Annotated in this window: 45 protein-coding genes, 4 pseudogenes and 2 riboswitches (1 of these 51 cut by a window edge); of the genes and pseudogenes, 9 read left to right on the top strand and 40 right to left on the bottom strand. The window is 67.1% G+C overall.

The window, feature by feature from the left end; translation table 11 throughout:
* The 16 genes from V8Z74_RS05770 to V8Z74_RS05695 form a co-directional block, all read right to left on the bottom strand.
* Positions 1-1,047, bottom strand: a 1,047-nt coding sequence (locus V8Z74_RS05770; RefSeq protein ID WP_349708432.1) for a magnesium chelatase ATPase subunit I, incomplete at its 3' end; no start/stop codon positions are given.
* Positions 1,044-4,853 (bottom strand): cobaltochelatase subunit CobN, encoded by a 3,810-nt coding sequence (cobN, locus tag V8Z74_RS05765; protein ID WP_349708431.1) that lies wholly within the window; start codon positions 4,851-4,853, stop codon positions 1,044-1,046. The genes V8Z74_RS05770 and cobN, both read right to left, overlap by 4 nt.
* A 58-nt stretch (positions 4,854-4,911) precedes the next feature.
* Positions 4,912-5,967, bottom strand: a complete 1,056-nt coding sequence (cobW, locus tag V8Z74_RS05760; protein WP_349708429.1) for a cobalamin biosynthesis protein CobW — start codon at positions 5,965-5,967, stop codon at positions 4,912-4,914.
* Positions 5,968-5,970: 3 nt separating this feature from the next.
* Positions 5,971-6,789: a (2Fe-2S) ferredoxin domain-containing protein gene (locus tag V8Z74_RS05755; RefSeq protein ID WP_349708428.1), complete on the bottom strand. Its 819-nt coding sequence runs from the start codon at positions 6,787-6,789 to the stop codon at positions 5,971-5,973.
* Entirely contained in the window at positions 6,786-7,838 is a 1,053-nt protein-coding gene (locus tag V8Z74_RS05750; protein ID WP_349708427.1) for an ABC transporter substrate-binding protein, read from the bottom strand. Before V8Z74_RS05750 ends, V8Z74_RS05755 begins: the two co-directional genes overlap by 4 nt.
* Positions 7,838-9,970, bottom strand: a complete 2,133-nt coding sequence (locus V8Z74_RS05745) for a TonB-dependent receptor (RefSeq protein ID WP_349708426.1) — start codon at positions 9,968-9,970, stop codon at positions 7,838-7,840. Before V8Z74_RS05745 ends, V8Z74_RS05750 begins: the two co-directional genes overlap by 1 nt.
* Positions 9,971-10,107: 137 nt before the next feature.
* Positions 10,108-10,362: riboswitch (cobalamin riboswitch) on the bottom strand.
* Between the two features lie 252 nt (positions 10,363-10,614).
* Positions 10,615-12,348, bottom strand: a complete 1,734-nt coding sequence (locus tag V8Z74_RS05740; RefSeq protein WP_349708425.1) for a methyl-accepting chemotaxis protein — start codon at positions 12,346-12,348, stop codon at positions 10,615-10,617.
* Between the two features lie 479 nt (positions 12,349-12,827).
* Positions 12,828-13,121: an H-NS histone family protein gene (locus V8Z74_RS05735; protein ID WP_349708423.1), complete on the bottom strand. Its 294-nt coding sequence runs from the start codon at positions 13,119-13,121 to the stop codon at positions 12,828-12,830.
* A 663-nt stretch (positions 13,122-13,784) separates the two neighbouring features.
* On the bottom strand, positions 13,785-15,413 hold the full coding sequence (locus V8Z74_RS05730; RefSeq protein WP_349708422.1) for a sulfatase-like hydrolase/transferase: 1,629 nt from the start codon (positions 15,411-15,413) through the stop codon (positions 13,785-13,787).
* A gap of 207 nt (positions 15,414-15,620) precedes the next feature.
* Positions 15,621-16,100 carry a VOC family protein gene (locus V8Z74_RS05725; protein WP_349708421.1) on the bottom strand — a complete coding sequence of 160 codons (480 nt, stop codon included), beginning with the start codon at positions 16,098-16,100 and terminating at the stop codon, positions 15,621-15,623.
* Positions 16,101-16,269: 169 nt separating this feature from the next.
* Positions 16,270-17,343 carry a transporter gene (locus V8Z74_RS05720; protein ID WP_349708420.1) on the bottom strand — a complete coding sequence of 358 codons (1,074 nt, stop codon included), beginning with the start codon at positions 17,341-17,343 and terminating at the stop codon, positions 16,270-16,272.
* A gap of 160 nt (positions 17,344-17,503) precedes the next feature.
* Complete coding sequence (ppk2, locus tag V8Z74_RS05715) at positions 17,504-18,424, bottom strand: polyphosphate kinase 2 (protein ID WP_349708418.1); 921 nt, start codon at positions 18,422-18,424, stop codon at positions 17,504-17,506.
* A 72-nt stretch (positions 18,425-18,496) separates the two neighbouring features.
* Positions 18,497-19,759 (bottom strand): putative Na+/H+ antiporter, encoded by a 1,263-nt coding sequence (locus V8Z74_RS05710; RefSeq protein ID WP_349708416.1) that lies wholly within the window; start codon positions 19,757-19,759, stop codon positions 18,497-18,499.
* A 260-nt stretch (positions 19,760-20,019) separates the two neighbouring features.
* Positions 20,020-21,453: an efflux transporter outer membrane subunit gene (locus V8Z74_RS05705; RefSeq protein ID WP_349708415.1), complete on the bottom strand. Its 1,434-nt coding sequence runs from the start codon at positions 21,451-21,453 to the stop codon at positions 20,020-20,022.
* Positions 21,450-24,596, bottom strand: coding sequence for a multidrug efflux RND transporter permease subunit (locus tag V8Z74_RS05700; protein ID WP_349708414.1), 3,147 nt, complete (start codon positions 24,594-24,596; stop codon positions 21,450-21,452). The genes V8Z74_RS05705 and V8Z74_RS05700 overlap by 4 nt, the downstream gene beginning before the upstream one ends.
* Before the next feature lie 23 nt (positions 24,597-24,619).
* Positions 24,620-25,846, bottom strand: coding sequence for an efflux RND transporter periplasmic adaptor subunit (locus V8Z74_RS05695; protein ID WP_349708412.1), 1,227 nt, complete (start codon positions 25,844-25,846; stop codon positions 24,620-24,622).
* Between the two features lie 203 nt (positions 25,847-26,049).
* On the opposite strand from V8Z74_RS05695, the gene V8Z74_RS05690 reads away from it, so the two are divergent.
* Positions 26,050-26,613 carry a TetR/AcrR family transcriptional regulator gene (locus V8Z74_RS05690; RefSeq protein ID WP_349708411.1) on the top strand — a complete coding sequence of 188 codons (564 nt, stop codon included), beginning with the start codon at positions 26,050-26,052 and terminating at the stop codon, positions 26,611-26,613.
* A gap of 40 nt (positions 26,614-26,653) precedes the next feature.
* Here the strand turns inward: V8Z74_RS05690 and V8Z74_RS05685 are convergent, their stop codons facing one another.
* A complete protein-coding gene (locus tag V8Z74_RS05685) occupies positions 26,654-27,559 on the bottom strand; it encodes a LysR family transcriptional regulator (protein ID WP_349708409.1) in 906 nt (301 codons plus the stop codon).
* Positions 27,560-27,702: 143 nt separating this feature from the next.
* Here V8Z74_RS05685 and V8Z74_RS05680 point away from each other — a divergent pair, with 143 nt between their 5' ends.
* Together V8Z74_RS05680 and V8Z74_RS05675 are read left to right on the top strand one after the other, a co-directional pair.
* The gene (locus V8Z74_RS05680) at positions 27,703-28,164 is read left to right on the top strand and encodes a (2Fe-2S)-binding protein (protein ID WP_349708407.1); all 462 of its coding nucleotides are present in this window, start codon (positions 27,703-27,705) and stop codon (positions 28,162-28,164) included.
* A 17-nt stretch (positions 28,165-28,181) separates the two neighbouring features.
* A complete protein-coding gene (locus V8Z74_RS05675) occupies positions 28,182-30,443 on the top strand; it encodes a xanthine dehydrogenase family protein molybdopterin-binding subunit (RefSeq protein WP_502879455.1) in 2,262 nt (753 codons plus the stop codon).
* 42 nt (positions 30,444-30,485) lie between these two features.
* On the opposite strand, the pseudogene V8Z74_RS05670 reads toward V8Z74_RS05675, so the two are convergent.
* The 3 genes and pseudogenes from V8Z74_RS05670 to V8Z74_RS05660 form a co-directional block, all read right to left on the bottom strand.
* Positions 30,486-31,266: pseudogene (locus V8Z74_RS05670) on the bottom strand (anti-sigma factor family protein).
* Between the two features lie 14 nt (positions 31,267-31,280).
* Entirely contained in the window at positions 31,281-31,808 is a 528-nt protein-coding gene (locus V8Z74_RS05665; protein ID WP_066470463.1) for an RNA polymerase sigma factor, read from the bottom strand.
* 6 nt (positions 31,809-31,814) lie between these two features.
* The gene (locus V8Z74_RS05660; protein ID WP_066470464.1) at positions 31,815-32,207 is read right to left on the bottom strand and encodes a COG4315 family predicted lipoprotein; all 393 of its coding nucleotides are present in this window, start codon (positions 32,205-32,207) and stop codon (positions 31,815-31,817) included.
* A gap of 165 nt (positions 32,208-32,372) precedes the next feature.
* Here V8Z74_RS05660 and V8Z74_RS05655 point away from each other — a divergent pair, with 165 nt between their 5' ends.
* The 3 genes from V8Z74_RS05655 to V8Z74_RS05645 are packed head-to-tail and all read left to right on the top strand — an operon-like array spanning position 32,373 to position 34,028.
* Positions 32,373-32,645 carry a metal/formaldehyde-sensitive transcriptional repressor gene (locus tag V8Z74_RS05655; RefSeq protein WP_066470466.1) on the top strand — a complete coding sequence of 91 codons (273 nt, stop codon included), beginning with the start codon at positions 32,373-32,375 and terminating at the stop codon, positions 32,643-32,645.
* Between the two features lie 25 nt (positions 32,646-32,670).
* Positions 32,671-33,642, top strand: coding sequence for a CDF family Co(II)/Ni(II) efflux transporter DmeF (gene dmeF / locus V8Z74_RS05650; protein WP_349708405.1), 972 nt, complete (start codon positions 32,671-32,673; stop codon positions 33,640-33,642).
* On the top strand, positions 33,639-34,028 hold the full coding sequence (locus V8Z74_RS05645) for a YkvA family protein (protein ID WP_349708403.1): 390 nt from the start codon (positions 33,639-33,641) through the stop codon (positions 34,026-34,028). The genes dmeF and V8Z74_RS05645 overlap by 4 nt, the downstream gene beginning before the upstream one ends.
* Positions 34,029-34,091: 63 nt before the next feature.
* On the opposite strand, the gene V8Z74_RS05640 is transcribed toward V8Z74_RS05645, so the two are convergent.
* From V8Z74_RS05640 to V8Z74_RS05580, 13 genes and pseudogenes are all read right to left on the bottom strand, one after another.
* The gene (locus V8Z74_RS05640) at positions 34,092-34,511 is read right to left on the bottom strand and encodes a hypothetical protein (RefSeq protein ID WP_083526434.1); all 420 of its coding nucleotides are present in this window, start codon (positions 34,509-34,511) and stop codon (positions 34,092-34,094) included.
* 158 nt (positions 34,512-34,669) lie between these two features.
* Complete coding sequence (locus tag V8Z74_RS05635; RefSeq protein WP_349708401.1) at positions 34,670-36,175, bottom strand: cobyric acid synthase; 1,506 nt, start codon at positions 36,173-36,175, stop codon at positions 34,670-34,672.
* Entirely contained in the window at positions 36,172-37,152 is a 981-nt protein-coding gene (locus V8Z74_RS05630) for an aminotransferase class I/II-fold pyridoxal phosphate-dependent enzyme (RefSeq protein WP_502879454.1), read from the bottom strand. Before V8Z74_RS05630 ends, V8Z74_RS05635 begins: the two co-directional genes overlap by 4 nt.
* Positions 37,145-38,220: pseudogene (gene cbiB, locus V8Z74_RS05625) on the bottom strand (adenosylcobinamide-phosphate synthase CbiB). Before cbiB ends, V8Z74_RS05630 begins: the two are co-directional and overlap by 8 nt.
* Positions 38,217-38,903: a 5,6-dimethylbenzimidazole synthase gene (gene bluB / locus V8Z74_RS05620; protein WP_349708399.1), complete on the bottom strand. Its 687-nt coding sequence runs from the start codon at positions 38,901-38,903 to the stop codon at positions 38,217-38,219. The pseudogene cbiB and the gene bluB overlap by 4 nt, the downstream one beginning before the upstream one ends.
* A gap of 18 nt (positions 38,904-38,921) precedes the next feature.
* Positions 38,922-39,470, bottom strand: coding sequence for a methylated-DNA--[protein]-cysteine S-methyltransferase (locus tag V8Z74_RS05615; protein ID WP_349708398.1), 549 nt, complete (start codon positions 39,468-39,470; stop codon positions 38,922-38,924).
* Between the two features lie 4 nt (positions 39,471-39,474).
* Positions 39,475-40,045, bottom strand: a pseudogene (cobO, locus tag V8Z74_RS05610) (cob(I)yrinic acid a,c-diamide adenosyltransferase).
* A gap of 14 nt (positions 40,046-40,059) precedes the next feature.
* Entirely contained in the window at positions 40,060-40,845 is a 786-nt protein-coding gene (locus V8Z74_RS05605) for an ABC transporter ATP-binding protein (protein ID WP_349708463.1), read from the bottom strand.
* Positions 40,846-40,850: 5 nt separating this feature from the next.
* Positions 40,851-41,828, bottom strand: coding sequence for a FecCD family ABC transporter permease (locus tag V8Z74_RS05600; RefSeq protein ID WP_502879463.1), 978 nt, complete (start codon positions 41,826-41,828; stop codon positions 40,851-40,853).
* A 44-nt stretch (positions 41,829-41,872) separates the two neighbouring features.
* Positions 41,873-42,757 (bottom strand): ABC transporter substrate-binding protein, encoded by an 885-nt coding sequence (locus V8Z74_RS05595; RefSeq protein WP_349708459.1) that lies wholly within the window; start codon positions 42,755-42,757, stop codon positions 41,873-41,875.
* Between the two features lie 26 nt (positions 42,758-42,783).
* Positions 42,784-43,351, bottom strand: a pseudogene (locus V8Z74_RS05590) (bifunctional adenosylcobinamide kinase/adenosylcobinamide-phosphate guanylyltransferase).
* Between the two features lie 45 nt (positions 43,352-43,396).
* On the bottom strand, positions 43,397-44,791 hold the full coding sequence (locus V8Z74_RS05585) for a cobyrinic acid a,c-diamide synthase CobB (protein ID WP_349708397.1): 1,395 nt from the start codon (positions 44,789-44,791) through the stop codon (positions 43,397-43,399).
* Between the two features lie 29 nt (positions 44,792-44,820).
* The gene (locus V8Z74_RS05580; RefSeq protein ID WP_349708395.1) at positions 44,821-46,737 is read right to left on the bottom strand and encodes a TonB-dependent receptor domain-containing protein; all 1,917 of its coding nucleotides are present in this window, start codon (positions 46,735-46,737) and stop codon (positions 44,821-44,823) included.
* A gap of 79 nt (positions 46,738-46,816) precedes the next feature.
* Positions 46,817-47,073, bottom strand: a riboswitch (cobalamin riboswitch).
* A gap of 211 nt (positions 47,074-47,284) precedes the next feature.
* Between V8Z74_RS05580 and V8Z74_RS05575 the strand changes: the two genes are divergently transcribed.
* Entirely contained in the window at positions 47,285-47,494 is a 210-nt protein-coding gene (locus V8Z74_RS05575) for a hypothetical protein (protein WP_066470501.1), read from the top strand.
* 51 nt (positions 47,495-47,545) lie between these two features.
* Positions 47,546-47,935, top strand: coding sequence for a cell division protein ZapA (locus V8Z74_RS05570; protein WP_066470504.1), 390 nt, complete (start codon positions 47,546-47,548; stop codon positions 47,933-47,935).
* A gap of 402 nt (positions 47,936-48,337) precedes the next feature.
* Here V8Z74_RS05570 and V8Z74_RS05565 read toward each other — a convergent pair whose 3' ends face one another.
* From V8Z74_RS05565 to hemN, 4 genes are all read right to left on the bottom strand, one after another.
* On the bottom strand, positions 48,338-50,851 hold the full coding sequence (locus tag V8Z74_RS05565) for a sensor domain-containing protein (RefSeq protein WP_349708393.1): 2,514 nt from the start codon (positions 50,849-50,851) through the stop codon (positions 48,338-48,340).
* The gene (locus V8Z74_RS05560) at positions 50,848-52,122 is read right to left on the bottom strand and encodes a cyclic di-GMP phosphodiesterase (protein ID WP_349708391.1); all 1,275 of its coding nucleotides are present in this window, start codon (positions 52,120-52,122) and stop codon (positions 50,848-50,850) included. Before V8Z74_RS05560 ends, V8Z74_RS05565 begins: the two co-directional genes overlap by 4 nt.
* A 125-nt stretch (positions 52,123-52,247) precedes the next feature.
* Entirely contained in the window at positions 52,248-52,958 is a 711-nt protein-coding gene (locus V8Z74_RS05555; RefSeq protein WP_066470514.1) for a sulfite exporter TauE/SafE family protein, read from the bottom strand.
* A gap of 3 nt (positions 52,959-52,961) precedes the next feature.
* Complete coding sequence (gene hemN / locus V8Z74_RS05550) at positions 52,962-54,353, bottom strand: oxygen-independent coproporphyrinogen III oxidase (protein ID WP_349708389.1); 1,392 nt, start codon at positions 54,351-54,353, stop codon at positions 52,962-52,964.
* A gap of 247 nt (positions 54,354-54,600) precedes the next feature.
* Here hemN and fnr point away from each other — a divergent pair, with 247 nt between their 5' ends.
* On the top strand, positions 54,601-55,323 hold the full coding sequence (gene fnr, locus V8Z74_RS05545) for a fumarate/nitrate reduction transcriptional regulator Fnr (RefSeq protein WP_066470522.1): 723 nt from the start codon (positions 54,601-54,603) through the stop codon (positions 55,321-55,323).
* A 72-nt stretch (positions 55,324-55,395) separates the two neighbouring features.
* On the opposite strand, the gene V8Z74_RS05540 is transcribed toward fnr, so the two are convergent.
* The 3 genes from V8Z74_RS05540 to ccoG form a co-directional block, all read right to left on the bottom strand.
* On the bottom strand, positions 55,396-55,689 hold the full coding sequence (locus V8Z74_RS05540; RefSeq protein WP_066470525.1) for a hypothetical protein: 294 nt from the start codon (positions 55,687-55,689) through the stop codon (positions 55,396-55,398).
* Positions 55,690-55,920: 231 nt separating this feature from the next.
* Positions 55,921-56,226: a FixH family protein gene (locus V8Z74_RS05535; protein ID WP_349708387.1), complete on the bottom strand. Its 306-nt coding sequence runs from the start codon at positions 56,224-56,226 to the stop codon at positions 55,921-55,923.
* A gap of 78 nt (positions 56,227-56,304) precedes the next feature.
* A protein-coding gene (gene ccoG / locus V8Z74_RS05530; protein WP_349708386.1) for a cytochrome c oxidase accessory protein CcoG crosses the window boundary here: on the bottom strand, positions 56,305-57,110 show its 3' portion. 637 nt of this gene lie beyond the right edge of the window; the window shows 806 of its 1,443 coding nt (coding positions 638-1,443); the start codon falls outside the window, past its right edge — the gene reads right to left on this strand; the stop codon is at positions 56,305-56,307.

Raw genomic sequence — 57,110 nt, 5'->3', positions numbered from 1 at the left:
CCCCAGTCGGCGGGCGGCTGCTGCAGGCCCTGCGCCGCGGCCCCGCCGGGCCGGGGCTGGGGCGTCGGGTTCGTCGGGCCCGCATTCCCCGCCGGGGTGGGCGATGGAGGCGGCACCGGTGTTGATGCCGGCGCGGGTGCCGGTGTTGGCGCCGCGCCGGCGACGGGGCCGGCGCTGCGCGGTGTCGGCGGGCGCCTGGCTGGCACGGTGCAGCAGCACCAGGGGCGCCACCGCGGCCACATGGCGCGCGCCGATGTCCTCACTGCCTTCCCAGGCGGCCAGGGCGCGCGCCGCGCGCAGCATCACGAGATCGGCGCGCAGGCCGTCCACCCGGGCGTCTATGCACTGCTGCGCGACCTCGCCGTGCACGGCATCGCTCCACGGCAGCTGGCCGGCATCGGCGCAGCGCAGCCGCGCCTGCCGCAGGCGCTCGGCCAAGCGCGCCTGCTCGGCCGCGTGGGCCTGCGCAAAGCCCGCGGGGTCGAGGTCGAAGCGCAGCCGCGCCTTGACGATGGCGCTGCGCAGCTGCGGGTCCTGCGCATTGGCCAGTTGCACGCACAGGCCCAGCCGGTCGAGCAGCTGCGGGCGCAGCATGCCCTCCTCGGGGTTCATGGTGCCGATCAGCACGAAGCGCGCCGCGTGGCTGTGCGAGATGCCGTCGCGCTCCACGCGGTTCACACCCGAGGCGGCCACGTCCAGCAGCACATCGACGATGGCGTCGGGCAGCAGGTTGATCTCGTCGACGTAGAGCACGCCACCGTGCGCCCGGGCCAGCAGGCCGGGCGCAAAGGCCACCTCGCTGCCGGCCAGGGCCTTGGCCAGGTCGAGGCTGCCCACCACATGCTCGATGGACGCGCCCAGCGGCAGCGTGACGAAGGGCGCGGGCGCCAGCACCTCGGCCAGCGCGCGCGCGGCCGTGGACTTGGCCGTGCCGCGCGGGCCCTGGACCAGCACGCCGCCCAGCGCCGGCTCGATGGCCGCCAGCAGCAGCGCCTGCACCAGCTGCGGCTGGCCCTGGATCGCCGATAAAGGGAATGTCGGTGTCATTGCTGCGCTCGTCCTTCCATGAATTCCTCCTGCTCCAGCATCTGCGCCAGCAGCGCCTCGTGCAGCGCGCCGGGCTGCTCCCACATGCCGCGGTCGATGGCCTCGAGCAGCCGGTGCACGATGTCGCCCAGGGCCTGGGGATTGTGCGCGCGCAGGAAGCGGCGCACGGCCTCGTCCTGCACATAGGCCTCGGCCACCAGCGCGTAGTGCGTGTCGGACACCAGCTGCGTGGTGGCGTCGAAGCCGAACAGGTAGTCCACCGTGGCCGCCATCTCGAACGCGCCTTTGTAGCCGTGGCGCATGGCGCCGGCGATCCACTTGGGGTTGGTGACGCGGGCGCGCACCACGCGGCCGATCTCCTCGGCCAGCGAACGGATCTTCGCCGACTGCGGGTTGCCATGGTCGCCATGGTAGACCGCGGGCTCGGCACCACCGAGGTGGCGCACGGCGGCCACCATGCCGCCCTGGTGCTGGTAGTACTCGCTGGAGTCGAGCAGGTCGTGCTCGCGGCTGTCCTGGTTCTGCAGCACCACGTCCAGCCCCTGCAGGCGCTGTTCGAGCGCCTGGCGCGCGGGCACGCCGTCGGCCTGCCGGCCGTAGGCGAACGCGCCCCAGTGCAGGTAGTGGCGCGCAAAGTCGCCGGCATCGCTCCACTGGCCCGAGCGCAGCAGCGTGTGCATGCTGGCGCCATAGCTGCCCGCGGGCGCGCCGAATACGCGCCACAGCGCCTGCTCGCGGGCCCGGGCCGGGTCCATGCCCTGCCCGGCCCACGCGGCGGCATCGCGCAGCACCCGGGCGCGGATGGGGTTGTCGTCGGCGTCCTCGTCCTGCTCGGCCACGGCGCGCACGGCGGCGTCGAACATCTGCACCACGCCCGGAAACGCATCGCGGAAGAAGCCGCTGATGCGCAGCGTCACGTCCACGCGCGGGCGGCGCAGGCCCACGGCGGGGATGACCTCGAAGTCCACCACGCGCTGGCTGCCCGGCGCCCACTGGGGGCGCACGCCGATCAGCGCAAAGGCCTGGGCGATGTCGTCGCCGCCGGTGCGCATGGTGGCCGTGCCCCAGACCGAGATGCCGATGGCCGCCGGGTACTCGCCATGCTCCTGCAGGTAGCGCGCCATCAGCCGGTCGCAGGACTGCTGGCCCAGCGCCCAGGCGGTCTGCGTGGGGATGGCGCGCGTGTCCACGGTGTAGAAGTTGCGCCCCGTGGGCAGGGTGTCGCAGCGCCCCCGCGAAGGCGAGCCGCTGGGCCCCGGCGGCACGAAGCGGCCCTGCAGCGCGCGCGAGAACTGGCGCAGCTCCTCGCCGCCGCAGGCATCAAGCGCGGGCGCGATCTGCGCATGGATGCGCGCCAGCGCCTGCCGGGTCTGCGGCCAGTCCTGGGCGGTTTCTGGCCGTCCCAGCACGCGCAGCGCGAGCAGCTCCAGCCGCTCGCGCGTGTCGCCGCCGTGGCGCCAGGTGCTGGCGTCGATCTGCGCCAGCACCGGCGGGCGCGGGCCCGTCCAGGGCGCGGCGGCATCCATGTCCAGCGGGTTCCAGTCGCAGTCCGGCAGCAGGTCGGCGGCCAGCGCGTTCAGCAGGCCCTGCTCGCCCGCCGCGGGGTAGCGCGCCAGCGCCAGCAGGGTGCTGTCGCGCAGCGCGCCCTCGGGCGAGCGGCCGAAGATGTGCAGGCCGTCGCGGATCTGGGTTTCCTTGAGCTCGCACAGGTAGGCGTCGATGCGCTCCAGGATCTGCTCGTCCGGCGCGCGCCCGGCATCCACGCCCAGCTCGCGCAGCAGGTCCTGGCCGCGGGCGGTGTCGATGATCTGGCGGCGCAGCATCGCGGCGCGGCGCTGGTCCACCAGCAGCGCGTCGTAGTACTCGTCCACCAGCCGCTCCAGCTCCTGCAGGGGGCCGTGGTTCTCGGCGCGCGTGAGCGGCGGCATCAGGTGGTCGATGATCACCGCCTGGCTGCGGCGCTTGGCCTGCGCGCCCTCGCCGGGGTCGTTGACGATGAAGGGGTAGACATGCGGCAGCGGCCCCAGGATGGCATCGGGCCAGCACTGCTGCGACAGCGCCAGGCTCTTGCCCGGCAGCCATTCGAGGTTGCCGTGCTTGCCCACGTGCACCACGGCGTCGACGGCGAAGGCGTCGCGCAGCCAGAAATAGAACGCCAGGTAGTGGTGCGGCGGCACCAGCTCGGCATCGTGGTATTGGGCATAGTCGTTACGGCCGTCGAGTGAGCGTGCCGGTTGGATGCCGACGAAGACGTTGCCCAGCTGCAGCCCGGCCACCATGAACCAGCCCTCGCGCAGCATGGGGTCCTGCTCGGGCGCGCCCCATCGGGCGGTGACCGCCTCGGCCATGCCCTCGGGCAGTTGCGCGAGGCGCTGGCGGTAGGCCTGCAGCGAATAGCCCTGGCGGGCAGCGCGCAGCGGCCATTGAGCGGGGTCGTTGGCAATGCCTTGCTGCAGCCGCTCCATCAGCGCCTGGCCATCGGCGGGGCGCTCGCCCGCATCGCCCAGATCCCAGCCGTCGCGCTCCAGTTGCGCCAGCAGTGCGATCACCGAGGCGGGCGTGTCCAGCCCCACGCCGCTGCCCAGGCGCGCCTCGCTGCCCGGGTAGTTGGCCAGCACCAGCGCGGCGCGCTTGACCGCCGCGGGCTTGCTGCGCAGCAGGCACCAGCGCCGGGCCAGCTCGGCAATCCATTGCACGCGGTCGGGCTCGGCCTGGTAGGCGACCACGTCGGTCTGCGTCAGCTCGCAGCGGTGGGCCAGGCCCTTGAAGCTCATGGCGCGCGTCATGATGCGGCCGTCCATCTCGGGCAGCACCACCTGCATGGCGATGTCGCGCGGGCGCAGGCCCTGGGTATCGGCCAGCCAGTCGTCGCGGTTGGCGCCGCTGGCGATCACCTGCAGCACCGGGATGTCGCCGGCCAGCGCATCGGCCTCCGCGCCGCCGCGCGCATGCTCGCCCAGCGCGGCAAAGGCCGTGGTGTTGAGGATGAGCTGCACGCCCTGCGCCGCGCACAGCGCGCGCAGCGTCTGCAGGCACAGCGCGTCCTTCAGCGACTCGAGCGCCAGCGGCAGCGGGTTCAGGCCCTCGGCCAGCAGCGCCTCGGCCAGGGCATCGAAGGCCTCGGTATTGGCCGCCAGCAGGTGCGAGCGGTAGAACACCAGCATGACCACCGGCGCGCCCGGCTGCCAGCGCGCCTGCAGGTCGTCCAGGCCCGGGATGCGGCCCGAGGCCGGATCCATCCAGGCCAGCGGCACATGCACGGCCACGGGCGGCAGCACGCGCACCGGCGCGCCTTCCACGCTGCGGCCCAACCCCCAGGCCGCGCCCATGCGCAGGAATTCGCGCGCATTGGCCAGGCCGCCGGCGCGCAGGTACTGCCACAGCGCGCGGCTGTGCTCGGGCGCCAGCGTGCCCTTGGCCAGCAGCTCGGCATCCTCCTGGCTGTCGCCCGAAAACATGGCCAGCTGCTGGCCGCGCCGCTGCGCGAGCTTGCGCAGCTGCTCGATGCCATAGGGCCAGGCCGATTCGGCGCCCAGGTGGTCGACGATGACCAGCCGGGCATGCTGCAGCACCTCGTCGATGTACAGGTCCAGCGATGCGCTCTGGCGCAGGTGCAGCAGGTTGGCCAGGCGCAGCGTGGGGGCGTCGGGCTCGGCCTGCTGCCAGAGCCGGTAGGCATCGGCCAGCAGCGACAGCGTGGTGTCGGCCGAGCTGAGCACCACCATCTCGGCGGGCGTCTGGTCGAGCCGGGTGATGATGCTGTCGTCTTCGACAAAGCCGCCAGGGCGGGTGCTGAGCAGGTGCATGATTCAGAAAATAGAGCAGCTTGCGCTTGGTGGATAAGGGCTGGAGGCTGATTTCATCTCAAGCCTCTGCCGCCGCCAGCGCCGTGCGCAGCCGCTCCGCATCCAGGCCCTGGCCGATGAACACCAGGCGCGTGGCCGGGGCTTCGCCGGCCGTCCAGGCGCGGTCGAAGTAGGCGTCGAAGCGCCGCCCCACGCCCTGCACCAGCAGCCGCATCTTCTTGCCCGGCAGCGCGGCGAAGCCCTTGACGCGCAGCACCGCGTGCTGCTGCACGATGGCCTGCAGCGCCTGCAGCAGGCGCTCGCGGTCCACCGCGCCCAGGTCGATGTGCAGCGCGTCGAAGGCGTCGTGGTCATGGTCCTCGTCGTGGTCGTGGTGGGAGTGCCGCTCGTCGATATGGGCCTCGGCCGCGCGCTGCTGGCCCAGCAGCACGGACAGCGGCACGCGGCCCTGCTCGGCCTCGACCATCTTGACCTCGGCCGGCACCTCGCCCGCGACCAGCGCGCGCACCCGGGCCAGTTCGGCGGGCGAAACCAGATCGACCTTGGACAGCACGACCAGGTCGGCGGCCGAGAGCTGGTCCTCGAACAGCTCGTGCAGGCTGGCCTCGTGGTCGAGGTTGGGATCGGCCTGGCGCTGCTCGTCGACGGCATGCGGATCGTGAGCGAACTGGCCAGCGGCGGTGGCCGGCGTATCGACCACGGTGACCACCGAGTCCACCGTGAAGGCACTGGCGATCTCGGGCCACTGGAAGGCCTGCACCAGCGGCTTGGGCAGGGCCAGGCCGCTGGTCTCGATCAGCAGCACGTCGATGTCGGCGCGGCGCTCGGCCAGCGCCTGCATCACCGGAAAGAACTCCTCCTGCACGGTGCAGCACATGCAGCCATTGGCCAGTTCGTAGATGCGGCCTTCGGGCGCGTCGGCGCCGCCCTCCTCCCGGCAGCCGATGGCGCAGGTCCGGAGGATCTCGCCGTCTATGCCCAGCTCGCCGAACTCGTTGACGATGACGGCCACGCGCAGCCCCTTGGCTTCTTGCAGGATGTGGCGCATCAGCGTGGTCTTGCCGCTGCCCAGAAAGCCGGTAACGATGGTGGCGGGGATCTTGGTGGTTTGCATGGATCAATCTCCGGAAGGGTAAGCAGGAATTCGAAAAGGGGCCAGGATTTGCGGCCCGTGGACGCGCAGCTGCGCGTCCACGCGGCCATGCAGCACATGCTCGGCGAGCACGCGCCCGATGTCGGCCTCGGCCAGCGGCCCGTACCAGACACCGTCGGGATAGACGATCATCAGCGGGCCATGGTTGCAAGGGTACTGGCACTGGGTCTGCAGCGGCATGACCTGCTTCTTGAGGCCAGGCGTGTCATGCACCGCCTGCGCCAGCCGCGGCCACAGTTGCACCGAGCCCCTGGCCGCGCAGCGCGGCCCCACGCACCACAGCACATGGTGCCGGTGCTCGGGCACGCCGGACCAGCCGGCGGGATCGCGCTCCCAGGCCTCTTCGCCCACCACGGCAGGCACGTCGGGCGCCTCAAGCGATTGCAGCACCGCATGGGCCAGCAGGTCGGCCAGCCGTGGCGCCTGCAGCAACGGTTCGGCAAAGACCAGGCGCGGACCGTGCATGTGCGCTGCGCGCCCGGCACGCCAGCGCATGACGAGCTTGTGCAGCCAGCGCCGCAGCGAAGGCTCGTCAGGCACCATCACGGGCACGATGACCACGGTCTGCGCGGTGGCACAGGCATCCAGCGCCTGGGGTAGCGCTGGCTCGCGGCGATCCACGAAAGCGGGTTGCACGCGCAGCGGCGCCATGCCCTGGTCGGCCATGGCGGCCTGCACGCGCGCGGCCAGTTGCGCCAGCTCGGCGCCCCCCGCGGCGCAGGCGGCGCCCCGGCTCAGCAAAATGACGGCCAGCGACATTTCCGGGGTCAGGGCGGCGGTCAATGCACCACCTCCTTGCTGAATTGCACCGGCGCGACCGTGATGTGCCGCTCGGGGTGCAGGGCCGCAGCCAGCCTCTGCGCGGTCTCCACATTGCGCGGGCCCGGCGTGGCCTCGGCATAGCTCATGACGAAAAACCGGCGCTGCCGGATGGCGCTCACCGCCTCGAGCTCCTTTTTCTGCAGCAGAAAGTCGATCTTGCCCCGGGCATTGGGCGTGCCGTAGTCCACGATGACGATCCACTCGGGATCGCGCTGCACCACATCCTCCCAGTTGCCCTGGGGCCAGTTGCTTGGCAGGTCGGCAAAGATGTTGACCGCCCCGGCCTCGTCCAGCATGGCCTGGGGCATGCCGAAGCGGCCTGCGGTCGTGGGGATTCTCTCGCCGCTGTCATACACGAATACCCGCGGGCGTTGCGCCACGCCGTGCATCTGCTGCCGCAGCTGCGCGATGGACGCGCGCAGTCCGTCGATGCGTGGACGGACCTGCCGCTCCACACCGAAGATGCCGGCGACGTTCTCCATGTCCTTCAACGCATCGTCCAGCGCCACGCGTTCGCGCTGCTGCACGCGGATGCAGGACTCGGACAGCACATAGGAGTCGATGCCATGGTCGGCCAGCCGCTGCGGGGTGACGCCGCCCGGGCGAAAGCCATAGCTCCAGCCCCCGAAGACAAAGTCCGCCTGCAGGCCGAGCAGCGCTTCCATCTCCAGGCCCTGGGCCGACAGATCGGGCACGCGCTCCAGCCAGGCAGCAAGCTGCGGGCTGGCGGCCTTTTGCGACGGAATGCCCGCGTAGCCGGCCAGCCGGTCGCCCAGGCCCAGGAACAGGAACATCTCGGCGATGTTCACGTCATAGGTCACGGCGCGCTGCGGCACGCGGTCATACCGGGTGGGCTGGCCGCAGACGTCGACGACCACGGCAGGTTCATGCCGCAGGACAGGCACTGCGGCAGATTGCGACGGTGCAGGCGCCTGCCGCTCGGAGCAGGCTACCGCCAGCAGGGCCAGCGGCACAATGCAGGCGGTGAGCAGGTTCGCGCGCATTGCCATCAGAAGTGCATCCGGGCCGTCAGTTCCACGCTGCGGCGCGCACCCAGAAACCACTGCGTGTTGTACGCGGAGGTGGCGTAGACACGCTGGGTCAGGTTGCGGCCGATCAGGCTCAGCGTGGTCCTGGGGTTCACGTTCCAGCTCAGCACCGCATCCACCACCGTGTAGCCGGGCATGCGCTCGGAATTGGCTTCATCGGCAAAGCGGCCGCCCACATGTCGCAGCCCCAGCGATCCGCGCCAGTCGTCGATGCGGTAGTGCCCCCACAGGTTGGCCGTCACACGCGGTACATTGGCCGGGCGGTTGCCCGCGCGGTTGACGGTGCCGCGCATCAGTTCGTCGTACCTGGCATGGGTATAGGCGGCATTGGCCTCCAGGCGGAAAGCCTTGTTCACGCTGAAGGCGCCTGCCAGCTCCAGGCCACGCGACGATTGCCTGCCGCCCTGGATGGACTGGGCCGGGTTGCCGGGGTCGCTGGTGACGATGTCGTTCTTGACGATGTGGAACAGCGCAGCCGTCCACTCGCCGCGCCCTTCGGGCAATTGCTGCTTGAAGCCGACCTCCTGCTGGCGCCCCTTGCTCAAGGTGTAGCCGGTGGACGACCTGGACAGGGACAGCAGGCTGGTGACCGGATCATGGCCGGTGCTGACCTGGGCATAGACGCTGGAGCGCTGCGTCAGTTGCCGCGTAAGGCCCAGGCGCCATGAGGTAGCGTTCAGCGCCTTGTCGAGCGCGGCGCCGCTGACCAGATCCAGCCGCGAGAATTCATACCAGTCGCGGCGGATGCCGCCCATCAGCAGCCACTGGTCGCCGATCTTCCACGCATCCTCGATGAACAGCGCGTTCTGCCTGAGCTGCGAGCTGGTGCGGGGCAGATAGGGATCGGTGCTGTCCCAGTAGCCATTGACCGGATTGAAGGCCGACACGGTGGAGCCGCCGGTATAGGGCGAATTGCTGTAGCTGCGGAAATTGGCCTGCGAGGCATCCCAACCCATGGCGATCTGGTGGTTGGCGGGCTTGAACTCCAGCGCCATGCGATTGCCGTTTTGCTGGACTGCGTGGCCGATCTCCAGATAGTCGTAGCGATCCACCGTGCCTGCGCCGGGGTTGTAGCCATAGCCCTCGATGTTCTTCCAGTGGCGATCGGCGCTGAAGTGGTAGAGCGCGTTGCGTACGGTGATCAGGTCGTTCACCCGCCACTCGGCCCCGGCCTTGAAGCGGCGATCCTGGAAGTGGAGGTCGCTGTCGCTCACGTTGTAGTTCATGTTGCGCAGTTCGCGCACCACGCGTCCATCCACCGTCGGCGTGCCGAAGTAGCGCGACGGAGCCTGGTTGCTGATGTCCGCCGTCAGATCGACGGTCACATCGCTGCGCGGTGTCCAGCGCAACGCACTCATCAGCTTGCCGCTTTGGGAGTTGTCGAGCGGGCGCTCGCCATCGGAGCGCTCGCCATAGGCGTCCAGGCGGTAGCTCAGCGTATCGCCGATGGCGCCGGTGCTGCCCAGGCCTGCACGTACCGTGCCACGGCTGCCGGCGCCCAGCAGCAGCTCGGCCGAGCGCTCGCGTTCGGGCTGCTTGCGCACGGCATTGACGGTGGCGCCCATGGTGCCGCTGCCATACATCAGCGATGCCGGGCCGCGCAGGACGTCAAGGCGTTCGTACCCCCAGCTGCTGTCGGGATAAGCGATGGTGCCGGCCGCCACGCCCAGCATGATGCCGTCCTCGGCCACGCCCACCGAATTCGGGCCCGCAAAACCGCGGCTGGAGAACGACAGGCCGCCATTGCCCGGCTCGCTGGATGCCGACAGGCCCACGGTACGCGTCGCGGCTTCCACCACGCCATGGTCCGCACGCTCGGCCATCTGCACGGCCGATACACCGCTGACGCTGGCGGGCAGTTCCAGGACCCGCACATCCACATGCGCTGCAGATAGGGCCCGGCGGTCCGTTTCCAGCGGGGCGTCGGCCTGCCGGGTTTCCTGCACCGTCACTTCGGGCAGGGTCTGTTGCGCCAGCGCGGCGGCCGGCCACAGCAGGGCCAGTTGCAGCGCAGTGCCGCGGGCACGCAGGACAGACGGAGGATGGAAAAGGGAAGAGGCAAACGCCGGAAAGCGTGTTGATGTGTTGCGCATTTCGACAAAAGGCTGAAACCGCCTGATGGGAAAGCTGCGCAGGCAACGGCCTTGCCGCGGGCGGCAAAGTCTGTTGCATTCCGGCTGCCATCCGCACCCCGCAGACAGTTGTAGCAAGCACCGACGCATGCGCCGGCACAGGAAGTCATCGGCGGGCCGGTCTCCGGGCTCGCAGGCGATCCATCGCTGAATCCACATCCCGCCTTCCCGGGGGCTCAGGCATTCGCGAAGCGAAAGAAGAGCCGGTCCAGTGGCTGCAAGCGCCTGCGGCGTCTTGCTGGGGGTGCTTTCCTGCATACCGTTGCGGGGGCAGCCAAGGCATGCGGTCATGGGCGACCGGACCTTGTTCCCGTTTCACTCGCTCCAAGAAGCGAGCACCTGCCGAAACGAAGCGCCCTTGCGGGCGCGGGCAGATTCTAGCAGCCGGCCGGACTGCAGCGATCCACACGCCAGCGGCAGCCAGGGCGTCCAGCGGCGGGCCGCCGTGGCAGTTGGCGCTCTTTCGCCTGCATATGAGAAAAGGGCTTGCATGATGGCTCCTGCAAGCCCTTTGTCCTGGTATTGACGGAGTGCTTTGCCCGGGCCGCAAAGCATGGTTGGGCAGAGCGCTTCTCAGCGCCCTTGGTCCCTCGCCCTGGAGCGCTTCAGAAAACTTCCCAGTTCTCCTCTTCCTTTCCGGCTGCCTGTGCAACGCTTCGCACGGGCTCGGAAACGCTGGCGGGGCGGCGCAGCACAGCCTGTGCTGCAGAGGCGGGGTTTGGCGGCGTGCGCATGGGCTTTGCAGGTACCTTCGCCCGGTCGCGAGAAGGCGCAATGGCTGCGGTTGGCGGTTGCTCGTCTGCAGACAGCTTGAATACCGCCACGGCCTGTACCAGCGATTGCGCCTGGCCATTGAGGCTGCTGGCAGCGGCAGCCATCTCCTCCACCAGCGCGGCGTTCTGCTGCGTGGTCTGGTCCATCTGGGTGACGGCCTCGCCGATCTGGGCCATGCCGGTGCTCTGCTCATGGCTGGCGGCACTGATTTCACCCATGATGTCGGTTACGCGGCGGATGGCCGTGACGACTTCCGCCATGGTATCCCCCGCCTTGCCGACCAGTTGCGAACCCCGCTCCACGCGTTCCACGCTGGTATTGATGAGCTGCTTGATTTCCTTGGCTGCCTCGGCGCTGCGCTGGGCGAGGGCGCGCACCTCGCCGGCCACCACGGCAAAGCCACGGCCCTGCTCGCCGGCACGGGCCGCTTCGACGGCGGCATTCAGGGCCAGGATATTCGTCTGGAAGGCAATGCCGTCGATCACACCGATGATGTCGGCAATCCGGTGGCTGCTGTCATCGATGCTCTTCATGGTCTCGACCACTTCAGCCACGACCTCGCCGCCTTGCGCCGCCACGGACGAGGCATTCACGGCCATCTGGTTGGCCTGGCGTGCATTGTCGGCGTTCTGCTTGACCGTGGAGCCCAGCTGCTCCATGGAGGCAGCAGTTTCCTCCAGCGCGCTGGCCTGCTCTTCGGTACGGCCGGACAGGTCGTTGTTGCCCTCGGCAATCTGGGTGCTGGCCGATGCCACGCCCTGGGCATTGCCGCGCACGGCGGTCACCGTCTTCACCAGGCTCTGCTGCATGCGCTGCAAAGCGGCCAGCAAAAGACCCATCTCGTCCTTGGATTGCACTTCGATCCGACCGCTCAAGTCGCCATTGGCCACGCGGTCCGCGACCGCCACGGCCTGGGCCAGGGGACGCGAGATAGAACGAATGATGCCAAGCGCCAGAAAGATGGCCAACGCAAGGGCCACGGCACCGGTGATCAGGACATTTCGCCACAGGCCGTGGGCCGCAGCTTCCGCTTCCTGGCTGGCCAGTTCCGAGGCCTTGGTCTGGAGATCCAGCAATTCACGGATCGTGCCCTGGTATTCGAGCTGGGCCGGGCGCAGCCGGTTTTCCAGCAGTGCCTGTGCTTCCTCCCGCCGGTCCTGTTCCAGCAGGGCGAGGAACTCGTCGCCCGACCTGATGAACACCGTGCGCCGCTGCTTCAGTTGCTGCAGCAAGGCCTTGCCTTGCTCGGAACGAATGAGCTGGTCCACGGCGTCGATCTCCGCCACGACTTCGCTGCGGGTTTTCTGGATGACTGCACGTGCGGATTTCTGGATTTTTTCGGTAGTGAACAGCGCGAGATTGCGAAACTGGATGGCCTGCTCATTTGCCCCGTCCGTGATGTTGTTCAGCATCCGGATGATGGGAATACGCCTCTGGGTGATTTCGCCAAGTGCCGAGCGCTGAGCAGACGAGCCATGAAGCGCGACACCGCCCAGCACTACCAGAAGCAGCATCATGACCATGAATGAGATGGCCAGCCTTGTGGAAATTTTCAGTTGATTCATCTCTGTCCCTCGTGGATGGTTGACTGTTTGTGCTGCAACAAGAACTGTGAAGATTTTTATTGTTATTTTGCAAAGTGTAACTTCATTGTTACTAACGAAGATCTCACTTCGCTTTTGTTGCCAGGACATCAGTTCCAGAGGCGGCCATTGCGCACTTCAATTGGGTTCGTGAAGCTCCCACACCGGCTCGTAAATTTGCTGATCGCCGCCAGATACAAGCGATTGCACCGAAAAACCACTCGCATGCGGATTAAGTGAATGCAATCCCTGGATTGCAAACAATTGTCATCGCCCAATACCATCTTCGTGAAACGGGCTTTATCTGCAAATAGTGCAGTCGTAATGCCGGGAATGCGTTGCATTTCCGAATTCGGAAGCAACGCATGGCCTGCAGGCAGGCATTTCAAATGGAGCACGACTCATGCGCATACCATGAAAAAGTGGCCTCCGGGGGCCACTTTGCTTTGCGTTCACTTTGCTCATCTGATTTCAAATTGCGCGCGATCCTTGTCCTTGATCCAGGCGGGCGGCTTGCCGCGCCCCGTCCAGGTCTGCCCGGTTGCAGGATCACGGTACTTTGGAGCCACAGCCGTTGTCGAACGTTTCTTGCCGGAGGGGAAAACGTCTTCCGGGGTCAGGCCAAAGGTTGCAACCAGCGCCTGGATCTTCTGTACCGCATTGGCCACCTCTTCCTTGCGGGCGGCAGCAATCTGCTGCTCCAAAGCTTCGCGCTGCGCCAGCAGTTCCTGATATGAGGCTGTACGTGTGTTCATTTACGCTCCTTGGCTAGTGAGAAGATAGGAATCCGAACCCATATTCAATATCTATTTTCTTTGTAAAAAGCATACAAGCATATTGTTTCATGGAGTAATTCTTGGTATCAGAAAAATTTTCCGCAGCCAATATAGCTTCTTCTGAACATGGAATCCCCGGAAAGAGAGATAGGCAAGGGTTCACCCAAACTCCAATAGGCGTCCCTCGCTATGTAAATGCCCTCCTCTTCCTGCTGGTTCCCGGCGCTGCCCACGCTATCCCATGGCGTAGCCACAGAAGCGATAGGTATTTCATGGGGTGCAGTCGAAACTGAGGTTTCTCTCGCTCACTCTGGGCAAACCACAGCAGATCCTTTACTGCCGAACTGTTTCAAGCACAATATGTAACAAAGTGATCAGAGATGCCGAGCAGGCATTTGCAGTCCGGATTCTTCCACCACGGCCAATATCCGGGGTCCTGCTGATGCAGGCAGCATGGCTTTCTGATTCCCACACCGGCTCGCGACTGCGACGGTATTGTGGCTCCATCAGAAACCGGAATGAAAACCGGCCGTCTGCATTGCCACTCTCCCATGGGCAATATGCGGCTACGGCAATCCGCTGAGTCAGGGTCGGGTTTCTTTGGAGCCAGCCGCCGCGCAAGTGTATGGATACGGCAATGCCTTAGTGGTCGTACCGTGCCATGGATATGGCCAGCTGGGGAGCTTGCCAGTCATAAGCTGGATCGAGCACATTGCGGCTCCGGTCCATTCCTGCCCAGCTCAATCCCATCAGGTCAGCCAGTACCCAACCGCTCCAGTCGGCGCGAAAAGGACGCCGTGCCAGTTCGTGGTCAAAAGGCTTTCCGTGGCGCCAGAGCAGCGTGGGAATCCGGTAGCCGGCCATCGTGCCGGGGCTGTGGCCCGCGTGATCGATATCGTGGCCGACTTCCTGGCCATGATCGGACAGGAACATCCAGGCTGCATGCCCATGCTGCGGCGCATGCAGCCGCGCCAGGCGCAAGGTCTGGGCCACCACCGAATCGTGGTATCGGATGGCCCGGTCATAGGTACGGCGCATGGAGCGCAGCCAGGCCGGGCGCTGTTCGCTCAGCATTTCCGCATCCACGGCATCTGGAGCATCGGGAAAAGGCCGCATCGCTTCCGGAATCCGCAGATGGTAGTGCGGGTGCGCTCCCAGAAGATGAACCACGATCAGCTTGTGGGACGCCTTGTCCTGCAATGCCGCATCGAGATCGTCCAGAAGCTCCCCGTCCAGGCTCGATGAAGACCGTCCCGGTTCACGGTTGTTCATCGCCACGAAGTCGGCCAATCGGGCATGCTGCTGGTCGATGGCAATGTCGTCATGGTTGCTCAGCCACCAGACCCGGTAGCCTGCAGCGCGCGCCAAGGCCAGCAGGTGATGGGTGTCGCGTACCGGATCGTCCTGGTCGCGTGCACCGAAACTGAAAATCCCGCTCAGGGAGGCCACCGTGCTGGGCTCCACAGACCATGCATGGCGCAAGACCAGCAGGTGATCGCGCTCTGATTGCCGCAAGGCCTGCAGCTCGGGCGTGGTATCACGCGGATAGCCGTATAGGCTCATGTTGTCGCGGTTCACACTGTCGGTCAGAACCAGTACCACCGTGGAAGGCGCTGCCAGGGTGATGCGCGCTGCAGCCGAATGTGCGTTGGCAAGCAGCGCGCCGCGTTGCTCCCGCTGGTCGGACCAGGAATGCTGCAATGCTTGTACCGACTGTACCCAGGCCGGCCAGAACAGCAGCGGATGGTGGCGCCGCCAGGGCTTGCTGGCCAAGCCCACCAGGCACACCAGTGCGAGCAGCACCATGGCCCAGCGCCCAGCCCTTCCCACCGCTGCCCCGTGACGGTTGCATGTCGCGGCCAGCCATGTGGCAGCAACCCATGCCAGAAGCAACGCCAGGCCGGCCACGAGCAGACCGTTCTTCTGTGAAGACACATATTCGGCAATTTCGCGGGGAGTCGTATTGGCCACCGCAGCCAGAACCAGCGAGCTGTCAGGCAAGGCGCGATAGCCGGCCTGGAGAAAGGCCCGCACTGCACCGTCCACCAGAAAAAGCCCCATGGTGCCACTCACGACAATCAAGCGGCATATGCGCCAGCAACGGCTCTTCAGCGGGAAACGCAAGCAAAGCAAGGCAGGCAGCGCCAAGACCGCAAGCTGTGCGACGCGGTGTCCTTCATGTCCTGCAGCAATGCCGGCCAGCAGCAAGACTGACAGCAGCGCCGCCGCAACGGCCGGCGATGGCTGCAAGGCAGAAAACCGAATGTGCATGGGAAGGGAAAGAGGAAGAAAGCGAATCCGGTCAGCCCGCCCTGAAGGGGGAGATCCGCAATTCGCAAGGGTTACCAGAATTGTTCTTGAGGCCGCAAGCACGGCAGGCCCTTGGCGGGCCGGATCTGGTTATTGTGTTTTTTCAGGCTGCCTGACAGCGGGTCGCAGTCTAGCGTCCCTGGCCATCCCCGGGCAATGGAAATAGCCCTAGCCGCGACGTGCGGCCTCGATCGTCGCGATGTCGATCTTCGTCATCTGCATCATGGCTTCGAAAGCCCTCTTGGCGGCGGCAGGATCGGGATCGGCGATCGCCTCGGACAGGATGCGCGGCGTGATCTGCCAGGACAGCCCCCATTTGTCCTTGCACCAGCCACACGCGCTTTCCTGCCCGCCGTTGTCCACGATGGCATTCCACAGCCTGTCCGTCTCGTCCTGATCCTCGGTTGCGACCTGGAACGAGAACGCCTCGCTGTGCTTGAACGCCGGGCCGCCGTTCAAGCCAAGACAGGGAATGCCCATGACAGTGAATTCGACCGTCAGCACATCCCCCTGCTTGCCGGCGGGATAGTCGCCCGGCGCACGGTGGATGGCCTTCACGGCACTGTCAGGGAACGTCTTCGCATAGAACTGCGCGGCCTCCAGGGCCGTGCCGTCGTACCAGAGACAAATCGTATTCTTGCTGGTCACTTTCGTTCTCCCTTCATGGCAAGTGGATGCACAGCGCAATGCCGTGCGCTGCGCGATCCATTGTCATGTTTTCCCCCGCGAAGGCCTTGAGAAAAGATACTGGCGCATCCGGGTCAATAGGCCGGTGGCCTCCCAAGATCCCCTCCACCGAAAGCCTGGCAGCGAGGGATCAATCCGGCTGGCGCCGCTTGCGGAATGCAAGCCAGGCCGCCACGACGGTGAAACCTGCAACCAGCGAAACCACGATCCAGAAGCCGTGCGGATGCTCGGCCAGCGGGATGCCTCCGACATTCATGCCGAACAGCCCCGCAAGAATATTGATGGGCAGCGCCAGCACGGTCACGACGGTCAGCACGAACAGACTGTTGCTGTTGTCCTCGTTCACCGCCGCCGCCACTTCTTCCTGCAGCAGCTTGATGCGGTCCTGCAAGGTCTGCATATCGCGCAGCATGAGCGAGAACTCCTCGCTGGCGGCCGCCAGTCCCCTGCGGTCGTCCTCGCCCATCCAGTGCGGAGGCTGCTGCAGCAGGCGGAAAAGTGCCGCCGGCTCCGGGGCCAGCAGACGCTGCAGCCGCACCAGCAGCCGCCGCAAGCTCCCCAGGCGGGCCCGTGGATGGTGGTAGCGCTGCGCCAGGACGGCGTCCTCAATATCGTCCACGCGCACCGTGGTCTCGCGCACCACCTTGACCAGAACATCCGCCTGCGTTCGCATCAGATGCTCCAGCAGCTCTGCGGTGCTTGCCGGGCTGTCGCCCTCGCGCACTGCGGCGCGCAGCGCATCCACCGTGCGCAGCGGCTGCGTGCGCGCGGTGATGACCAGGTGCTCGTCAAGGCAGATCCACAACGTCGCAATGTCGGCAGAATCGAAGTTGAATTCGAAATTCACATCGTTGAGCACGGCCACCAGCGAATCGTCGGCCCGTTCGATCCGCGTGGAAGTGAGTCCTTCCCGCAAGGCCGCATAGAAGACAGGAGGCAGCGCCGCGTGGCGCTGCAGCCAGCGCAGGGACTGGGTGTTGGCCAAGTTGAAATGCAGCCATAGAAAATCCCGGCGCCCGCCGGCCTGTATCGGGCCACTGTCCGATCCGGCAGATGCGCTCTTGCCGGATGATGCAAGCCACGCGGCGGCGGACTGGGCCGTCATGGCCTGCGCGGGCTGCTGGGGTTCGCAGAAGAAGCGCCAACCGCAGATCAGCCCTGCGTCATCAGCAGCCAGTGGCGCAGAGGCAACCGCATCACTCATGGCCCAGCCCCGCCCCCGCAAGCACGAGACGCCTCAATGAAAGTGGATGACACGCAAACTGCCCCGCACAGAACAAAGGAGCCATTGTTTGCGGCCAGCGTGTCAAAAAGATGACAGGCATACCCCCCATACCATGGGTCTGCTTGCGCCGAAGGTGCCTTCAATAGGTCTGCGGAACAATCATGTCCTGCGGCACAGGATGGCGGATGTAATCGGCATTGCGCACGCGCTCCGGCAGCCTCACCTCGGGGCGCGCCACCTCCTCGTAGGGAAACTGCGACAGCAGATGGCTGATGCAATTGAGCCTGGCCTGCTTCTTGTTGTCGGCGGGAACCACCCACCAAGGAGCTTCCGGAATATGCGTCTGGTCGAGCATGGCTTCCTTGGCGCGCGTGTAGTCTTCCCAGCGGCGGCGCGATTCCAGGTCCATGGGGCTGAGTTTCCACTGCTTGAGCGGATCATGGATGCGCCCCAGGAAGCGCAGGTGCTGCTCCTCGTCGGTGATGGAGAACCAGTACTTGATCAGCTTGATGCCCGAACGCACCAGCATGCGCTCGAACTCCGGTACCGAACGAAAGAACTCCTCATAGTCTTCGTCCGAACAAAAGCCCATGACCCGCTCCACGCCGGCGCGGTTGTACCAGCTGCGGTCGAACAGCACCATTTCCCCTGCCGCCGGCAGGTGTGCGGCATAGCGCTGGAAGTACCACTGCGTGCGCTCCCTGTCGTTCGGAGCCGGCAACGCCACCACGCGGCACACGCGCGGATTCAGCCGCTGGGTGATCCGCTTGATGACCCCGCCCTTGCCTGCCGCATCACGGCCTTCGAAGATGATGACCGCCTTTTGCTTGGTGCAAGCCACCCAGTCCTGCAGCTTGACCAGTTCGCCCTGGAGCCGGAACAGCTCCTTGAAATAGGACACGCGCTGCGCATGGCTTTCGCGGCTGGCCTTCACGTCGCCATCGAATCCGGCCAGTTCATAGGTGCGATCTTCGATTTCCAGTTCCAGCTCTTCGTCCAGGCTGTCCAGCAGATCGTTCTCGATGCGACGGACCAGTTCCTCGCGGTCTTCGAAACTCATGGCATCACTTTCTTCACAATTGCCGGCAGCCTAGCCGGCACTGGTGAATATTTGATGACGCACCGTTGCCTGTCAAAGCAGCATGAAGGCGGCAATGGCGACGGCCGTGGGCCCCAGCGCGCCCAGCAGCAATCCTGCAGCGCCAACGGTTTCATCGGCAAATCCGCGCTTGAGCAGGGCCACGCCCGCGGGATTGGGGGCATTGGCAATCACGGTCAGCCCGCCACCGGCCACGGCGCCAGCCACCAGCATGTACTTGGACTGCTCGGGAATATCCGCAATCAGGGAGCCAAGATAGGTCAGGGCTGCATTGTCCGTGATGGCCGTCAAGCCGACTGCGCCAATGAACAGGGCCAGCGGCTGCAGCCCCGAGACAATGGGCTGCAGCCACCATTGCTGCATGCCGCCCAGCACCACCAGGCCGGCCAGGAAGAAGCCCACCAGCAGCGCCTCCTTGATGATGAGCGGGCTCTGGTGCCTGTCATAGGCCTGCGTGAAGCCCAGGAACAGCAGGAACAGCCCCAGGAAAGCCACCGGGTGGTGCGCCAGCAGCACCACGGCCGCCAGCAGGACCAGATGCACCAGGACCACCGGCAGCGGCACGCGCTCGGTGGAGGACAGGTCTTCATTGCCGGGCAATGCGGGGCGCAGGTGGTTGCGCAGCAGCACGATGGCAACCGTTGCGTTCACCAGCACGGCAACAGCGGCTTTCCAGCCGAAGTTGGCAAACATGAAGGCACTGTCCCATTGCCAGGTCGACGCCACCATGAGCACGGGGGGAGCGGCATAAGAGGTCAGCGTGCCGCCGATGGAAACGTTCACGAACAGCACGCCCAGTGCAAGGTATTTCAGCCCCTCCGGAACATGGGGCCTGAAGATCTGCGGAGCGAGCATGAGCGCTGCAATCGTCATGGCCGCCGGCTCGGTGACCAGCGATCCCAGCAAAGGCACAGCCGCCAGACCCAGCCATGCCGTGGCAAGCGAAGTCTGCACCGGCAACAGGCGGGCAATGGCATTGACCAGGGACATGACGGTCGCCAGCACCGGCTTCGACGCGGCGATCACCATCACCACGAACACGAACAGGGGTTCCGTGTAGTTGCGGCTTTCCGCATATTGCAGGGCCTGGCTGCCGCCGGAAGACAGCGCCATGAGCACGATCAGCACCATGGCCCAGAAGCCGAAGACGATCTCCACCTCGCCCAATAGATGAAACAGGCCCGCGTGGCGCGGGAAACGGCGGGAAAGCCGCTCGAACTGCTTGGCGGCAAAGGTATGCGCCAGGGCAACCGCAAAAATGCCTGCGGCAATCGCTTCGATGGAAATGTCGATCATGAGGGGGACGTCATCAAGCAGCGAGGCGGCCCGACCTTCGCTGCTTTCCTGGAACGCCACCATGACGCGCCACCCAGCCGGCATTGTAAGCGCGACGGAAAAACCTTTGGCCGCCCAAGCGCTATCAAAATCTTCGGCGACCGGCGCGCCAGGCATGCGTCGGCACGGACTTGGGCCCCCGCGAAAAACGGATCGTGGAAACAGAAAGCCTGCCGCCGGCAAGCCGGCGGCAGGCTTTCACGGGGAGGCCTCAAAGCGCCTTAGCTGCGCAGATCCTTCGCAGCGTTCCAGCCGCCGCCCAAGGCCTTGAACAAGGCGGCCAACGCCATCTGGCGCTGGGTTGCCACCTCGATCAAGGCCATCTGGCTGGCAAAGTTGCTGCGCTCGGCGTCCAGATACCGCAGATGGCTGTCCACCCCTCCGCGATAGCGTACCGAGGCCAGGCGCAGGCTTTCTGCGCTTGTGGCGGCCAGCTTGCGCCGGGAGACCTCTTCGCGCCGCAGCGTGTCGGTGGCAGCCAATGCGTCGGCCACCTCCCGGAACGCCGTCTGGATGCTCTTCTCATAGGCAGCCACGGCCATGTCCTTGCGCACCCTGGCCAGGTCCAGAGAGGCCTGGTTGCGGCCGCCATCGAACAGCGGCAGCTGAAGCTGCGGCAGAAAGGACCAGCTGCGCTGGCCGCCGCCGAACAGGTCCGACAGTTGAGCGCTGGAACTGCCGAAAGAGCCTGTCAGCGTGATGCGCGGAAAGAATGCCGCGCGCGCCGCGCCGATGCTGGCATGGCGGGCCCGCAGCTGTCGTTCGGCCGCCCGGATGTCCGGCCTATGGATCAGCAATTCGGCGGGCGTGCCGGCACCAATGTCCTGTACCAGTGGCAGGGCATCGAGGGCACGCTCCCTGTCCGCAGGACGCTGACCCAGCAGCAGCTCCAGCGCATTGCCCGCCTGCCGGTACTCCCGCTCGGCACGCTCCAGCTCGGCACGGGCCTGCTCGGCCAGCCCCTCCGCCTCGTTCTGGTCCAGCGCGGTGTCCACCCCCATCTGGCGGCGCTGCTTCACCAGCTGCAGCGCCGCTTCGCGCGAAGCCAGCGTGCGCAGTGCCAGCTCCACACGTTGGCGTGCACCGTCATGTGCCAGCGAGGCCTGGATGACTTCCGCCACCAGGCTGATCTGCACGCTGCGGGCTGCCTCCTCGGTTGCCAGGTATTCCTGCAGGGCAGCCTCCGACAGATTGCGCACCCGGCCGAAGAGGTCCAGCTCGAAGGACGCCAGCCCCACGCCCGCCTGGTAGCTGCTCTGAACCATGGGCTGGCCCGTGGCGCTCAGGTCGCCAGGCAGGCGCTGGCGGCTGCCCGAGGCCTGCAGATCCAGGCCTGGCAGGCGGTCGGCTCTTTGCACGCCGTACTGGGCTCGCGCAGCTTCGACATCGAGCACTGCCTGGCGCAGGTCGCGGTTGTGCGCCAGCGCCTGGGCGATGCGCGCCCGCACGACCTCATCGGTCACAAAGGACTGCCATTGCAGCGTGGCGGCAGAGGGTCTGTCCGGCACGGCCTCGGCATCGGCAGGCCATTCACCCGGAACAGGCGCCATGGGACGCTCGTAGACCGGCGCCAGCGAGGCGCAGCCGGCCAGCACCAAGCCTGCGGCCAGAGCAGCCAGGCGCCAGGAAAGAGAGGAAACAAGGCCTTGCGTCACGCGGACTCTCCTTGGCGAGCTGCTGCAGCGCCCGCCTCAACGGTTTCATGGCGGCGCCACAGCGACAGCACCCAGACAAAAAAGATGGGAACAAAGATCACCCCCAGCAAGGTGGCGCTGAGCATGCCGCCGATCACGCCGATGCCGATGGCCGCCTGGCTGGAGGCGCCCGCGCCGGTGGCCAGCGCCAGCGGCACCACGCCAAGGATGAAGGCCAGCGAGGTCATCACGATGGGACGGAATCGCAGGCGGGCCGCCTGCAGTGCCGCGTCCGCCAGCGAATGGCCGCGCTCGTGCAGGTCCTTGGCGAACTCCACGATCAGGATGGCGTTCTTTGCCGCCAGGCCGATGATGGTGATCAGGCCGACCTTGAAGTACACGTCGTTGGCCAGGCCCACGGCCGATGTGGCCAGCACCGAGCCCAGCGCGCCGATGGGCACGATCAGCATCACGGCCGCGGGAATGCTCCAGCTTTCGTACAGCGCCACCAGCAGCAGGAAGACCACGACGATGGCCAGGGCGAACAGCTTGGGAGCCTGCGCGCCGGCGGCCTTTTCCTGGTAGGAAAGCGCGGTCCATTCGTAGCCTATGCCCTGCGGCAACTCTCCCATGATGCGCTCCAGCTCGGCCATGGCCTCGCCGGTGGTATGGCCGGGCCTGGCGTCGCCCGCGATGCGGAAGGCCGGATAGCCGTTGTAGCGCGAGATCTGCACCGGCCCCATTTCCCAGGCCACCGAGGCAAATGACGACAGCGGCACCTGCTCGCCCCGCTCGTTGGGTACGTACAGGCTCAGGATGTCCTCGGGCCGCATGCGCGCCGCCGTGTCGGCCTGCACCACCACGCGCTGCAGGCGCCCGGCATTCGGAAACTCGTTGATCACGGCCGAGCCATAGGCCGTGGACAGCGCCGTGCTGATGGTCGCGAAGTTCACGCCCTGGGCCTGGGCCTTGCGCCGGTCGATGTCCAGGCGCAGCTGCGGCGCATCCTCGAGGTTCTCCATCATCGCGTAGGCGATCACCGGCGAGGCATTGGCCTTCTTCAGCAATTCGTCGCGCGCGGCGACCAGGGCCTCGCGGCCGAGGTTGGCACGGTCCTGCAGCCGCAGCGCAAAGCCGCCCGAATTGCCCAGGCCGTCGATGGGCGGTGGATCCACCGCCATGGTCGAGCCGTCGGCCAGGCTGGCAAAGCGCTGGTTGAAGGCCTGGACCTCGTCCCACGAGGCCTGTCCGGCGCCGCGTACGGACCAGTCCTTGAGCGTGACGAAGGCCAGGGCCGCGTTCTGTCCCATGCCCGAGAAGCTGTAGCCCATCAGGAACTCGGCCTGCGCCGTGGCGGGGCGGCTCTGGACGTAGGCCTCCATGTCGCGCACCATGGCTTCGGTACGGGCCTCGGTCGCACCCGGCGGAAGCTGCACGCTCACGATGTAATAGCCCATGTCCTCGTAGGGCACGAAGGACTCCGGCATGCGCGTGTAGGCCAAGCCCAGGCCGCCCACAATGGCCGCATAGATGACCATGTAGCGGCCCGTGCGTTTGACCAGCCGCTGGTTCAGGCCCGAGAAGCGCTCGGTCAATTGCGCAAACCGGCGATTGAACCAGCCGAAGAAGCCTTTCTTCTCGTCATGATGACCCTGGGCGATGGGCTTGAGCAGCGTGGCGCACAGTGCCGGCGTGAAGGTCAGAGCCAGCAGGCCCGAAAACAGGATGGACACCGCCAGCGACAGCGAGAACTGGCGGTAGATCACGCCCACCGAGCCGCTCATGAAGGCCAGCGGCAGGAACACCGCTACCAGCACCAGGGTGATGCCGACAATGGCCCCCGACACCTGCTGCATGGCTTTCACGGTGGCAGCCAGCGGCGACAGCCCCTCCTCTGCCATGATGCGCTCGACGTTCTCCACCACCACGATGGCATCGTCCACCAGGATGCCGATAGCCAGCACCATGCCGAACATGGTCATCATGTTGACCGAAAAGCCCAGCGCATACATCACCCCCAGCGTACCGGCCAGGCACACCGGCACCACGATGGTGGGAATCAGCGTGTAGCGTAGGTTCTGCAGGAACAGCCACATCACCAGGAACACCAGCACCACGGCCTCCACCAGGGTCTGGATCACCTTGCCGATGGCCACCTCCACGAAGCGCGATGTGTCGTAGGGCACGGCGTACTGGATATCGCTGGGGAAGTTCTGCGACAGCTCGGCCAGCCTGGCCTTGACGGCCTTGGCCGTCTGCATGGCGTTGGCCCCCGGTGCCAACTGCACGGCTGCCGCCACGCCCTTGCGTCCGTCCTCGCGCGACGAGAAGCTGTAGTCCAGCTGGCCCACCTCCAGCCGCGCCACATCGGCCAGATGCACCACCGAGCCGTTGGCATGGGCGCGCAGCACGATCCGGCCGAACTCCTCGGGCGAACTCAGCGTGCCCTTGACCGCGATGGTGGCGCTCAGCTCCTGCTCGGCAGAACCGGGCTGGCTGCCGAAGCTGCCAGCCGGGACCTGGGCGTTCTGCGCGGCGATGGCCGCATTCACGTCGGCGATCGACAGCCCGTAGCCCAGCAGCTTGCGCGGATCGACCCAAACCCGCATGGCCACGTCGGCACCGAAGAACTGCACCTTGCCAACGCCGGGCACGCGGCGGATCTCGTTGTTGATGTTGCGCACGGCGAAGTCGGACAGCCGGACCTCGTTCTTGCCGGTGTCATCGCCCTTGTAGGTGAGCGAGTAGATCAGCAGGAAATTGGCGCTGGCCTGTTCGACCTGCAGGCCCATCTGCATCACTGCGGCGGGCAGCCGCGCCTCGGCCTTCTTGATGCGGTTCTGCACCTCGACCTGGGCCAGTGCGGGGTCGGTGCCCGGCGCGAAGGTGGCGGTGATCTCGGCCAGGCCGGTGGAGCCGCTGGAGGAGTCGAAGTACAGCAGGCCCTTGGTGCCGTTGAGCTCCTCCTCGATCACGCTGGTCACCGACTCCATCACCGTGGTGGCCGATGCTCCCGGATAGGTGGCCGAGATGGAGATCTGCGGCGGCGCCACGTTGGGGAACTGCGAGACCGGCAGCACCGGTATCGCCAGCAGCCCTGCAAGCAGGATGAAGATTGCAACCACCCAGGCGAAATTGGGGCGGTTGATGAAAAATCTGGACATGTTGATTCCTTGCAAGCCGCAGCTCAGGCTCCGGCCTGTGGCGTCGCTGCTGCATCAGCATCGGCAGCGGGACTGGCCGGCGAGGACGCACCGGCATGGGCTGCATCTGCGGAGACCACATTGGCTTTCACCTTGGCTCCGGGCTGTACGGCCGCCATGCGGCCGGTCACCACGCGCTCGCCGGGCTTCAGGCCCTCGGTGATATGCCATTGCGCGCCGTGCATGGTTCCGGTCTGCACGGCACGCGCCTGCACCGTATCCTGCGCATCGACCACCAGCACCTGGGCCTTGCCGTCCGCGCCGCGCTGCACGGCGCGCTGCGGCACGAGGATCGCTGCCGGGTCCACGCCCTGCCCCACCGTCACGCGCACATACATGCCGGGCAGCAGCATGCCGTCGCGGTTGTCGAACTGGCCGCGCAAGGCCATCTGCCCCGTGTTGCGGTCCACTGTCACGTCGGAAAACATCAGCCGCCCCTGGCGCCGCTGGCCGCTGCCCTCCACCGTCAGCGCAATCTCCGCACCCTTGTCCTGGTGCTGCGACAGCCGCCCCTCTGCCAGGGCTGCCCGCAAGCGCTGCACCTCGGCCACCGACTGCTGGAAATCGGCATAGACGGGGCTCAGTTGCTGGATGAGTGCCATGGGCGTGGCTTCGCCCTGGCCGACCAGCGCACCCTCGGTCACCAGCGCCCGGCCAATGCGCCCCGAAATCGGCGCCCTGACCGTGGCGTAGTCCAGATTCAGCCTGGCTGCATCCACTTCGGCCTGGGCCGACTGGCGCGCTGCCCGGGCACTGCGCAAGGCGGCCTGGGCCGCTTCGAAGTCCTGCCGGCTCACGGCCTCGACTTCCACCAGCGGCTGGTAACGGCGCACCAGCGCCTGCGACTCACCCAGGGCCGCTTCAGCCCTGGCCAGCTCCCCTTGTGCACGTGAAAGCGCCACGCGCAGCGGAGCCGGGTCGATGCGAAACAGCACGTCGCCCGCCTTGACGTCCGAGCCTTCCTCGAAATGCCGGCTCAGCACAATGCCCGCCACCCGTGCGCGCACCTCGGCCACACGTACCGGCTCGATACGTCCCGGCAGCTCGCTGCGCAGCTCCAGCCGCTGCGCCTGCACCGCCATCACGTCCACTGCCACGGGCTTCTCGTCCTGTCCGCCCCCGGATGCCTGGTGCTGACCGCAGCCAGCCATCAGCACCACCATGGCTGCCGCAGCGATGGGCCGCCACAGTCTCTCTTGATGCATTGCCATTGTTGCCACCCTTTTCGGTTCAAGAAATTCCACAAAGGATGCAATGATATACAAAAATACCAATTGAATCTAAATTGATTCAATTTTCCGAAACTGAATTTTTAACAGGACAAAAATCTAGGCAATGCACTCAGGAACTCGTTCCTGTCTAGATTTGAATCTTCTCTGTTCCAATAACTACATCTCACGCAAGGACGACTCCCATGGCTGCAGCAAGCGCCCCACAAGACAACAGCATCCTGTCCGCACTGGCCCTCGCCATGGTCAACCATCCCCGCGCCTCGCTGCAGGAGCTGGCCAAGGCCATCGGCATCAGCAAGGCCACGCTCTACCGCTTCTGCCGCACCCGCGAGCAACTGGTCGACCGCCTCATAGATCACGGGCTGAAAGCCATGGACAGTGCGCTGGCCCAGGCCAGACTCGAGGAAGGCACTCCGCGTGAGGCACTGCAGCGCCTTATCGCGCTCCAGCTCGAGCACAGGGAACTTGCCGCGTTTCTGACCTATTACTGGAACAATGCCGAGGCATCCGAAGACTCGTACACGGATTGGGAGCAGCGGCTGGACGCTTTTTTCCTGCGTGGGCAGCAGCAAGGGGTCTTTCGCATTGATTTCAGTGCGGCCGCATTGACCGAGATCTGGCTTTCCACGTTCCTGGGCCTGGCCGATGCCGAGCGGCGCGGCCGCGTGGCCCGGGCGGGACTGGCCTCGCTGGTGGAGCGCGCCTTCCTGCAAGGCGCTCAGGCCCAGCCGCAGGCCGGCACCTAGACCATAAGTACTGGCCGCAGGAAGCTGGGCAGGCGCGCCCTCAGATTGAACGGCCCAAGCGCCGGGTCAGAAAATCCAGGAACACCCGTGTCTTGACCGGCAGATGCGCGCGCTGCGGGTAGTAGGCGTAAAAGCCCGGAAAAATGGCGCAATAGGGAGCAAGCACCTCCACCAGCTCGCCGCTTTGCAGCAGCGGCGCCATCGACTCGCTCCAGCCGATGGTCAGGCCCACGCCGTCCAGCGCGGCGCGCAGGCCGGCCTCCCAGTGGTTGACCACCAGCGGGCCGTGCACGGACCGCTCGGTCAGTTGGCCATCCACCATGAATTCCCATTTGTAGACCGCGCCACTGCTGCGCATGCGGTAGTTGATGCAGCGGTGCGCGGCCAGCTCATCGGGGTGCTGCGGCCGCCCGTGCGCCTGCAGGTAGGCGGGCGTGGCCACGCAGCACATGCGGAATTCGTGCGTCAGCCGCACCGCGATCATGTCGCCCTCCAGCGAATCGCCTATGCGTATGCCCAGGTCGAAGCCCTCGCGCACGATGTCGACGAAGCCGTCGTCGTAGACCAGCTCCAGTGCGATGTGCGGGTGCCGGGCGAAGAACTCGGCCAGCAGCGGCTCCACCAGCACGCGGCCTGCGGGGTGGGCCAGGGTCAGGCGCAGCGTGCCGCCTTCCACGCCGGCGCTGGTCTGCAGGTCCTCGGTGGCGCTCTGCAGGCTGGCCAGCGCCGGGGCCACGCGCTCCAGATAGGCGCGGCCCGCCTCGGTCAGGTTCACGCTGCGCGTGGTGCGCTCGAACAGGCGCACATTCAGCCGCGCTTCCAGCTTCTTGATAGTCTGCGACAGCGCGGCCGGCGTCACGCCCAGCGCATGCGCGGCATAGGTCAGGCTGCGGTGCAGGGCCACCTGCTCGAAGGCGGCCAGCGAGGCCAGGATCTCGGGCTTCATGCCTTCGATTGTTAAGCAAAATTTGATAACCTAGATAGATAGGCTATATTTTTCTTTCAAACGGACTGCGGCACACTGCTCGCCACCCCCGCGCGCGACGTGTACCGGGGCCCCGCAACCCGCGAGAAGAAAGAGAACGCCCCATGCCCGTGAAATTCACCCTCAACGGCAAGCCGACCTCGGTCGATGTCGACCCCTCCACCCCCATCCTCTGGACGCTGCGCGACACGCTGGGCCTGCAGGGCACCAAGTTCGGCTGCGGCATGGCCATGTGCGGCGCCTGCACCGTGCACCTGAACGGGCAGGCCATCCGCTCGTGCATCACGCCCATCTCGGCCGCCGAGAGGCAGAAGCTCAGCACCATCGAGGCCCAGGCCGGCGACAAGGTGGGCAAGGCCGTCGAGGACGCCTGGGTGCGCCACGACGTGGCTCAGTGCGGCTACTGCCAGAGCGGCCAGATCATGAGCGCCACCGCGCTGCTCAAGGGCAACAAGGCGCCGAGCGACGCCGACATCGACGCCGCCATGGCCGGCAACATCTGCCGCTGCGGCACCTACGTGCGCATCCGCGCCGCCATCCACGACGCCGCCAAGACCCTGGCCTGACACCCGGAGCAACCACCATGCACATCACCACCGACATGCTCCACGACATGCCGCAAGGCCTGCGCACGCTGATGGACGGGGCTGACACCGATAGCGGTACCTCGCGCCGCAGCTTCCTCAAGATCGCCACCGCCTCGGGCTTTGCGCTCGGCGCCTTTCCCGCCGCCGTGCTGGCCCAGGCCGGTGGCGAGGCCGCGAATGGCGCCAATGCGGGCCTCAAGCCCACGCAGCAGCCGGCCGCGTTCGTCCACATCGACCGCGACGGCATCGTCACCGTCACCATCAACCGCCTCGATTTCGGCCAGGGCGTGCAGACCGGCTTGCCCATGGTGCTGGCCGAGGAGCTGGACGCCGACTGGTCCCAGGTGCGCAGCACGCACGGCAACGCCGACCCGGCCTACGTGGACCCGGTGATGGGCTTTCACCTCACCGGCGGCTCCACCGCGATCAAGCACTCGTACACGCAGTACCGCGAGCTGGGCGCCCGCACCCGCGCCATGCTGCTGGCGGCCGCGGCCCAGCGCTGGAACGTGCCGGCCGACACGCTGCGCACCCAGGCCGGCCAGGTGATCGGCCCGCGCGGCAAGAAGCTCGGCTACGGCGAGCTGGCCGACGCCGCGATGAAGCTGCCCGTGCCGCAGGCCGTGGCGCTCAAGGACCCCAAGGACTTCCGCATCATCGGCCGGGCCACCGGCCGCATCGATGCGCGCGCCAAGTCCAGCGGCATGCAGGCCTACGGCATCGACACCCGCCTGCCTGGCATGCTCACCGCCCTGGTCGCGCACCCGCCGGTCTACGGCAGCAAGCCGGTGTCGGTCGACGACAGCGCCGCCAAGGCCATCAAGGGCGTGCGCGCCGTGCTGCGCGTGCCCAGCGTGCACGGCGGCGAGACCGTGGCCGTGCTGGCCGACGGCTACTGGCCCGCCAAGCAGGGGCGCGATGCGCTCAAGATCGAGTGGGACAGCGCGGGCGTCGGCAAGGTCGATTCGGCGCAGCAGCTCGCCCAATACCGCGAGCTGGCGCAGAAACCCGGCGCGCTCAAGTACGACGCCGACGTTTCCAAACTTGGCAGCGCACCGCACAAGATCAGCGCGGAATACCTCTTCCCCTACCTGGCGCACACACCCATGGAGCCGCTCAACTGCACCGTGCGCCTCTCGGGCCAGGGCGCGGCCACCCGGGCCGAACTGTGGCTGGGTACGCAGGCGCCGGGCTGGGAGGCCGCGACGGCTGCGCGCATCCTCGGCGTAGAGCCGAAGAACGTGCAAGTGAACGTGCAGATGGCCGGCGGCGGGTTCGGGCGCCGCGCCACGCCCACCAGCGACTACGTGGCCGAGGCCTGCCAGATCGCCAAGGCCGCGCGCGCGGCTGGCCTGGATGCGCCGGTGCGCATGGTCTGGAGCCGCGAGGACGATGTGAAGGGCGGCTACTATCGCCCCATGCACCTGCACCGCGCCGAGATCGGCTTCGACGACCAGGGCCGGGTGCTGGCCTGGGACCATGTCATCGTCGGCCAGTCCATCGCCCACGGCACGGCCTTCGAGGGCTTCATGGTCAAGAACGGCGTGGACGGCACGGCCGTCGAAGGCATGAAGGAGCCCTACGACGTGCCCATGCGCCTGTCGGTGCACCACCCGGTGCTCAATGCACCGGTGCTGTGGTGGCGCAGCGTGGGCTCGACCCACACCGCCTTCGTGATGGAGACGCTGATCGACGAGATCGCCCGCACCACGAACCAGGACCCGGTCGAGTACCGCCTCAAGCAGTTCGGCGACAAGCATACGCGCCATGCCGCCGCGCTGAAGCTGGCCGTGGACAAATCCGGCTATGGCAAGCGCCAGCTGGCGCAAGGCCGCGCCTGGGGCGTGGCGGTGCACGAGTCCTTCGAGTCGGTCGTGGCCTACGTGGTCGAGGCCTCGGTGCAGGACGGCGTGCCCAAACTGCATGCCGTCACCGCCGGCGTGCACTGCAACCTCGCGGTCAACCCCAAGAGCGTGGAGGCCCAGGTGCAGGGCGGCGCGCTGATGGGCCTGGGCATGTGCCTGCTGGGCGCGGCCATCACCTTCAAGGACGGCGTGGTCGAACAGGGCAACTTCAACGACTACACCGTGGCCCGCCTGACCGACATGCCCACGGTGGCCGTGCACATCGTTCCCAGCGCCGATGCGCCCACGGGCATGGGTGAGCCGGGGGTACCGCCGCTGGCGCCGGCCTTTGCCAATGCCGTGGCGCGACTCACGGGCAAGCCGCTGCGCGAGCTGCCGTTCAAGCTGGCTTAAGGCACCTCGAAACATAGCCCATGCGCATGGGCTATGTCCTGCTCAATCCAGCTGCCGATAAATGGCCTCCGCCAGCGCATAGAGCTGGTCGCGGGGCAAGGCCGCACTCACGGCATAGCCCTGCCGCCCGTCCACCCAGTAAAAGCCGTGCGTCGCGCCCTCCTCGGTCCACTGGAAGCTTGCCGGCGCTTTCACACCACCCGTCCGGGCCAGCACCGACACATACAGCGTCACACGCCGGCCGGCCGCATCCTCGTACATGAACTGTGCCCGCGACTGCCCCGCCTCTCCGGGCAGCAGGCGCCCGCCGACCAGGTGGTAGCCCAGTGCGTCAAGCGCGGGCACCTTGAGCGGCACGCCCAGGCGCTTGGACAGCCACTGCACCAGATGGGCCTGCTGCTGCGCGGCAACCTCTACCGGATGGCGCTGCTCGGGTACATAGACCGCATGCGCAGCCACCGCCTCGCGCGCGAAAGCCGGCACGGCGCGCGCCCGAGTCGCCATATCGGCATGCTCTCTTCCGCCCAGGCCGTAGCCTATGCCCAAACCCACACCCAGCATCAGGCCGGCGGCCAGCGCATGCGGCCACTGCCATTGCAGCGGCCTGCGCAGCGCGCGGCGCAGCTGGGGGGGGAACGGGCTCATCCAGCAGCTGGGTATGCAGGGCCTGAAGGCCGGCGCGCTGGGCCTGAATGGCGGCCATGCGTGCCGCCTCGTCGGGGTTCTCCGCCAGCCACTGCGCCACTTCCGAAGCGCTTGCCGGTGCAAGTTCTCCGTCCACCCAGGCATGGAGCATGGTTTCATCAGGGCGGCCCGCGGTCATTGATAGATTCCCCGTCATTTGACAGCTTTCAACACAGTCCGGGAAGGTGCGGCCCCTTCCATCAGGCGCCTGAGCTGTTCACGTGCACGCGCGAGGCGCGACATCACGGTTCCTATCGGAATGCCCAGCATCTGCGCCGTTTCGGCATAGCTCAGCTGCTCCATCCCCACTAGCAGCAGCACTTCGCGCGCCTGCGGCGCCAACAGCGCCAGCGCACGCTCCAGGTCCAGGCGCAGCGCCATCTGCGATGTGGGATCGTGCCCGCCGTCCCAGGCATCGTCCCAGTCCACCGTGCGCTGGCGCGCCGCCTGCTGCCACTGGTTGGCGTACAGGTTGTGCATCAGCGTGAGCAGCCAGCTGCGCAGCGCTGCCTGGACTTCGGTGGCAGAACCGGCCTCGGGCGGGCACCATAGTGCCCACTTCTGGCAGGCGCGCTCCAGAGTGTCCTGCACCAGATCGTCGGCACGGGCGGCATCCCCCACCAGCGCCCGTGCATAGCGGCGCAGGCGGGGAATATGGGCAATGGCGGCTTCTACCTGCACGCAGGCTCAGGGCTTGGCGACATGCCATGCGTTGTTGAGAAAGCCGTCGCCCGTCCTGTCGCCCGGCTTGGCGTCCTTGCTCCAGTAGTAGAGCGGGCGCCCCTTGTAGGCCCATTGCCGGCCCCCGTCGTCGCGCGTCACCACGCTCCAGTCGCCAATGGCCGAGGCGCTGGCAGGCGCCATCAGCGGCGGCCAGTTGGTGGCGCAGCCGCCGTTGCAGACGCTCTTGCCTGCACCGGCTGCCGCATCGCGGTCGAATACATAGAGCGTCATCTGGCTGGGGCCGACCAGCACGCCGTTCAAAGTCGTGGCCGGGGAGCTGGGCTGGCCGACATAAGCGCTCGAGCAGGCTGCCAGCAGGGCCGAAGCAAGAACGGAAAGAGAAGCAAGGCGGGTCATGGAATGTCTCCTTGGTGTTGACCTGCAGTAAACAGCCGGGCGAGGCGATTTATTCCATCGGATTTTCCTGCCGCCTCCTGCGGAGGGCGGATTGTCCTGCATGGCAACAGGGACGGCTTCAGCTTATTAATATAGCCCCCCATACTATTTTTCGTCCCATCTGCCATGTCCCACACCGCTCGTCAGAAAGACAAATTGATTGCCCGGGTGCGCCGCATCAAGGGACAGCTGGAAGGCATCGAACGTGCACTGGAAACCGATGCAGCCTGCATCGAGGTGCTGCGCCAGATTGCATCGGTGCGCGGCGCGGTCGGCGGGCTGACCGTGGAAGTGATGGAAGACCATTTGCGCGAGCATGTGCTGGAAGCCACCGACGACGCCGGGCGCCGCCACGGCGGCGAAGAGATGATCGAGGTCATCCGCTCCTACATGAAATGAAGGCATCGGCATCAGGAACCCGGCCATGAGCATGCATGCAACCTCCTCCGCGGTGGCCTCCGGCCACGACCACGTCTTTCTCGGCAGCGACCACAGACGCAACGAGCGCAAGGTCTGGATGGTGATCGCCCTGACCACCGCCATGATGCTGGCCGAGATCACGGCCGGCACGGTCTATGGCTCCATGGCCCTCGTGGCCGACGGCTGGCACATGTCCACCCATGCGGGGGCCATGCTGATTGCCGCCCTGGCCTATCGCTTTGCCAGCCGCCACTCCGGCAACCCCCGCTTCACCTTCGGCACCGGCAAGCTCGGCGATCTGGCCGGATTTGCCAGTGCCATCGTCCTGGCGCTGATCGCGCTGCTGATCGGCTGGGAAAGCCTGGTTCGGCTCACCCAGCCCGTCCCTATCGATTTCGACCAGGCCACCGCCGTGGCCGCAGCGGGCCTGCTCGTCAACCTGGCCTGTGCCTGGCTGCTCAAGGACGACCATGCGCACCACGGCCATCACCACCACGCCCACCACCATCATGACCATGATCACCATGGCGGCCACCATGGCAAGGGCCGGGACAACAATCTGCGCGCGGCCTATCTGCATGTGCTGGCCGATGCGCTGACTTCGGTCCTGGCCATCGCTGCCCTGCTGCTGGGTCGCAGCTATGGATGGGCCTGGGCCGATCCTGCCATGGGCGTGGTCGGCGCCCTGGTCATTGCGCGGTGGTCATGGGGCCTGGTCCAGGATGCGGGCAGCGTGCTGCTGGACGCCGGCCGCGAAGGACAGCAGGTACAGCAGGAAATCCGGGAGGCCCTGGCCGCATCCGAAAGCCAGCTCACCGATCTGCATGTATGGCAGGTAGGGCCGGGCCATTTCGCGGCCATTGTGGCGCTGACCGCCCCCAACCCGAAAGAGCCCGCCCACTACAAGGCGCAGCTGGCCCATATCCACGAGCTTTCGCATCTCACCATCGAAGTGCAGCCCCTGCGCCAACCATGAGCATCGGCAATACCCTCAAGACCTGGGCCAGGCGTGTCAAACGCGACGGCGTCACGCTCTGGTTCGCCGGCAGGCATCCCCGCACGCCCTGGTATGCCAAGGCACTGGGTCTGTTCGTGGTGGCCTATGCGCTGAGCCCCATCGATCTGATTCCGGACTTCATTCCCGTGCTCGGCTATGTGGACGATGTCCTGCTGCTGCCGGCCCTGATCTGGTTGACCGTCAGGCTGCTGCCAGCCGATGTGCTGACGGCATGCCGCCAGCAGGCCGACGCCTGGATGCAGGCCGAGGGCGCCAAGCCCCAAAGCCGGGCCGGCGCCGTGCTCATCGTCATTCTGTGGCTGCTGATGGGCCTGGCACTGTGGGCCTGGCTCAAGCCACAGTGACAAAGCGTCATCCGAAAACAAAAAGGCTCCCGCAGGAGCCTTTTTTTGCGCGCATAGAGCCGCTTACTGGTTCACGGGCACCTGCTGGGTGTACTCCATCAGCGTGCCGCCGCCTTCGACGGAGCCGCTGGTCTGGCCGTTCTGGATGCGGCCCACGCAGGCCTGGCGGTCCAGGTCGGTCTTGAAGACATTGCAGCGTGCCAGGGCGTTTTGCTCATACTGGCTGGCGCTCTTGCCATCGCCCAGGCGGCCGCGGCGCGCTTCTTCCTTGACGGCGGCAGCTTCGCGCTCCGCGGGGCTCGCATAGTTGCGCTTCTTGTGCTGGTGGTGCTTTTGCGCCTTGGGTGCGGGCTTGGCCGCAGCCGCCTCGGGTGCCGATGCCGGAGCCGCAGTGTCGGCAGCCTGTGCCCCGGCCCAGCCAGCCACTGTCAGCGCCAGCGCGCCGATCGCCAATTGAAAAGTACGAATTCCAAAGCCGGTCATCTGTAACTCCATTCTCATTGGGTGAACAACGCAATCAAGCATGCGGGTTTTCCTGGACCGCTTTTATCGGCACACCCCATCAGCCCATGCAGGCCTCGGCCTACAGCTGCGTTCACGCACAGCATGCCGGCATTGCCGGTCCAATGCCTTGAGATAGCTCAGGTTCCGGCGCCCGCCTCCGGGGCGAACCATTGCGACACGCCCTTCGCCAGCCGGGCAAACACCTGCTCCAGGCTGGGGGCGCCCTGGCCGAACAGCGCATGGATGACGGCAGCGTTCTCGAACAGTCCATGCAGATAGGTGCCCAGCACGGCGCCATCGCCGCTTTGCCAGAGCATGCCGGTCAGCAGTTCCCGGGCCTGGGCCGAGGCCCCGGCCTGCATGTCGGCTCGCAACTGGGTCCGGCCGTGGTGGATCTCGTAGCCCTGCACCTGCACGCCCGACAGCGCCTGCCAGGGCGCGCGCAGGGCCGGCAGTTCGTGCCTGGCCGGCTGCACGGTCTTGGCGGGCGCGAACAGCGTGGCCAGCGGCAGCAGGCCCAGGCCCGCGGCATTGCCGTCCACGCCGTGCAGGTCGATGAGCGCCTCGCCCAGCATCTGCAGGCCGCCGCAGATACCGAGCACGCGCCGGCCGGCCCCGGCATGCTGCGCTACGGCGGCATCCAGCCCCTGGGCGCGCATCCAGGCGAGATCCGCCGCCGTGGCCTTGGAGCCCGGCAGGATCACCCAGTCCGCACCGGCCAGCTGGGCCGGGCTGCGCGCCCAGACCACGCGCACGCCCGGCACCTGCAGCAGCGGCTGGAATTCGTCCAGGTTGCTGATGCGCGGGTAGGCCACGATGGCGATCGTGGTGTGCACGGCCTGCCCGCCGCCCGCGCTGCCGCGGTCGTCGAACACGCCGTCCTCTTCCGGCAGGCCGTGCTGGAACTGCATGGGGATGGTCGCCACGGTGGGCACGCCCGTCAGCTCTTGCAGCATCTGCGGCGCCGGCGCGAGCAGGCTCGCGTCGCCGCGGAACTTGTTGAGCACAAAGCCCTGGATGAGTTGCCGCTCGCCTTCAGGCAGCAGCGCCCAGGTGCCGTACAGGTGGGCAAACGCGCCGCCGCGGTCGATGTCGGCCACCAGCAGGCAGTGCGCGCCGCCGTGCCTGGCCACGCGCATGTTGACCACGTCGCTGGCATGCAGGTTGATCTCGGCCGGCGAGCCTGCGCCCTCGATCACCACCACGTCGTTCTCGGCGCGCAGCTCGTCCAGCGCCTGCGCGATCTGCGGCCAGACCTGGAGGCTGCGGCCGCGCCAGGGCATGCGGCTGAGGGCTTCGTCCACCCGGCCGAACAGCACGACCTGGCTGTGCGTGTCGGCCTCGGGCTTGAGCAGCAGCGGGTTCATGCGCACGTCGGGCACGGCGCCCGCGGCCAGCGCCTGCAGGTACTGCGCGGTGCCGATCTCGCCCCAGCGGCCGTCCGGTGTGGCCACCACGCGCGCGTTGTTGCTCATGTTCTGCGCCTTGAAGGGCGCGACCTTGTAGCCCTGCGCCCGGTACCAGGCGCACAGCGCCGTGGCCACCCAGCTCTTGCCCGCGCCGCTGCTGGTGCCCAGCACCATCACGCACAGCGCCGGGCGCCGGCCCGGCAGGGGCCGGGGCAGTTGGATCCTGTCGTTCATATCGCTTGGTTCTCGATGGCTTGCCAGGCCTGCTCCAGCGCGGCCTGCGATGCGGGCGGCAGCACGCCCAGGCGCACGTGGCCGGGTAGGCCGAAACTCGTGCAGTCGCGCAGCTTGACGCCCTGCGCGCGCAAGGGGGCCAGGCGTTGCTGTACTGCCGCTTCGGCCAGCGGCAGCCGCGCCACGAAGTAATTCGCCACATGGCCGGGCACCACCTGCCAGCCCAGCCGCCCGCACAGCGCGAGCTGCTGGCGCTTCCAGTCGCGCAAGGTCTGCAGGCTGCCCGCCAGCCATTGCTGCGCCTGCTTGGTCGTCCAGGCCTCGAGCAGGGCCACGCCATGCGCGCCCACCACCCAGGACGGCGCCAACGCGCGCAGCGCGTCCAGTTCGTCGTCCGTGGCATGCAGCGGCGCAATCGCATACGCGGCGCGCACGCCCGTCATGCCCAGGGCCTTGTTGGGCGTCCAGATTTGCCACAGGTGATCCAGGCCGCGCTGCGGCGGCCCGCCGTCCAGCCACAGCGGGCGGTAGGCGCAGTCCAGCACCTGCCAGCCATCGCCGGTCGGCTCGGGGAATACCTCCAGTTGCCCCAGCGGGCTCGACGGTTCGCAGAGCCAGTGCAACCCGCCCCGCTCAGCCGGCCGCAGCCCCCAGACGCGCGCCGCCTGCGCATAGTCGCCATAGTGGTGCCGCGGCAGCGCGACGGCCTGGGCGCCGCTGCGCACGGCATGCTGGGTCAGCCGGTGGATCAGCTCGCTGCTGCTGCCGCCAACCAGGATGCGCCCCACGGCCACCGCGTGGAAGGCCGCGAGCCGCGCGCGCAGGTGGGTGTAGAGCGGATCGGGATACTGCGCCGCATGCGCGGCCTGCAGCGCGGCCAGGGCCACGGGGCAGGGTCCGCAGGCGTTGCGGTTGGTGGAGAAGTCGTGCGCCGGCACGCCCAGCGCATCGGTGCCGCCGTGCATGCCCTCAGCCATGGAGCAGTACTCGCCATAGCGCCAGCAGAACGATAGCTGCCAGCGCACACCCCGCCTGCGCCGCAATCACCGTGGACGCCAGATGCACGGCCCGCCGCAGGTCGGCGGAACCGGGCGCCGCGCCCTGCGGGTTCAATTGGTAGACCCCGGGCTTGGACAAATGCACGCCCAGCGCCAGCGCCATCGCGCCCATGGGCCAGCCGCCGTTGGGCGACGGGGTGACGCGCGCATCGCGCCGCAGCGCCTGCCAGGGCACGCCGCCGGCCACCAGCGCCAGCCATGCGGCCGTGAGGCGCGCCGGAATCCAGTTCAGCACATCGTCGGCCCGCGCCGCCCACTTGCCGGCCCACTGCCAGTGGCGGCGCCGGTCGCCCTCGCCGCGCCAGCCGGGGTAGCCCCACATGGCGTCGGCCGTGTTGGCCAGGCGGTAGACGGCCGCGCCCGGCAGGCCGGCCACGGCAAACCAGAACAGCGGCGCGACGACCGAGTCGCACAGGTTCTCGGCCAGGGTCTCGATGGCGCTCTCGCGCACCGTGGCGGCGTCGAGCTGCGCGGTATCGCGGCTGACCAGCCACGACAGCCGCTCGCGGCCCGCCGCCAGCGACTGCTGCAGCGCAGCCTCGACGGCCAGCACCTCGTCCCGCAGCATGCGCCAGGCCAGCAGCGGCTTGAGCAGCACGCCCATGCACACGCCGATCAGCCACCAGGGGTCGTAGGGCAGCAGGAACAGGATCAGCCAGTAGGCAACAAAAACCATAGCTGCCAGCACGCACCAGCCAACCATTCCCAATATGAACCGCATCCAATCCCTTGGATGCTCGGCGCGAGGCGCTATGATTTTTCCTATCGCACCCAGCGCCTTGCCCATGTAGACCACCGGGTGCAGCCATGCGGGCGCTCGCCCCAGAGCCGGTCGAGCAGCAAGGCCACCAGCACGGCGATCAGCGCGCACAGCACGTTCCGCGACCACAGGATGGCCGCCTCCGGCGCGGCCATGAGCGCCCGGTACAGCCAGCCCAGCGGGCTGAACGACCAGGCCAGCAGTTCCGTCCAGGTGATCGTCGTCATGCCGCGGGCGGCTCCTCGGTCCAGACGTCGTCCATTAGCATGTCCTGCAGCGGCGCGCGGCAGGCCCATTTCTCCTGCTGCAGCATGGGCTCGGCATAGTAGGCTTCGACAGGCCCCAGGCACAGCACGCCCAGCGGGTGCGCGCCGGCGGGCATGCGCAGCAGCGCGGCCAGCGCCTGCGGCTCGAAGATCGACACCCAGCCCATGCCCAGCCCCTCGGCGCGCACGGCCAGCCACAGGTTCTCGATGGCGCAGGCGGTGCTGGCGATGTCCATCTCGGGCAGCGTGCGGCGGCCGAAGATATGCGCCTCGCGCCCCGGCGGCATGGCCACGACCAGCACCTCGGCCGCATCGAGCACGCCCTGCACCTTGAGCTTCATGAAATCCTGTTCGCGCTCGCCCAGCGCCTGGGCGGTGCGCACGCGCTCCTCCTCGACCAGCGCATGGATGCCCTCGCGCAGCGCACGGCTCTTGACGCGGATGAAGCGCCACGGCTGCATGAAGCCCACGCTGGGCGCATGGTGCGCGGCGCGCAGCAGGCGCAGCAGCACCTCCTCGGGCACGGTGCCGCCGGCAAAGTGGCGCATGTCGCGGCGCTCGTAGATGGCGCGGTAGACGGCGGCGCGCTCGGCCTCGGTGAAGGGCGTGGCGGCGATCGTGGAAGGAGCGGTGTTTTCGGGCATGGTTCGATTGTGAGCCTTTCAGCGGCAGGCGGGTCGGCCTGCGTCGCTGATCCAGTCGCGCTGCTTCGCCCCGCTCTCCAGCGCCAGCAGCGCGCGCTTGCGCGGCAGACCGCCGCCAAAGCCGGTGAGGCTGCCGTCGCTGCCGATCACGCGGTGGCAGGGCACGACGATGGAGATTTTGTTCTGCCCGTTGGCCGCCGCCACGGCGCGCGTGGCCGTGGGCCGGCCGATGGCGCGCGCCTGCTCGGCATAGCTGCGCGTGCGGCCGTAGGGAATATGCAGCAGCGCCTGCCAGGCCGCGATCTGGAACGGCGTGCCCACCAGGTCCAGCGGCACGCCGAAGCGCTGCCGCCGCCCCGCGAAATACTCGGCCAGCTCCACGGCCAGCTGGTCAAGAGTGGCGTTCCTGCCTTCCTGCGCCGGGCCGCCGCGCGCGGCCTCGACCTGTGCCAATTCCCGATCTGCACGCTGCTGGGTGTCGAACTCGAGCAGGCACAGGCCCCGGTCCGACGCCACGGCCAGCATCTCGCCCAGCGGCGTGGGCAGGTGGCAGCAGAGCAATGCCACGGCCTCAGTCCTCGATGCCGCGCTGGGCCGGAATACCGGCCTGGAAGGCATGCTTGACCAGCTTCATCTCGGTCACCGTGTCGGCGACGTCGATGATCTCCTGCGGGCAGCGCCGGCCGGTCAGGCAGACATGCACCCCCCCTGGGCCGCGCGGCCAGCGTGTCCAGCACCTCCTGCAGCGGCAGCCAGCCGTAGATCAGCGGATAGGTGATTTCGTCGAGCACGACCAGGAAATACTCGCCGCCCAGGATCGCGGCCCTGGCCTTTTCCCAGCCGTCGCGCGCCAGCTGGCCCGACTGCTCCAGGTCCTTGCTCTTCCAGCTGAAGCCGTCGCCCAGGCCCTCGATGGGCAGGCCCACCTGCTCGGCCAGGCGGTGCTCGCCAAAGCGCGCCGTGGGCACCTTCATGAACTGGAACACCTTGACGGCCTTGCCGCGGCCCGTGGCGCGGAAGGCCAGGCCGAAGGCCGCCGTGCTCTTGCCCTTGCCGTCGCCCGTGTTGACGATGACCAGGCCGCGGCGCTCGCCCTCGGGCTTCTCGTAGGGCTTCTCGGTGGGAGGGGTTTCGATATGCATGGTTTCCTTTCCAGTCAATTGCGCATCGTGCGCGGCAGGGCCAGCCACTGGCCGTCGAGCTGCCGCACCTGGATGCGGTGCTCGAACACGGCCTCCAGCGCGGCATGGGTGGCGGGGTCGGCGCAGGCGCCGTGGTGCACGGCCCGGCCGGCCTGCAGGATGAGCATGTCGTCGGCCTGCAGCGCCACCGACAGCTCGTGCAGCACGCTGACCACGGTGGTGCCCCGGGCCACCAGCGCGCGCACGATGAGCATCCAGTCGGCCTGGTGCGGCGGATCGAGGTTGGCCAGCGGCTCGTCCATCAGCAGCACCTTCGCCTGCACGGCCAGCGCGCGGGCCAGCAGCACGCGCTGGCGCTCGCCGCCCGACAGCTCGGCCAGCGGCCGGTGGCGCCAGTCCCAGGCCTGGGTGGCCTGCAGGCACCGGCGCACCACGGCATGGTCCTCGTCGCAGGGCGAGGCCAGCCAGGCCTGGTGCGGCAGCCGGCCCAGCATGGCCACGTCGTAGCTGGTCAGCTCGTCGGTGGCGGTCTCGCTCTGGCCCAGCCAGGCCAGCGCTCGTGCGCGCTCGCGGCGCGGCCAGCGCTGCAGGGGCTGGCCTTGCAGCTGCACCCCGCCCTGCAGCGAATGCGCCGGCCACAGGCCGCACAGCACCTTGAGCAGCGAGGACTTGCCCGCGCCGTTGGGGCCGACGATGCTGGTCCAGCGACCCGTGGCAAAGCGCGCCGTCACGTCGTGCAGGATGGGTTTGCGGTGCACCCGGGCGCTGACCTTTTCGGCCGCGATGGCGGTCTGTGGCATGGCGCTCATCCCAGGCCTCCGCCCGCGGTGCGGCGGTGCATGCGCCACAGCAGGTAGGTGCCGCCCAGCGCCGCGGTGAGCACGCCAACGGGCAGCTCCTGCGGCGCGATCAGCCAGCGCGCCAGGATGTCGGCCGCCAGCAGCAGCACGCCGCCCATGGCGCCGGCCAGGAGGATGCTGCGGCCATGGCCCACGCGCACCAGGCTGCGCACCAGGTGCGGCGCAGCCAGGCCCACGAAGGCGATCAATCCCGTCTGCGCCACCGAGGTGCCCGTGGCCAGCGCCAGCACCAGCACCAGGCCATAGCGCATGGGCGCCAGCGGCAGGCCCAGGCTGTGCGCCGTGGCCTCGCCCAGCGTCAGCCCGTCGAGCACGCGCGAGAAGGCCCAGGCTCCCAGCGAGCACAGCAGCCACACGGCCAGCATCAGCGCGCAGCCGCTCCAGCCCACGAAGGCCGAGGTGCCGAGCACGAAGCTTTGCATGGCCTGCAGGATGTCGGGGTGGCGCAGCTCGATCAGGTCGCGCACGGCGCCCAGCACCACGCCGACGATCACGCCCGCCAGCAGCAGGCGCAGCGTGCTCTGCACATTGCGCGCCAGCGCCACCGTCAGCAGCACGGCGCCGGCGGCGCCCGCGAAGGCCATGCCGGTCATGCCCAGACGGTGCCAGATGTCCAGGCCGGTGAGCGCCGTGCCCATGGCCACGAGGCCGATGGCGCTGCCCAGCGCCGCGCCCGCCGCGCTGCCCAGCAGGTAGGGCTCGGCCAGCGGGTTGCGGAACAGCCCCTGCGCCACCGCGCCCGCCAGCCCCAGCAGCGCGCCGGCCAGCCAGGCGCCGGCCGAGCGCGGCAGGCGGATGTCGGTCACGATCTGCCAGGCCACCGGGTCGTCGCGCATGCGCAGCACGCTCTCCCAGCCGGTGCTGCCCACGCTGGCGCCCACGGCCAGCAGCAGTGCGGTCATTGCGGCCAGCACCAGTGCCAGCCAGCGGCTGCGGGGCAGGCCCGGGCCCATGTCGCTCGGGGCATTCACTTGGCGGAGCCCAGTGTGTCCGCCAGGCAGCGTGCCATCAATCGCGCCGCCTCGGCCATGCGCGGGCCGGGGCGCACGATGATGTCGGCCTCGTCCTGCGCAAACACGCAGACGCGCCGGTGCTGCACCGCCGCCAGCCGTTCCCATCCCGGATAGGACGAGGCCACCTGCATGCTGCGGCTGCCCATCATGATCACGTCGGGGTTGGCGCGCAGCAGGAATTCCGGGCTCAGGCGCGGAAACGGCCCCAGCTCGGGCGGCACCACGTTGCGCACGCCCAGGCGGGCCAGCGTCTCGCCGATGAAGGACTGCGGTCCGGCCGCATACGGCCCGCGGTTGACCTCGAAATAGACGCGGGCGTTTTTCGCCGACGCGGGCACGGACTGCGCAGCCGCATCCACGCCGGCATTGATCTCGCGCCAGACCTTTTCCGCCTCGGCCTCGGGCACGCCCAGCAGGCGCGCCAGCCGCGCCAGAGCCTTGTGCACACCCTGCTGCGAATTGACCTCGACCACAACGACCTGGAGGCCCAGCGCCTCCAGGCGGTCTGCCACGCGGGCCGCGCGCGACAGCAGCACCACGTCGGGCTTCATGGCCACCACGGCCTCGATGTTGGGATCTATGCCGCCGCCCAGCACCGGCAGCTTGCGCACCGATGCGGGCCAGTTCGAATAGCGGTCCACGCCCACGAGACGGTCGCACATCTGCAGCGCGCAGACGCTTTCGGTCAGCGAAGGCAGCAGGCTCACGATGCGCTGCGGGTTGCGGGGCAGCTCGATGGTCCGGCCCCGGTCGTCGGTAACGGCCTGGGGCGCCACCAGCGGCACGGCCGCAGCCGAAGCCGCCAGACCACACAGGGCCAGTGCCGCAGCACCGCGCATCCACCAGCGGCTGTATACGGATTTCTTCATTTCAGTTGCAAAGGCAGGCCTGCAGCCATCAAAGTCACGCGGTCGCAGGCCGCTGCCACCTGCTGGTTCAACGTGCCCAGCGCATCGACAAAGGCACGCACGTCGGCGCCCAGCGGAATCACGCCCAGGCCGATCTCGTTGCTGACCAGTATCACCGGGCCCGGCGCCTGCGAAAGCGCTTTCAGAAAAAGAGCATCCTGCGCTTTCCAGGACTGCACTGGAGGCTTTTTTTTGCTCATGCTCCTTCATGGCCGGCATCAGCCAGTTGGTCAGCCACAGCGTCAGGCAGTCGACGACCAGCAGGCGGTGCGGCGCGCTGTGCACGGCCAGCACGGCCGCCAGGTCGCGCGGCTCCTCGATGGTGGCCATGCCCGGCACGCGCTCGGCCCGGTCGCGCTGGTGGCGGGCAATGCGCGCATGCATTTCCGCATCCCAGGCCTGGCCGGTGGCCACCAGGGCGGCTTCGCGGCCGGCAGCGCCGGCCAGCCAGTCGCGGGCCAGCAGCTCGGCACGGCGCGACTTGCCGCTTTTCTGGCCGCCCACGATGAGTTCGGTCCGCGGCATGGAGATTGATGATGAGGACGGCTGATTCATGTTGGCTACGGATTCTCAGGCCGCTGCGCCCAGCAGGCGCGCAACGGCACGCGGGCAGGATGCAAACCAGGCATGGAAATAGCTGGCTTGCACGCTGCCGTGCCGGTACAGGGCCTCGCCGCGGTCGGCCTGCACGGCGGCACCGGGCCGGCTGCTGCGCCCTGTCTGCTGCATTGCGGTTTCCAGGCGGCTGTAGTGGAAAGTATGCCCGCGCAGAACCCCGCCGGGCAGCTCCAGCTGCTGCATGCCCAGGCCCGCAAGGCGGCTTTGCATATGCACCTGCCCTGGCAGCAGGCCCCACAGGCGCTGGGTATGGCCCGCCGTGTCCGTCACGGATTCGCACAGGGCCAGCATGCCGCCGCACTCGGCCCACACCGGCCTGCCTGCACCGATATGCTGGGCCAGATCCGCGCGCAAGCCGGTGTTGGCCTGCAATGCAGGAGCATGCAACTCCGGGTAGCCGCCCGGCAGCCACAGCGCATCGCAGGACGGAAGCCTGTCGCCTGCCAGCGGCGAGAAAAATGCCAGGCGCGCGCCCATGGCGCGCAGGCAGTCCAGGTTGGCCGGGTAGATAAAGGCAAAGGCCGCATCGCGCGCCACCGCAATGGTGCGGCCCGCCAGCCAGGGCGCGATGGCCGGCGGCTGCTCCGCAGCCTGCGACGGCAAGGCAAGGTCGACCGCCCAGTCCTGCCAGCTGGCCTGCCCCGCATCGGCCTTCCATGGCCGCTGGCCCAGCGGAGTGCGGGCCAGGGCATCGGCTGCGGCGTCCAGGCGCTGCAGGGCGTCGCCCAGTTCGTGCGCGGCCACCAGCCCCAGATGGCGCTCCGGCAGCAAGGCCGCCTTTTTCTGCGGGCCTTCCAGGGTGATGCCCTCCAGAGCACCCTGCCAGGCCTGAGGGTCGCGCAGCCCTTGCCGCAGCAGATCGGCATGGTGGCTGCTGGCCACGCGGTTGGCCACCAGCCCGGCCCAGCGCAGGCCGGGCTGGTAGTGCTGCAGGCCGTAGGCCACGGCGCCGAAGGTGCGCGCCATGGCCGAGGCATCGACCACGGCCAGCACCGGCAGGCCCAGCAGGCGGGCCAGATCGGCCGCGCTGGGGCTGCCGTCGAACAGACCCATCACACCCTCCACCAGGATCAGGTCGGCCTCCTGCGCCGCCGCCTGCAGCCGCGCATGGATATCGGCCTCGCCTGTCATCCACAGATCGACCGAATGCACGGGCGCGCCGCTGGCCAGCTCGTGCCAGTAGGGGTCGAGAAAGTCCGGCCCGCACTTGAACACGCGCACCTTGCGGCCCTGGCGGCTGTGCAGCCGCGCCAGGGCCGCGGTCAGCGTGGTCTTGCCCTGGCCCGAGGCCGTGGAGGCGATCAGCAGCGCCGGGCATTGCCGCACGGCAGGCGTTGTTTGCATCATGGGCGCAGCACTCATCCGGTCTCTACCGCTTAGTTGGCCGGCATCCACTTCACGCCGACATAGCCGCTACGCCCTTCCGTGGCATAGGTACGCGCCAGCTCGTAGTGCTTGTCGGTGAGGTTGTTGATGCGCGCCACCAGGCTCCAGTCGCGGGTCAGCTGCTTTTGCGCGGTCAGATGCCACAGGGTGTAGCCGCCCAGCACGTTCCTGTTGGCCGCATCGTCAAAACGGCTGGCCGCGGCCTGCATCTGCGCGCCCAGCGTCCAGCCCATCACCATGGTGTCGGCGGACAGGCTGGCATAGCGCTTGGCGCGGCGCGCCAGTTGCTTGCCAGTGTCAAGATCGCGCGGATTCTGGAAATCGACCGAGGCCTGCAGGTTCACCTGGCCCATCCTGGTGGTGCCGGCCAGCGTGATGCCCTCGTAGCGCGCCCTGCCCACGTTGGCATAGCAGCCGCCGAAGGGGCTGCCGTCGTTGCCTACGCAGGTGCCGGTACCGCCCGCCCAGTTGATGAGGTTGGTCACATTGTTGCGGTAGACCGTGGCCGAGAAGCTGTCGCTGCCCTTGCCCCACTTCAGGCCCAGCTCCACGTTGCGGCCTTTTTCGGGTTGCAGCGCGGAGTCGCCATACATGCTGAAGCGCTGGTACAGCGTGGGTGCGCGGAAGGCCGTGCCGGCGGACGCCGTGGCACGCCAGTGGGGCAGGAACTCGTAGCCGTAGGCCGCGCTGCCCGTGGTGTGGCCGCCGAACTCGCTGTCGCGGTCATGGCGGGCGTTGAGCTGCAGCGTGTGCTTGCCGACATGCAGGCCATAGCCCAGCGACAGCGCGTTCTGGAAACGCGTGCGGTCGATATCGCCATTGACCAGCTTGTCCTCGCGGCGCTCCAATGCGGCCGTCAGCGTCTGGGCACCCAGCTTCCAGGTGTTCTGGAACAGGTAGTTGTGCAGGCGCGTGTCGGTCTTGTAAGGAGAGGGCCGGGTCTCGTAGTAGTCGCGCGATTGCGTGTATTGCAGCCGGGTGCTGTAGATATCGCTCCACTGGGCCTGCCAGTTCAGGCCCAGGGCCTGCATCTTGCTGATGCTGCGGTCGTCGGCCTTGCTGACGTCATAGCCGGAATTCATGTAGCTCTCCAGCGCCGTGGCCTCGATCCGCTGGCCCTGCGCGATCTGGTAGCCGATGCGGGCGTTGAAGGCGTTGTTGCGATAGCCGTCCGCATCCGGGTTGGCCGTGGCGATGGTGCGTGCGTTGAAGCCGTTGCTGCCGGCGTGCGATGCCCCCAGGCTGTAGTCCCAGCCGTTCTGGCCACCGCTGATGCCGGTCTGTGCCGTGACCGTGCCGCGGCTGCCCCAGCCCATGCCGATATAGGGCCTGGGCTTGCCCTCGCCTTTCCTGGTGAAGATCTGCACCACGCCGCCGATGGCATCCGAGCCGTACACCGCCGCCGCGGGGCCGCGCAGCACCTCGATGCGGTCGATGGCTTCGAGCGGAATGGCCTGCCACGAAGCGCCGCCCGTGGACTGGGAGTCGACGCGCACGCCGTCGACATAGACGGCCGTGAAGCGGTTGTCCGCGCCGCGCAGATAGAGGCTGGTGGAGGCGCCGGGGCCGCCGTTGCGCACCATCTGCACGCCCGGCAGGCGCGAGAGCACATCGGCCACGCCGGCCGCGCCGCTGGTTTCCATGGTCTCGCGGTCCACGATGGACATATCGGCCACCAGATCGGACAGGGGCTGCTCGATGCGGTTGGCCGTCACCACCGTCTCGGCCATGGAAGCCGTATCGGTCAGCGCCACCACCTGGGCACCCTGGGCCAAGACCGCGGGTGCAGCCAGGCAGGCCGCCGCAGCGGCCAGCAGGGAGGGACGGAAGAAAAAAGCAGCAGGGGCGCGCGCAGCCGGGGCCGCCTGTGCAGCGGTCGCGCACTCGGGCAAGGATTGCAGACTCATTGAAAGCAACAAATGGGAATACCCGTGCCAGCTTCCCCGCTGGCAAATAGGGAAAACAGATGCATGGCCGGGGCGGCTGGATGCATCCACGGTGTTGGCCGGTATCCGGGCTGGGCGAATCGTCCTTTTGCAGGCCTTCCCAGCGCCATGCGCCAGTGGCCGTGATGGAAAAGGGGACGGGCCGGCCGGTAGAGCCGGCTTTGCCATCCATTCGCTGACCGTTGCGGGGGCAGCGCAGGCACGGCGGGCCGCGTACCGCGGCCATCACCTCCCTGCTTCCCGTTGAACTGGAGCCGCAGAAAAGCAGCCCCGAGCACCAACAGCCGCGCATTGTAGCGAGGCGGGAGCGCCCTGCCCGTCAACGGTGTGACGAATATTTACGTTAAAAATGCCCTTTATCCAGATGGAACTTGCGCAGCGCGCTACGATTTTGGGAGAGCACGCACGAATAACCAAGTGCCGTGCTCTTGCACCTCGCACAGGTGCGCCACTCCTGCATCAATTGATCGGATACTTACCGACAGCAAGACCTACAATGGCAGAGTCTATGACCCACCAGTCCTCCCTCGATCTCATTGCGGAGCGCGTAGAGCGTTTGCTGGTTCGCCACGATGAACTGCAGCGCACCAACGCGCTGCTCACCGAACAAGTGGCCGCCCTGGCTCAGGAGCGCGATTCCCTGCGCTCGCGGCTGCAAGCGGCCCGCGCGCGCGTGGATGCGCTGATCGAACGCCTGCCCGCCAACCAGGGGGAGTGACGCCGTCACCTTCCCCACTCCCAATCGCCACAGACACCGCCACCAACGCCCATGAAGCAGATTGAAGTGCAGATCCTGCAGCAAAGCTATGTGCTGACCTGCCCCGATGGCCAAGAAGAGCGCGTGCTGGAAGCCGTGCGCCGCGTGGATGAAGCCATGACCCGCATCCGCGACAGCGGCAAGGTGCGCTCGCGCGAGCGCGTCGCCGTCCTGGCCGCGCTCAACATGGCCTTCGATGTGCTGGACCGCGACATCCAGCATGCCCAGATGGCGGCTGCCCACGCGGAGATGCAGGCCATGGCCCAGGAAGAGCAGCCTGCACCGCAGGTGCCCGAGATCTCGCCCGAAGCCCTGGCCGAGCAACAGCGCCAGCAGGCGCTGGCCGAGCAGCTGGTGCTGCGCCTGGACCAGGCACTGGAAAGCGACGCCAAGCTGCTGTAGGCCTCGCGCGATGCAGTGACAAGCAGCCAGGGCGCCCAGGCAGACGCCCTGCCCGAACCGGCAGATTATCCGTTCATGTTTTGTGAAAAACTGAAAGCACTGCGGAAAAATGGGTGCAAAGCCGAGAAGCGGCCGGCACAGGCTTTAAAATAGGCATCGTCTGCAAGCCTGCCGGACTTTATATTTCCTTGAACCAATGCTCATTGAGCTCGGGCTTGGTACATTGCCTGGTGAGCGTGATCGTCTCGCGTCAGATGAACCCAACGTCAGGCTGCCCTTGCCCCCCTGAACCCCCGGTTCAGGATGACGGTCCGGTGGAATACTTGCAGACACCCATTCCAACCCGGTGTGCGAACGCACATCGGGTTTTTTCATGCATCTGCGCCACGGAGCGCTGTTGCGCTACTGACGCGACCCGGCCATTCCGGCGCCGTCGGCATTCGCGTCCATGGACAACTCCAGGGACTGGCTGTAGGCCACGGCCCCCACCCCCTGCTCATGCTGCGCCTTCAGGCGCTGCAGCAGTTGCTCGGGCGGCAGCGCCGGCGCGCACAGATAGCCCTGGAAATAGCTGCCCCGCATGTTGTAGATGGCCGCGCACTGCTCGCCGGTTTCCACCCCTTCGGCCACGACTTCCACGCCCAGCGCCTGGCCGATGCTGATGACGGCCGCGACGATGGCGCGATCTTCCTCATCCTCGGGCAGGCCGCGCACAAAGCTCTGGTCGACCTTGATCTTGGAGATAGGCAGCTTCTTGAGATAGGCCATGCTGGAGTAGCCCGTACCGAAGTCGTCGATCACCAGGCCCACGCCCAGTTCGGCGATCTGCCGCACGCGCAGCGCCATCTCCTGGGCATCGGTCAGCAGAATGCTCTCCGTCAGCTCCAGCTCCAGCCACTGGGCCGGCAGCGCGTTGCGCTGAAGGACCTGCAGCAGGCGCTCGACGAAGTCGGGCTGCCTGAATTCCAGCGCCGAGACATTGACCGAGACCTTGAGCGGCGTGCCCTGGAAGTACCAGCGCGCCGCCTCCTGCACCGATTGCTCGAGCACCCAGGCTCCCAGCGTCACGATATAGCCCGACTCCTCGGCCAGCGGAATGAAGACGGCCGGCGACACCACGCCGAATTCCGGGTCGGTCCAGCGCATCAGGGCTTCGGCCGCCACGATGCGGTCGGTCTCGATATGCACCTGCGGCTGGTAGTAGATCGCCATGTGACCCTTGTCCAGCGCCTGGCGCATGGCATGTTCCAGCTTCATGCGCGACAGCAGGCCTGCGCTCATCTGCGGCTGGTAGAAACTGAAATTGCCGCGCCCGCGCTCCTTGACCCGGTACATGGCGATATCTGCCTGGCGGATCAGCTCGTCCAGCGTCAGGCCGTCGGTGGGGAACTGCGCCACGCCGATGCTGCACTGCACGGAAAAGCCCAGGCCGTCCAGCATGAACGGCTGCTGCATCTCGCGCAGAATGCGCTCGGCCACGGCCGCGGCCCGCTCCGCGTCGCAGCCCTGCAGGCAAATCACGAACTCGTCGCCGCCCAGGCGGCACAGCATGTCCTCGGCCCGCATGAGGGCACTCAGGCGCTGGGCCACCAGCCTGAGCACGCGGTCGCCGAACTCGTGGCCCAGCGAATCGTTGATGATCTTGAAGCGGTCCAGGTCCACGAACAGGATGCTGAGCACCGAGCCCGTCATGCGGGCTTCGGCAATGGCAGCCTCGACACGCATGGACAGGGCCAGCCGGTTGGGCAGGTCGGTCAGCGGATCGCTATAGGCCAGTTGCTCGATGCGCTGCTGGTCCATGTACTGCTGCGTCATGTCGCGCATGAAGCCTATGCTCTGCACGATTTCGTCGCTCGCATCGCGCAGCGCCACCCATGACAGCCAGACGGCGCAGCGCCGGCCGTCGGCCAGCTTCAGCCACAGATTGCCTTCCCAGAAGCCGCCCTGCTCCCATCTGGCACGGGCCCATTCGCCCAGCGCTTCCACGGGCCCGGTGTCCGATTCGAACAATGCCGCCACGGTCTGGCCCTGTGCCTGCACGCCCTGCAGCAGGCGCACGCAGGCGGGATTGGTGCGCACGATCCGGTGGACGGCATCGGCAATGAAGATGCCGTCCAGGCTGGACTCGAACACGCGCGCCGCCAGCCGCAAGTCGGCCGCGGATTGCGCCGCATCGGTGATGTCCCTGAATGAATAGATGCGCCCGGTCGGCACGCCGCGGCACAGCTGGGGCACCGAGCGGCGCTCCACCACGGTGCCGTTGACCAGCTCCAGCACGTCGGAGGTTTCGATCATGGCCTGCTCGGGCGCCGTGATCAGGTTGCGGAACTCCGTCTCGCCATTGACGACCTGGGCCGTCATATGGGCCAGGATGGCTGCATCGTCGCCCTGGGTCAGAAAGGAGATCGGCAGCTGCCACAGGTCGGCAAAGCGGTGGTTGAAGGCCCGTATGCTGCCCTCCAGCGTGCAGACCAGCATGCCGTCCGCGGCGGATTCCAGCGTAGCGCGCAGTTCGGACAGCAGGCTTTCCAGCTCGGCTTCGTGCTGGGCCTGCTCGCGCCGGTCCAGCATGCTCAGCACCAGCACGCCATCGGCTTGCGCCGTCAGCGGCGAGACCTTCATCTCCACGGGAATCAGCTGGCCATCGGCCCGGCGTATCTGCGTAAGAAACGGCGCGCCGGCCTGCCAGTTGAGTGGATCGCTCCAGAATGCCTGCTGCAACGGCGTGCCTGCCAGCACCTGCACGGGCTGGCCTCGGATCTGGACGGCATCGAAGCCCGTCAGCGACTGGCTGGCCGCATTCGCATACACCACGGTGAGCTGCCGCGCATCCAGCAGCCACAAGGCTTCCTGCAGGGCATCGAGCATGGCATAGGCCATCGAAGGCTGGATGACGTTCAGTCGCTGCATCGTCATAGGGTCTTCGCCGGGCCCACGCCCGAGCCTTTTTCGAAGTAATAGCAGATCCGCTGGCGCGGCAGCAGCGCATCCAGCACCTTGCGCGGCAGGCGCGAAGGATTGAGCCCGCGCCGTATGCCCAGCTGCGGCGACGCTTGCAGCTCCAGCAGCAGCAGCGGCCCGTCGACGGCTCCCGGATCATGGACCATGATGGAAGGCTTGAGCGGATAGGCGGAGTTGACCGACGTGACCAGGCCGAACCGGCCGTCGTTGAGTTCTATGAGCGATCCCGGCGGATAGACACCCATCATGCGCACAAAAGCCGTCAGCACCTCGGGCAGGAATTTCTCCCGGTACTGGCTGTAGAGCAGGGCCAGGATTTCATGGGGCGTCAGCGCCGCGCTGGTATCCAGCGGGTTGCACAGGCGGTCGTAGCCGTTGACCAGGCACAGGATCTGGCCGCTGCGTTCCAGGTCGGCCGCCACCAGGCGCAGCGGGAATCCCGTGCCGTCCGCCCATTCATGGTGCTGGGCAATGATATGGGAGACATCGGCAGGCAGTGCCATACGCTCCGTGATCGCCACCGATTCGCCCACGTGCATCTCGTAGCGCACGCGCTCGGCACTTCCCTCCGCGCGCTGGTGCACGTTCATTCCATGGATGCCCCAGGCCGGCGGATGCACCTGCTTGCCCACATCATGCAGCAGGGCCGCCAGCCCCAGGTTCCTGAGCGGTTGGCCGGCCATGCCCAGGGTTCGCCCCAGCAGCAGCGACAGCACGCTCACATTGACCGAATGCGATCCGGCCGCATCGGGAATCTGCTCGGACAGCAGGTGCAGCACCACGTCCTTGGCCTGATCGATTTCGGCCAGGCAGCTGTCGACCAGCTCCTCGCTCACCACCCGTGCCTGCGCGGGCGACGGCTGCGCAGTGCGCTCCAGCAATTCGTAGTCGCTGCATACCTGCACAAAGCGCTGCTCGCAGGAGCGGATCCGGTAACGCCACGCATCCACCGAGCGCTTGGCTTCGGCTGCAGGCGCGCTGGCCTCAGCAGGCTCGGGCGCAGGAACCTCGGGCTGGGCCGGCCCGGCCGGCAGGCTGGCGACATCGCTCTTGCTGGGCACGTAGCGTACCGATTGCAGGCCCAGACCTTTGAGCGCCTGGATCTGCTTCTGGGACGTGATCTTGAAGTTATTGACCAGAAAGGGATGGACCAGCCAGCCTACGTCCAACTGGACATACATGCCGACCCGGACCTGCCCGATATCAATAACTACCGAATGATTCACACACACCCATACAGAAGAAGACGTTGCATTATGCTGAGTTCTGCAACCTGCTTGCGCAATATCGCGCGCACTTTCGCCCACAAGCCACGCACAGAACCTGTGACTCCAACAGCGTCACATCCTGTCTATCGGCACCAAAGGCTGGGTCTGTAGACCAAATCCATCCACAAAGCCCAAATTGCGACGCCCACGAGCATGAGGCCGGCCAGGCGGGTGCCCCATTGGGTACGGACGGCGTTGAGGCGCTTTTGGCCCAGGCGCCACGCCAGCGGACCGCCCACCAGCCAAAGCCCGCCGCCGACGGCAAACGCCGCCATGGACAGCGCGCCCTGCCAAGCGCCGCCGCTGAGCGCCGCCACCAGCACGGCCGAATACAGCAGGCCGCAGGGCATGAGCGCCCAGAGATAGCCGGCGGCCAGGCTGCCGCTGGGCGCGGACACCCAGGGCTGTACGCGGCGCCAAGCGGCGCGGCCGGCATTCTCCAGCCAGGCCGGCTGGCGCGCCTGCACCATCATGGCCAGGCCCCAGCCCATCATCGCCACGTGGAGCAGGGTCCAGAAAGGCTGCAGCGCCGTGGTCTGGCTGGTCAGCCAGGACAGGCTCTCCATGGCAATGGCGGCTGCGGCGCCCAGCGTCGCATAGCCGGCCACCCGGCCTGCATGGAACAGGCCTGCGCGCAGCCAGCGCCGGCTGCGCCGGCCGTGGACGCGCACCGGCGCCTCGTGCGCGGCTTGGCCGCGGGTCACCACGCTGCAAGGCGCAGCGCACATGACAAGACAATGGGGCCCACCCACGAGCCCCATGATCAAAGCGGTCCAGACCAGCGATAGCAGCATGCGCTAGATGATCCTCGAAAATCGCGCCCTGTTCCGGTCGGCCTGCAAATATCGGTCGAACAGCATGGCTACTGCGCGCACGAAGAACCAGCCCAGCGCGGTGACCTGGAAGCCCTCCTCGCCGAGTTCCACCAGGCCGTTGCCCTCCATCTCCTTGAGGGCCTGCATCTCCGCAGCGAAGTACTCGCGGAAATTGAGCAGCCAGGCCTGCTCCATGGGCTCGAACAGCACGGCGCCCTGGCACATGATGGACATGATGACCGCACGGCGCACCAGATCGTCGCGCGACAGCGCCAGACCCCGCACCACCGGCAGCTGGCCGCTGTCGAGGGCGTCGTAATACTCTTCCAGCGTCTTGGCATTCTGGCTGTAGGTGGCGCCCACTTTGCCGATGGCCGAGACGCCCAGTGCGATCAGGTCGCAGTCGGGCTGGGTGCTGTAGCCCTGGAAATTGCGGTGCAGCCGGCCCTGGCGCTTGGCCACGGCCAGCGGATCCTCGGGCAGCGCGAAATGGTCCATGCCCACATAGCAATAGCCCGCGCCCATGAAAGCCTCGATGGCGCCCGACAGCATGCGGATCTTGTCCGCGCCCTGCGGCAGCTCGGCGGAGACGATGCGCCGCTGCGGCTTGAAGCGCTCGGGCAGATGGGCATAGGCATACAGCGCGATGCGGTCGGGGCGCAGCGCGTTGACCTGCTCCAGCGTGCGCGCAAAGGACTCGGAGGACTGCCTGGGCAGGCCGTAGATCAGGTCCACATTGATGGAGGCAAAGCCCAGGCGGCGGGCCTCCTGCACCAGAGCGAACACCTGCTCGGCAGGCTGCACGCGGTGCACGGCCTGCTGCACTTCGGGATCGAAGTCCTGCACGCCGAAGCTCAGCCGGTTGAAGCCCAGTGCCTTGAGCGCGGCCAGGCGTTCGTTGCTCACGGTGCGCGGATCGACCTCGATCGAATACTCTCCGCCGGCCTCCAGGCGGAAGTGCCCGCGCAGCAGCTCCATCAAGCGGCGCAGCTCGTCGTCGGAGAAAAAGGTCGGCGTGCCTCCGCCCAGGTGCAGCTGGCTCACGGGCTGGCCCCTGCCGCAGTGCCGGGTGTGCAGGTCGACTTCGCGCGCCAGGTAGTCCAGGTATTCGGCGGCCTTCTCGTGGTGCTTGGTGATGATCTTGTTGCAGGCGCAGTAGTAGCACAGCGAATCGCAGAACGGGACATGCACATACAGCGACAGCGGCAGGGCCCGCGTGGCGCCGAACGGCGCTTGTGCCTTGCGCTGCTGCAGCGCAAGAATGTAGTCCTCGGTACCGAAGGCTTCGACAAAGCGGTCGGCCGTGGGAAACGAGGTGTAGCGCGGCCCGGGTATGTCAAAGCGGCTCAGTAACTCAGGCGTGACAGCGGTCATATTTTCTTGGCAGGATGCGTTTCATGCCCGCAAGCGCTGTACAGTCGGAAAAGGCACTGACAGCAGCGGCATGGCAAGCGCATGATTGGGGTCGGAATATCGGCAATGTGCGCCAAAGCAAGAAAGCCGTCCTTGACGCACATCAAGAGATGCCGAGGCAAGTGCTGCCACAATTTGATTCATCTCATTACCATTGACGAGGTCACTTGCCGGCACGGGCCACCGCCCCTGCCGCCGACGTTTGCCCATGAACCTTCAGACCATCAAAGCATCCTGCTCCAACTGCAACCTGCGCGAACTGTGCATGCCCATGGGCCTGGATGACGAGCAGATGCAGCGCATCGACGCCATCGTGGCCAAACGTCGCAAGGTCAAGCGCGGCAGCCTGCTGTTTCGCAATGGTGAGACCTTCACGTCGCTGTACGCCATCCGCACCGGCTTCTTCAAGACCTGCGTGGCCACCGAGGACGGGCGCGACCAGGTGACGGGCTTCCAGATGGCCGGCGAGATCATCGGCCTGGATGGCATCGTCAACGACCACCACACCTGTGATGCCGTCGCGCTCGAGGATGCCGAGGTCTGCATCATGCCCTTCGACAAGCTGGAGGAACTATCCCGCGAAGTCACGGCCCTGCAGAACCACGTGCACAAGGTGATGAGCCGCGAGATCGTGCGCGAGCACGGCGTGATGCTGCTGCTGGGCAGCATGCGCGCGGAGGAGCGCCTGGCGGCCTTCGTGCTCAACCTCGTGCAGCGCCTGTCGGCGCGCGGCTTTTCCAAGTCGGAGCTGGTGCTGCGCATGACGCGCGAGGAAATCGGCAGCTACCTGGGCCTCAAGCTCGAGACCGTGAGCCGCACTTTCTCCAAGTTCGCCGAGGAAGGCATTGTGGAAGTCAAGCAGCGCCACCTGCGCATTCTGGATACCGAGGCCCTGAAGCGCATCGTCAACAGCCAGCAGTGCCAGAGCTGAGCGGCCCTGTTTGTCCAACAAAAGCCCGCCGGCTTGCGCCGCGGGCTTTTTTCCTGGCCTTCTGGCAACCGCTCAGTCCGGCTGCCAGTCGTGCTCGGCCAGACGGATGGGGGCCGGCCGCGCGATCGCGGCGCCGTTGAGCTCGGCCAGGCTGCGGCCCAGCAGGCTGGTCAGCAGGCTGGAGAACATGGCCACGCCCCAGAACACGAAGAAGGACACCGTGTAGACGGCATTGCGCGACCAGGCGACCGGCTCGCCCGCCAGATGCAGCTCCAGCGGATCGACAAAGGCAAAGACCAGCATTTCCATCACGGCGGCTGCGAGGAACGCAGGCCAGGCAATCCACATCCAGCGCTGAGCGACCATGGGCTGTTCTCCTGAAAGCTCTCATGCGATGGCTGCATTCTGGCCAGCAACCCGGGCGCCAGGCAAGACCGCCGCGGGCATTACCCGAGGCGGGAAACCCTGAAAGCTATCAAAAACAGGAGCTGCTGGCACATGCCTCATCTCCTGTTCCAGAGCAAACTCCTTTGAAGCCCAATGCTTTCAGGCGCAAGCCGCTCTTATTTTTGCCATATTCATGAGGAAGCCCCCGCCTCAGCGGTCCGTGGGGTGGTCTCCGGCGGGCGTGAGCGCATGGTTGCGACCAGTCAGCGCGGGGGCCTGGCTTTTCTCGGCCTCGCTCAGGCGCTTGTTGATCTCCACGCCATGGCGGTAGTAGTCCGGGTCGATCACGGGATCCGGCGCGCGCAAGGCGATATAGGCCGTCACAAAGCCCGCCACCACCACCACGGCGGGGCCGCCGATGACCAGCCAGACATGGGGAAAGCGCCACCAGGGCTTGCCATCCTCGGGATGGGCGCCAGGGGCAGCTCCCGCGGCGGTTCGGGAAGTGTTGGACATGAAGACCTCTTTCGATAGGGGGAAGGCATTGCGGCAATGCCTTCCGGGAACAATGGCAATCAAGGGCAGGCGGCGCCATCAGCGCGGCACTAGGAACACGGCCTTTTCAGCCACGCGGCCGGCGCCCGCGTTGACGGCATCCACGTTGAAGTACACCGTGTGCGATCCAGGTTCGGCGGAGCCATACGGAATCTGCAGTCGTGCGGCAATGCCGCGCGTCTCGGCCGGGCCGACGCTAACTTCGGTTTCGGACGTGACTTCCAGCCCGTCCAGCCCCGTGGCGCTGATGCGGTAACGCTGCTCGGTCTCGGTGGCATTCATGATCTGCAGGCGGTAGACATTTTCCAGCTTGCCGCCGGCCACGATGCGTGAGAGCGATGCGCGGTCGCGGATCACGTCCAGCTTGAGGGGCTGGCGCAGCGCCAGGCTGGCGATCATGGTTGCGCTCAGCGCCAGCAGCACCGCCGAATAGACGAGTACCCGCGGACGGAAGATGCGGCGCAGCGTCTGCACATGCTTCCAGCCGCGCGCAATCGCATTCTGCGTGGTCAGGCGGATCAGGCCGCGCGGATATTCCATCTTGTCCATGACGGAGTTGCAGGCATCGATGCACAGGCCGCAGCCTATGCATTCGTACTGCAGCCCGTTGCGGATATCGATGCCCACGGGGCAGACCTGCACGCACAGCTTGCAGTCGATGCAGTCGCCCAGGCCTTCGGCCTGGTGATCCGCCCCCTTCCTGCGCGGGCCGCGGGCTTCGCCGCGCGCGGCGTCGTAGCTCACGATCATGGTGTCCTTGTCGAACATGGCGCTCTGGAAGCGTGCATACGGGCACATGTACTTGCAGACCTGCTCGCGCATGTAGCCGGCATTGCCGTAGGTCG

Source organism: Comamonas sp. w2-DMI, from assembly GCF_040187735.1.
Classification (GTDB): Bacteria; Pseudomonadota; Gammaproteobacteria; order Burkholderiales; family Burkholderiaceae_C; genus Comamonas; species Comamonas terrae.
Note: the sequence above shows the minus strand (reverse complement) of the source record. Positions and strands in the feature narration are given on the sequence as shown.

Bases quoted from the DNA above. Each gene is read 5' to 3' on its own strand.
- cobN (WP_349708431.1), bottom strand. From the start codon at position 4,853: ATGCACCTGCTCAGCACCCGCCCTGGCGGCTTTGTCGAAGACGACAGC.
- cobW (WP_349708429.1), bottom strand. From the start codon at position 5,967: ATGCAAACCACCAAGATCCCCGCCACCATCGTTACCGGCTTTCTGGGC.
- V8Z74_RS05750 (WP_349708427.1), bottom strand. From the start codon at position 7,838: ATGGCAATGCGCGCGAACCTGCTCACCGCCTGCATTGTGCCGCTGGCC.
- V8Z74_RS05745 (WP_349708426.1), bottom strand. From the start codon at position 9,970: ATGCGCAACACATCAACACGCTTTCCGGCGTTTGCCTCTTCCCTTTTC.
- V8Z74_RS05740 (WP_349708425.1), bottom strand. From the start codon at position 12,348: ATGAATCAACTGAAAATTTCCACAAGGCTGGCCATCTCATTCATGGTC.
- V8Z74_RS05735 (WP_349708423.1), bottom strand. From the start codon at position 13,121: ATGAACACACGTACAGCCTCATATCAGGAACTGCTGGCGCAGCGCGAA.
- V8Z74_RS05730 (WP_349708422.1), bottom strand. From the start codon at position 15,413: ATGCACATTCGGTTTTCTGCCTTGCAGCCATCGCCGGCCGTTGCGGCG.
- V8Z74_RS05720 (WP_349708420.1), bottom strand. From the start codon at position 17,343: ATGAGTGATGCGGTTGCCTCTGCGCCACTGGCTGCTGATGACGCAGGG.
- ppk2 (WP_349708418.1), bottom strand. From the start codon at position 18,424: ATGAGTTTCGAAGACCGCGAGGAACTGGTCCGTCGCATCGAGAACGAT.
- V8Z74_RS05710 (WP_349708416.1), bottom strand. From the start codon at position 19,759: ATGATCGACATTTCCATCGAAGCGATTGCCGCAGGCATTTTTGCGGTT.
- V8Z74_RS05700 (WP_349708414.1), bottom strand. From the start codon at position 24,596: ATGTCCAGATTTTTCATCAACCGCCCCAATTTCGCCTGGGTGGTTGCA.
- V8Z74_RS05695 (WP_349708412.1), bottom strand. From the start codon at position 25,846: ATGGCAATGCATCAAGAGAGACTGTGGCGGCCCATCGCTGCGGCAGCC.
- V8Z74_RS05690 (WP_349708411.1), top strand. From the start codon at position 26,050: ATGGCTGCAGCAAGCGCCCCACAAGACAACAGCATCCTGTCCGCACTG.
- V8Z74_RS05685 (WP_349708409.1), bottom strand. From the start codon at position 27,559: ATGAAGCCCGAGATCCTGGCCTCGCTGGCCGCCTTCGAGCAGGTGGCC.
- V8Z74_RS05680 (WP_349708407.1), top strand. From the start codon at position 27,703: ATGCCCGTGAAATTCACCCTCAACGGCAAGCCGACCTCGGTCGATGTC.
- V8Z74_RS05675 (WP_502879455.1), top strand. From the start codon at position 28,182: ATGCACATCACCACCGACATGCTCCACGACATGCCGCAAGGCCTGCGC.
- V8Z74_RS05660 (WP_066470464.1), bottom strand. From the start codon at position 32,207: ATGACCCGCCTTGCTTCTCTTTCCGTTCTTGCTTCGGCCCTGCTGGCA.
- V8Z74_RS05655 (WP_066470466.1), top strand. From the start codon at position 32,373: ATGTCCCACACCGCTCGTCAGAAAGACAAATTGATTGCCCGGGTGCGC.
- dmeF (WP_349708405.1), top strand. From the start codon at position 32,671: ATGAGCATGCATGCAACCTCCTCCGCGGTGGCCTCCGGCCACGACCAC.
- V8Z74_RS05645 (WP_349708403.1), top strand. From the start codon at position 33,639: ATGAGCATCGGCAATACCCTCAAGACCTGGGCCAGGCGTGTCAAACGC.
- V8Z74_RS05640 (WP_083526434.1), bottom strand. From the start codon at position 34,511: ATGACCGGCTTTGGAATTCGTACTTTTCAATTGGCGATCGGCGCGCTG.
- V8Z74_RS05635 (WP_349708401.1), bottom strand. From the start codon at position 36,175: ATGAACGACAGGATCCAACTGCCCCGGCCCCTGCCGGGCCGGCGCCCG.
- V8Z74_RS05630 (WP_502879454.1), bottom strand. From the start codon at position 37,152: ATGGCTGAGGGCATGCACGGCGGCACCGATGCGCTGGGCGTGCCGGCG.
- bluB (WP_349708399.1), bottom strand. From the start codon at position 38,903: ATGCCCGAAAACACCGCTCCTTCCACGATCGCCGCCACGCCCTTCACC.
- V8Z74_RS05605 (WP_349708463.1), bottom strand. From the start codon at position 40,845: ATGCCACAGACCGCCATCGCGGCCGAAAAGGTCAGCGCCCGGGTGCAC.
- V8Z74_RS05595 (WP_349708459.1), bottom strand. From the start codon at position 42,757: ATGCGCGGTGCTGCGGCACTGGCCCTGTGTGGTCTGGCGGCTTCGGCT.
- V8Z74_RS05585 (WP_349708397.1), bottom strand. From the start codon at position 44,791: ATGATGCAAACAACGCCTGCCGTGCGGCAATGCCCGGCGCTGCTGATC.
- V8Z74_RS05580 (WP_349708395.1), bottom strand. From the start codon at position 46,737: ATGAGTCTGCAATCCTTGCCCGAGTGCGCGACCGCTGCACAGGCGGCC.
- V8Z74_RS05575 (WP_066470501.1), top strand. From the start codon at position 47,285: ATGACCCACCAGTCCTCCCTCGATCTCATTGCGGAGCGCGTAGAGCGT.
- V8Z74_RS05570 (WP_066470504.1), top strand. From the start codon at position 47,546: ATGAAGCAGATTGAAGTGCAGATCCTGCAGCAAAGCTATGTGCTGACC.
- V8Z74_RS05565 (WP_349708393.1), bottom strand. From the start codon at position 50,851: ATGACGATGCAGCGACTGAACGTCATCCAGCCTTCGATGGCCTATGCC.
- V8Z74_RS05555 (WP_066470514.1), bottom strand. From the start codon at position 52,958: ATGCTGCTATCGCTGGTCTGGACCGCTTTGATCATGGGGCTCGTGGGT.
- hemN (WP_349708389.1), bottom strand. From the start codon at position 54,353: ATGACCGCTGTCACGCCTGAGTTACTGAGCCGCTTTGACATACCCGGG.
- fnr (WP_066470522.1), top strand. From the start codon at position 54,601: ATGAACCTTCAGACCATCAAAGCATCCTGCTCCAACTGCAACCTGCGC.
- V8Z74_RS05540 (WP_066470525.1), bottom strand. From the start codon at position 55,689: ATGGTCGCTCAGCGCTGGATGTGGATTGCCTGGCCTGCGTTCCTCGCA.
- V8Z74_RS05535 (WP_349708387.1), bottom strand. From the start codon at position 56,226: ATGTCCAACACTTCCCGAACCGCCGCGGGAGCTGCCCCTGGCGCCCAT.